Raw genomic sequence first — 57,671 nt, forward strand, 5'->3', positions numbered from 1 at the left:
GGCACAAATCGGCACAGGCGGTAAAATGGTACCTCCTAGCTTTACTGTCGCAGGTTTATCAAATAGCGCGTCTAGCTTAATAGGCACTGGTGGTAAAATGGTGCCACCAGAATCGGCAGCATAATCGGCGTGCATTTTTAATAAAAATACACTCAGCGAAAGAATAGAGCGCCTAGATCATTACGATCAGGCGTTTTGTTTATGACTACAGCTCAATGTTAGTAAATAGTAATTATTCTCATTTGGTGGTTGACTAACATTATAATACGTATATAGTTGACATTATCAACCATATGAGGAGCTGAGATGAAACCCCAAGCACGTTTAGTTAGCGTTACACGCGTCGAATCATTGTCGCCACATTTACGTCGAATCGTATTTAGTTCAGAACAACTGGCTGGCTTTCCACATGGAAAAGAAGGTGCTCATGTAAAGGTACTGGTACCTCATCCGGGGGAACAATTTCCTGAACTCGCTTTCGATGCGCCCAAACCAGCATTTAAGCGCTCTTATACCATTCGCAGCTTTGATGCAGGCTCATTAGAATTAACCATTGACTTTGTAGTCAATCGACACGAAGGTCCTGCGACGAATTGGGCTAGTACGGCCAAAGTAGGGGACTTTGCAGCAATTGCCGGCCCTGGAGCCCCTAAGTTAAGCAACTACAATGAAGACAACTACTTACTTATTGGTGATTTAACCTCTATCAACGCGGTTAATGGTTTTGCTAGATATATACCACGACAGGCAAACTTAAAATCGATTATCAGCGTACCCACACGCGCTGATATGATTGCCATGGATGCAGGGGATCACCTGAAGATAGAGTGGCATATCGAAGATGAATCAAGCCAGACATTTGAACAACAGGTCGAAAGAGTTGCTAAAGTAATGCCCAGTGACAACACTCAGGTCTTTTTTGGTTTAGAAGCGCGTAGCGTGCGAACAATAAAAGGCATATTGTTAAATGATTTAGGTTATCAGCGGATGAACCTGTTCGCTACGGGCTATTGGAAGAAAGGTGTGGATGCAGACAAATTTAATCGCCAGAAGCAGCAGAACCCGCTTTAATTTTTACTAAAGCAAAACAATACTGCTCATTGGCGTTGGTTCATCTGAAGTCTTCAACGGCTAAAAAGCGTAATTTGCGCCTAAATATACCGCCCGAGGCTGTCCGCCGAAATACCGGTAGGAGCCAAAAGCGTAATCCGCTCGGCTGGCATATTCTTCATCGAAGACATTTTCCAGCTTGGCATTTAGGCGTATCTGCTCATTGATTTGCCAGTGGGCCCGTATATTGAACAAGTCGTGTCCGGCATATTCATGTTCATTTGCGGGATCAAGAAAGTAACTGCCTATGTGTTGCCACTCTAACGCTAGGTTTGTGGCGCTGGTGGGCTGCCATTCTAAGCGGGCGTTGCCTTGTTGACGAGGAGCAGTATCTATTTCGTTGCCATTCACAACTCCACTGCTTAAACGATCAAAGTCATACTCGTGTTTTGCGTAAGCATAGTTGGCCAAGAAACGTAAGTTATTTAAAACGCTTAAGCTTGCTGTTAGTTCAATACCACTATGGTTTGTTTCACCATCAGTTACATTTAACCCATCGTCATCACGAAAGAAAAAATTATCTTTTTGCATACGATATATAACCCCTTGGAACGTTAACGTTTGGTAGGCACCTCTTATGCCAGCTTCAATACTGTTAACTTCTTCGGAATCAATGGTGCCTATGCTTTGTTGGTTTTGTAGCCGATATAAATCCGTCGTTTGGGGAGCTCGAAACCCGTTGGACCAATTCGCAAACAAAGAGATATTATCACTGACATGATAGTTAGCGCCTATCTTGGCACTGGTGTTATTGAAACGATCAGTGCGATCAGCTGGGCGTTGATACAAGCAACTCACAGCTTGACCATCATTGTTGACGCACGATGCGCCATCTGACTTAGTTGTACCATCCGCGATTAAATTATCATAATTATATTCTGTGCTATCAAATCTAACGTTGGTGGTAAAGACAAGCGCCTCGTTGTATTGCCAATTGACTTGTATAAATGGCGCAAGGGTCGATGAATCGACCTCATAGTCAAAATGCACACCTTGTTGTCTTGCTTTACCGAAACTAAAGCGGTCAGCTTGTTGTTGGGTTTCCGTCAGTTCACCTTGCGTCCAGTCGATATCGATGCCAACCACAAGGGCGACAGCTTGGTTTACTTGCCATTGGTAATCAGAATTTACACCCAGGCTGAAGTGACTGTTTTCTTCGATAGCGCGTGAGGGGAGGTAATGCTGGCGAAATTCCATACTGTTACTTCGAAAATACGGCGTAACGTTAATCAACTCATCGTTGTTAATTTGATAAGCAATATGGGTTGCACCTCGAATGGCAGACCATTGCCGATACGCATCAGGATCACAGTTTTTTTCCATTGCGGAGCGATCTTTATATAATTCATCGGGTGCGAAATTAGAGCTAAAGCAACCCTCACCATTATCACCAGAGGCGATAAAACCTGCAGTGTCTTGGTCAAGATCAAAACCAGATAGTGAGCTTTGGATAGTCAATTTGTCTCGCTGATAATCATGACGTAAGCCTAATTTACTGGACGTAAAACCGCTGTCGTCTTGATAACCGCCATCATCAATAACTTGCAAATTCAGACCTATGCCTTGAGTTGCAGGTCCATGGTCGTCAATATGACCCAATGCACCGGTAAACTGCACTCTATCATTAGGGCCAAATGTTATGCCTGCTTCTCCGCCACTGGTTGGCGTGAGACTCAATACATTTATAACGCCGTGCACAGCGTTAGAACCATATACTGCGCTATTGGGGCCTTGGATAACTTCGATGCCATCAGCTTGGGCCAAGTTTAACTCGGCCAAACCATTGTTATTGGCAAATCCAGCCGCACGCGTCGCCACGCCATCTTGCATAAATAAGAAGGCACCACCAGCGCCCGGACCTGTCAGAATAGGTGAGCGTAGCGAAGGCAAGTTTTCAACACCATTGTTTGCCTGCACGTATACGCCGCTGGCCCGATTGAGTATATCGCTGGCAAGGGCAGCATTGACTCGCTCAATCTCTTGCTCGTCAATAAGATTAACGTTGCTGTTAAGCGCCATTATGTCAGTGCTTTGATGGGAGCCGCTGACAACGATGACTTCAACAGGTGATCGTTGTGCAACGACGAAGGTACTTTGTAGTACAAGAGAAAGCGTCGCTAAAGGAAAGACTGATTTTTGCAAGAGCATGAATACCTTAAATTAAACTGCAACTTAGGGCGGCATTCTACCTTTATTCGTGTGCTGGTTAAAAGCAGCAATGTTACTCACCATGAGTTATGAAGCTATTAACCACTCTTAAGCAAATAGGTTAAGGGCCTGTTTGACAGCTTGGGTTTCAAAGCTCGGGTTTGACACATCGATTCTCACGTTAAGGCTTTAATTCAATAGCACGCTAGGGCGAAGAGGGTTTCGAAGAATGTACATTCACATCAATAGCCTCTGACACATTTAAGTGTACATCTTGCTGTGGATAAGCGATCTCAATGCCAGCCTGTTTAAACGCTTTTTCAATGTGCATGTGTAACTCATGGGTCACCATGGCTCTGTCGACAACCGCACGGGCAAAAACGCGCAACTCAAAATCTAAACTGCTAGCCCCGAATGCTAAAAACAAAGCAGCCGGTGCGGGATCGTCAAATACGTTGTGACTATCAGTTGCAACATTAAGCAGTAACGACACGACTTTATCGGTGTCACTGCCATAGGCTACACCCACCGGTATGACGATGCGGGTCACTGGGTCAGATAACGTCCAGTTAATAAAATCTTGGGTAATAAAGGTTTTATTAGGAATGATGAGCTCTTTTCTGTCCCAATCACTGACGGTGGTAGCGCGAATTCGAATCCGCGTCACGGTGCCGCTATGACCCGCAATAGTGATGGTATCTCCTAGGCGGATAGGACGCTCAAATAAGATGACAATACCCGATACGAAATTAGCCACGATTTCTTGTAAACCAAAGCCCAAGCCCACACCGAGCGCAGCAATAAGCCATTGTAATTTAGACCACTGGGCACCAAGTATATTCACCGATACAATAATCCCGATGATCACTATGCTGTATTTGAGCATGGTGGTAATCGCGTAGCTCGTTCCAGGGGACAAATTTAACCTTCCCAAGATAGTCATTTCCAATAAACCTGGTAAGTTTCGAACACCGACAAAACTGATAACAAGAATGGCCAAGCTTAGCAAGCAGCTCCAAAGGGTGATGCGTTGTGCTGGGGTATTTGGGTCGTTGCTGCTGATCTCCCACATGACGATGTCGTCTAAAGAATAAGCGATTGGTGATATGTCTTGCCAGACCATAGATAACGCAGCAATAAGCATCAGCCAAATAATTAGGCGGATGACGGCTTTAGTTTGAGCCGTTATTGTGTGCCTGTCGAGCTCTTGGGTATCGATAATTTCGGGTACACCTTCACCGGATTGTTCAGCAGCTTCTTGTTGCGCATTAGCCACAATCGAAGCTGCTCGTTTGGCGCGTATTTTCTCAAGTGCGATACGTCGTGCGTTCACTGAAACGGCGCGCTCTGCCGTGTAGTAACAAAGCAGGGCGAGGGTACACAACAATGCAGATTCAAGTAGCAAAGCGAGGATGCGCTGGGCACTGTATTGATAGCCAATGGCCGACAGTATGATTAAGAATACGGGTACCAGTATTAACAATGAGTACAAGAAGTAGGAAAAGCGCTTAGACGTGTGCTGTGAGGAACGATAACGCTGGTAGGCGTTACGCGTAACTCTTGTGCCGGCCACAGCCAAAGAAAAACACAATATAATCAGCGCAAATTGTCCTAAATCTTCACGGATCTCAACACTGGCTTGATTGTTCAACAAGGTCATAATGATGACGACGGGAATAAAGACAATAATCAGTAAACGATTATTTTTACGCAGCAAAGCCAGATTTGATTCACTCCATTTAAAGTGAATTTCACCCAGTCCATTTTTACGCACAATTTGCAGCATGAACTCCAAGTAGATCATCATTAATCCACCGACAAAAAAGGCATTACTCAGGCTGTTGGCGAATCCTGATTGCGCATCGCAAAGTAATGCCGCTGCGAAGAGTAAAAGTGCAGGCGGCAAAGATAACCCAAAGGTAATGACTAAACCCAGTAAGGTATATTGAAAGGCATCAGTTTGTACTTTACCGACTAAGGGGGCGATTTGGGTAAGACGTTGTTTAATTCGTTTTCTGAACAATATGGTAAGAATGAAGGCCACGAATATACTCACTACGCCGATTTGATTTTGTTGTAAGTTTGCATTGATTGCCAGTGAAACATTTTGCCAATGCTCAGCACGAAAAAGCCAACTGGCAGACGTGCCCGCTGCAGCAATCGTCCCTAAATCAAACGGTGTGGCGCTTGGGATCCAAAACAAGTTGCTTTCAAGCAAGTCGCTATAGGTTTTGGTGCGATCATTTAAATATCGTAATTTATCGAGCAAGACGGATAACACATCAACGTGTTGAGTATAAATTGAACTCAGTTGAGAAATTAACTCTCTGCGCTGGTCAACTAAGCTTTTTGCCTCGTCTTTCCAGCGTGCATTGTCTTGTCCTATTTGATTCATTAACGCGTCAATATCTAGCGTATCAAAGGGCGCCCGGCGCTGATTAATACTAAACATGGCTACGCGATTATCTACCAATGAGCTCTCAGTTTTTTTGATCCACTCGCCACCATCAACAAAGCGTGAAGCTAGTTCCCACTCTTGTCGCAGCGCATTACCAAATACTGCTGAAGATTCGTACACCTCAAGTTCTAGGAGCCTATTTAAGGACGAAAATTTGTTATTGAGATCATTTATTTGCGTTTGGATCTCGTTGAGCTTTTGACTTGTGGCGTCTTGTTGTTCCGTTAATGATGTGGCTTTTTTCGCTAACGCTTCGTTTTGCTTGGCTATTTCTTGTAGTGTATTTGGCGCACTGATTAAAGAGGCAGTAGTTGATTCAAGCTGAGCCAACATGGAGGCATTTTCTTTTTCATCCAATTGATTTTGTAACGTGTTCAATGCGTCGAGTAACTCAACGTATGCGCTCAGTTTTTTTTGTTCAAGCGCAATTTGCGCATCAAGAATGGCAAGGTGCTCTGGACGATAAGCAAGACGCTGCTTCAGTGAGTCTATTTTGGCTTGCAGCATTTTACGCTGGGTGGCTTGTGCTACGCTCGTCGCCAATTGACTAGAGTTAGCACTTTCATCGGACCCTAAATTAGTATTGGTAGCGTCGATCGCGGTTTGTGTATCACTGATGATTTGGCGCAACAGTAAACGACGCTCATCGTCTAGTGCCGCTTTTAATTCAGACACCTTTGCACGACCGCTGGTGACCTCACCCTCGGTATCTGTAGACAAATTAATCACGGTTTGAAGTGAAAGAGGCTTATTGGGTAATGTGGGAGGGGTAAAGTTAACGTGGTCTTGCTTAATTTTTGTTAGTGTCTTTGGTCCATCTTTAATGGCTTGTTTGTATTTTTCGCTTTGCTGTTCGAATTGTTGTGTAGCACGGATGTTTCCAATCGCTTGCTGGTAAGAAGTTTCAATCTCGACTTTTTGTTGTTCGGAAATCTGTGCTGCGTCTGAAGTAGTTTTCAGGCGTTGTTGAATTTCTTCAATGCTGGGTATTAACTCATCGTCTGCATAACTAAACGCGCTAATGATAAAGCACAACAGGAAAATAGAGCGAAACAAGAGGGAAAACGTTGATGTACGCATAGGGATCCTAACAAGAGTGACATTCCATCATACCTTAGAAGCGGTGCGTGCGTCTTGTGCCGGAGGAACTGAAAAAAGGCGGCGGTATTCACGACTAAATTGAGACGCGCTGGTATAGCCAACTTCATACGCAGCGGATGTGGCATTGTGGTGCTCAAACACCATTTTTCGTTTAGCGGCATGTAAACGCACCGTTTTGATATATTGAATCGGGGAAGTGTTTGTCGCTGCTTTAAAGTGGTGATAAAACGACGATTCACTCATATTGGCTTTACTGGCCAGTGTTGCAATATCCATGCTCGTGGCATAGTGACGATTAATAAATTGCAGTACATTCGCGATGTGATATTGCTGTCTATCTTGGCATGCAAACGCCCTTAGCAGTGAGCCATGTTCTGCGTTTAGTATGTGGTATATCAACTCCTTAAGTGCGAGTTGACCTAGTACATGCGCTTTTGTCGTTGAGTGGGCACAATCCAGTAACCTCGATAAAGTATGTTGAATGTCAGAGTTCATTTTACTGACATAAATCCCCCTAGATGATGTCCCATCTTTGCTAGGCGCATCAATTGCTGTGACGGAAGCTTCTTGCTCGTCTGGCATCTGCATCAATAACTCGTTGATCATGTGTGTTTCAAGGCTAATGCGTGCGGCCATATAGGGACGTTGCTCGCTGGCCTGTAATATTTGCCCTTCCAATGGCAAAGGCACGCAACTGACTAAATAATGCATGGGATCGTATTGATACCGTTCTTTGCCTAGGTAGGCCGCTTTAGAGCCAAGTAACACCATGTATATACTAGGTTGGTATATGACAGGCATGGGAGTAGCCGTGGGCGAGTTTCTGCGAAATAGGCTCAAATGTGGAACGCTAGTATTAAAGTCCCCCTCATGTGGCGCCAGTTCAAATACTTTCTCAATTAATTCTGTCATATCTGACACCTAGTTTTCAGCTTATTGATTGTGATTCAGTATGCCACCTAAGCGCAACTGGAAAAGGTGGTTTGTAATAGATTGTAGGATTAGGCAATGTTTTTCGAGGATCACCCAATCATAAAAGTATATTGCGCCGCTATTATTGCATTTGGCCATTACATATTTACTTTGGAGGAGTCAGTGCTATGCACAAGCGACAATTAGGTAAACAAGGGTTAACTGTGTCCAGTATCGGTTTAGGGTGTATGGGCATGTCGGATTTTTACGGCTCTCATGATCACGAGAGTTCATTCGCAACCTTAGATCAAGCCGTCAACAGTGGGGTAACTTTCTGGGATACATCCGATATATACGGCCCAAAAACTAATGAACAACTTATTGGAAAGTTCTTTAAACAACACGAGGGTGCGCGAAGCAAGATCACCTTAGCCACTAAGTTTGGCATCATGCGCGATGATGCAGGCGATTTTCTAGGTTTTAATGGCCATCCTGACTATGTAAAACAGGCCTGTGAAGCGTCCTTAAGAAGACTAGGAACAGATTGTATCGATTTGTACTATCAGCATCGTATGGATCCTAACATCCCCATCGAAGATACAGTAGGTGCGATGTCCGATCTAGTCATTCAGGGAAAAGTGCGGTATCTAGGGTTATCAGAGGCGGGTAGTGACACGCTAAAACGCGCTCACGCTGTGCATCCTATTAGCGCCTTGCAGAGCGAATATTCACTATGGAGTCGAGATATTGAGACAACTATTTTACCCACTTGTGATGAGCTTGGAATAGGACTCGTCGCATACAGCCCATTAGGCCGCGGTTTTCTAACTGGAGCCATCAAGTCACGTGATGATTTAGAATCGGGTGACTGGCGCCTAACGAATCCTCGTTTTTCAGAACAAAACTTTGCCAGTAATTTGGCTCTTGTAGAAGAGATACATCATATTGCACTGTCGTTAAACTGCACTCCTGCGCAATTAGCGCTAGCGTGGATAGCTCAGCGAAGCCCCCATTATGTGTCCATTCCTGGTACTCGAAGCCCTTCAAGAATGATTGAAAACGCTGCAGCTACAGAATTAATCATTAGCCAGCAACAATGGGCAGACATCAATCACAAAATTGAACGCTGCCAAGTATTTGGCCTACGATATAAAGAAGAAGCGATGGCAGCACTAGGGCAATAAGTGGTCCGACGTTAAAGCGTATTGTTACACACTAAATTGTCAGCTATTTTGTGGGCAATCGTGTTAAAAAGGTCAAGCTCGTGGGTACTTAAGCCTTGGGTCATCTGCAACTGTATTGTCGCTTTCGCTGCTTTAAGTTGTTTCATCAACGTGTTGCCTGAGCTACTCAGAGTTAAAATTTGACTGCGCTTATCTTCAGGATGTGCGTCTTTTTCTATCAAGCCGGCTGCAAGTAACTCTTTTACCAGTCTAGCGACTTGTGCTTTGTCGCGGCTCAGTTTAGTTACGATATTATTTGCAGTACAGTCTAGCGTTTCTGCTACGACTGTCAGGCTTCTTACGTGCATCGCGCCAATACCTAACTCGTTGGCATCTATGGCGGCCCTGATTGTGACTCGGTATCGTTCTGAAATAGCAAAGATATGCTCTATAAAGTGCGGATGCATTAATTTGACGCCTATATACTGGTTTAGTTGATTCTATCAACAAAAAGCTAACACTATCCACTAGTGGTGCGATATAAACAGGGCTTAGTGGGCTTGAATGGGACGAAGCATGTTTAGGTTGCTTTTTGTTGCTCCAGCAAAGCATTAAAAGCTTGGTGTTCAAGAGGTTTAGCAAATAAATACCCTTGGCCATAATCACATCCCATGTTCTGCAAGATATTATATTGCTCTTGCGTTTCTATTCCTTCAGCAACGACTTTTATGCCCAGTTTCTTGGCCATGACGATAATGGCTTCACACAGTACTTTGTCGTTACTGACCTCTGTCATGGAATGAACAAACGATTTATCTATTTTTAAATAGTCGGTGGGGTATCGTTTTAAATAAGAGATTGACGAATAACCTGTGCCAAAATCATCTAATGCGATATCAACACCGGCTTGTCTGAATTGAAACAGTTTAGTGGAAATACTTTTATTCGCGTCCATCAACAGGCTTTCGGTGATTTCTAATAGCACTGCTTGTGGTGGTGTGCGATTTATTAACATTTTTTCTAGCCACAGGGTAATACAACGCTCGGGATCGGTGTAATGCGTGGGGGAAGTATTGATGCTGATTTGTAATGTTGGGCACAGTGTTTTGCGCCATTGGCATACATCACGACATACCCGTTCAAACACACAATCACTGATATCTATGATTAAGCCGGTTTCTTCCGCAACGGGAATAAAGTCATCAGGCCCTACAAGTCCGCGAGTAGGGTGTCGCCATCTTATTAGCGCTTCTGCTTTAGTAATGCTTTGATCGTGTAAATTGATGATGGGTTGATAAACAATGTAAAATTCATCGTTATCAATTGCATGACGCAAATCTGCTATTAAAGTCATTCGTTTTAAAGCTGCGTCTCGCATGCTTTTGGTGTAGTAGTGATAGTTGTTCTTACCAATTGCCTTTGCACCATACATAGCCTGATCAGCATTTTTTAGTAGGCTCGTCACATCCTCTGCGTCGTCGGGATAAATAGTGATGCCTATGCTAGCACTAGTATGCACAATTTCATTTTGTAAGTAATAGGGGCGCGATATGGCTTTGAGTATTTTTTGTGCGGTTTTTTCAAGCCCACTGAAGTCCAAGATATCGTTAATGATCACCACGAATTCATCACCGCCCAATCTGGCCACTATATCCTTATGACGAATACAGTCTTTAATGCGTTGCGCGCAATCGATAAGTAAGTCGTCCCCAACGCTATGCCCAAGTGTATCGTTGATGTCTTTAAAATTGTCGAGATCCAAGAACATTACAGCAACTTGGGTTTGGTTACGCTTCGCCACATTTAGGGCTTGTTTTAAATGCTCCCCCATAATATTGCGATTGGGCAACTGCGTAAGCTCATCAAAATTGGCTTGGCGCCATATCAAATCACTGGTGTTCTGGCGTTCAATAGCGATGCTAGTAATATAAGCAAATTGTTCGATGCGCTCTAATTCTTCCGTGCTGGGCGTTGCCGGGTGGGCGTGATAAATGGCGAAGGTGCCTAATACGGTACCATCAGATGCTTTGACTGGCTCAGACCAACAGGCGCCCAGTTCAGCTTTTTCTGCGAGTTCTGTCCACGCAGCCCAGTATGGGTGGCGGCTAATATCCTCGACTACGGTGCGCTCCCCTGTGAAGGCGGTCGTTCCACACGAACCTTGCCCGATGCCAATATCTAGACCGTGGATAGCGTCATTATAAAAGCTGGGCAAAGAAGGTGCTGCTCCACACAATAACCTTTTGTCTTTGAGCAACAAAATACTGCATTTTTGATCAAGGTATTCAAGCTCAACCGCCTTGACGATTTCACTTAGTACAGAGGTTAGGGATACAGAGTGAACGATTTTTTCTAGAATGGTGTTTCTAACGCGAGTGAGCTTCTGGGTTTCGTCTAACTTGTTTTGGTATTGCTGTAAGGCTTGCGCTGCATGAGTCAGTTGTTCTTTTTGCAGTTCGCTTTCAACCATATTGGCTAAATCTTGTAGTATCATTTTATCAGAATGTTCGAAGGACTTGGGCTGCGTATCAAAAACACACAAAGAGCCCACGTGGTAACCATTCATGGTGATTTTTATTCCAGCATAGAAACGCAAGAATGGACTGCTGACGACATACGGATGGTCTTTATAACATTCACTAAGGTGAGAGTCTTCGATGACCAGTGCTTTGTCCTGAGTAATGGTATGCGCGCAGAAAGAGATATTCCGGTCTAAGTCAGTGGCCGGAAAATTCACCACGGATTTATACCATTGCCGTTCTTCATCAATAAATGAAATTGACGCGAAATGACAATCAAAAGAATGAGCAGCTAAGCGGGTAATGCGGTCAAAACGCTCCTCGGCAACTGTGTCTAATATGTTTAGCTGATGTAAAGCGATAACGCGTTGTTTATCGTTTGAAGGTCTTGGCGCGGCTTTCAATTTGTACTCCTATACAACACACCTTTAAGTTACTTAAACGGTAACCCTATGTAAACAGGATCTTTAGCATGACCTAGAAATACAAATTTCTCCTACTTGGCAGCTTGAAAATCTACTTTGACCTGATAACAACCAGGTTGATCAATGACCTCGTATTGCCAACCGTGCCTATGGATGATTTTTTCGCTCAATTGCAAACCTAGCCCATATCCAAGCGAATGAGTAGATTTACCTAAGTTGGGTATGTTTTCAGTGTTCTCGTCTTGTGCGGCGGTATTGATAATGGTGACGCAACTACCTTTTTGAATAACATCAACCAAACCTTGTTGCGTGTGCTGGTAAGCGTTGCGAATTAGATTGCTCAACACTATGTGACAGGCGGTACGAGCGGTATTAAACGCAAAATTATCCACTTGAACGTTGACTTCTACTTCCTTGCTATTTAACAGATACACCAGCTCAGATGACAACTGCTGCACTTTTTCGTCTAGTTGCACCCGTTCCATTGGGACGGGTTGTTCATCATTGTGACTTAACCATAATAGGGTATCGGTTAAGTCGCTCATGGTAAGGCCTGCACGTTCAATACGTGCCAAGGTTATCTGTTGTTTTTCTGTCATCTTCGTTTGACCACAAAGTCTGCGTAGTAAATCAACGTTACTGCGAATCACAGAAATAGGGGTGCGCAATTCATGACTGGCGTAACTTAAAAAGTTCTTCTCCCTCGCTAAACTTCCGTTCACGGAATTAAGACTACTTTGGATAATAGTGGCGAGGGTGTTGAGTTCGTTATACGTAAAATCGGGTGGGGGAAGCTGCACGTTTTCATGGTTCAGCGCTTTTGCCCAATCTCGAAGTGACTCCACTGGTTTCGCCACTTTACGCATCAAAATGATAAGCAAGCACGCAAACATAGTAATGACTAAGACGGCAGTAATAATGATCCAGTAGAACCTAGAGAGATGGGGCTTAGCTTTATGCTGAGGGGTAAATTTGTCCAACATAATTTTAGAAATGTAACGTGGTTCGCCAGCTTGATTGCGGATCATAGCGATGAAGTACAAATTAGTGGGTAAAGAAAAGAACGACTTCTGATCTTTCGATTTTAATAGATCGTTTTCCTCTGTGGGTGGTGAATCAAAACGCTGCTGAATTATAACGGGAGTATCTTGCCAACGACTCGCAATTTGAAAGTCTGCAAAGTTAGCAGGGTGGCCATCCTGTACATCTGTGGTCATGACTAACTCGCGCATAACGCCATTTAATCCGCGGTCCAACCCATCAATAAAATAATTGACGGTGAGCATCGACAGACCGATTGTCATGACTGACCCTAGTAGCACCATAGTGATAAAAAAGTACAGTTTTAAGCTGGGCCGGATTTTCATCGCGCTTTTCATTTTGCTTTCTCTTTGATCGCGAAGCCGAGACTCGCGACAGTATCTAACGTAATCGATGCGTCATAAGCATCGAGCTGTTTACGCAAGTGGAAGATATGAACTTTTAGGCTATTGCTGTCGGGTTGATCGTCACCCCAAACGCCCTGAATGATATGTTGCCGTGTTACTGTTTGCGGACTGGCGCGCATCAGCACCTCAAGAATTTTAAGCGCTGTGGGGGAGAGCTTTAGGGGGTGGTGCTTAAACGACGCGATACGTTGGGTTAAATCAAAATTAAGGTCGCCTACCGATAAGCGCTTTACTTCGCCACTTCGCCTACGGCCAAGCACTTGGATACGAGCTACCAGCTCTTGCATCGCAAATGGTTTAACTAAATAATCATCGCTACCAGCTTGAAAGCCTTGTAGCTTATTGTCCAGCGTGTCCCTAGCTGTCAACATGAGAACGGGAGTATCGATACCTAACTCGCGCATGCTTTTACACAAGGTAATGCCATCCATCTTGGGCATATTAATATCCAATATAATAACCTGATATGATTGGCGTTCAATCAAATGCAAACCCATGAGCCCATTGCTAGCGTGGTCACATTGCATAGACTCAAGTTCAAGGTAGTCGACAACTGTGCTGGCTAAATCGATATCATCTTCAACCAGTAATACATTAATCATGATGGTGACTCTTCTGTGACACATTAATGAGAGTTTTACGGATGTTAGCACAGCCGATCCTCAGGATTATTCGAGGGTGTCGTTCAACAAACGACAACAATTGGCTGACTTACTCATAAAAACAGATTGATGTGATAGGTAAAATACACCAATAGCTTAATGCGTCTTAGGTTAAGGCGGGGTTAACAGCTTACAGTTTGCAATCAAGTAGGTCGTTAAGCAGCGGTTTAATGGAGTCGATAGGGAAGTTACTGTGAATCAATATGCTTTGCCCACTGTGCAATATTATTTGGATCGCTTCACGCGTACTGCCCGCCTTTACTAAACGAATACTGTGCATCTTATCGAAATACACTATCTCGTGAACGTCACCGTCCTTTAAACACAAGTGTGTATCCTCAATGGTCAATGAAGGAAAGTCGGTTTGGCGCCACAGGTTTATCCAATAATGAAAGGTGAACAGCGCAATTATAAGCAATCCAATTGGTCCTAGCACCACTAACGCACTGCGTGCGATGAGCCAAAGCTCTTGTGAGGAAAACTGTGTTAACGTCCAGGCGATGTAAAACCCTGCTAATGACAGCAATGCCAAAGGAATATAAAGTCGTTTGAGTATTTGAAGTTTGTGTTTATTTTGTTGGTATTCGAATTTTTGCATAGTGTTCCGGCAATCTGGGGAATAAAACAAATCTGCCTTATTTACGGATCATGGTAAATTTATAAGCAACAGATTTTAAATACTTTTCATCTCTAAAGTGGGAAATTTTATCATCTTTTTCACTGCCATTGTGTAAAGATATGGTATTTCATACCATTATCAAAAATAAAGCTGGTGTTACTGGGTTAAAAGTCGATACCTTAGACATCTATTCTATCCTTTTTTTCTATTCCGATATTATGTATGAAGCTGTAAGAACAATATTTGCGCCCGTTGACGACAATTTGCTGATAGTTGGTGAATTCGACCTGATGTTAATTGTTGTATCTGTTGGTGTGGCGATTTTTGCTTCTTTCATGGCAATGCTCGTCGCTTCTCAAAGTGCTCACATCGAAAATGTTGTCAAAAGAAGGATCCTAACCCTCGCAGCCAGTGTGGCTTTAGGTGGGGGTGTTTGGGCAATGCACTTCATCGGAATGTTGGCGTTTTCTTTATGCACGCCTATTGCCTACAGTGCTGGTCTCACGGCTACCTCAACCCTACCTAGTATTTTAGCATCTTGGATTGCGCTGACGACTATCACCCGTAAATCCGTTTCTGTGCACCGTTTGCTGGTTAGCGGCATTTTGATGGGCACTGGTATCGGTACTATGCACTATGTAGGAATGAGTGCGATGGAAATGGCACCATTACTGCGTTACGACCTAGGTACTTTTTCACTCTCTATTATTTTTGCCGTGGCATTTTCAGTGCTCTCGCTGTGGATCCGCTTCGGTTTGACCTTCATGAATACGATGCGTTACGGTAAAGTCTACCGTAACGTCATTTCCGCTATCGTTATGGGATTAGCTATATCAGGTATGCATTATATAGGCATGGCCGCCGCACGATTTGTTCGCCCCCCAGGGTTTGAGTTTTCAACTCAAAGTGAGTACATCTCCCAATATTTAGGTTTCACTGTCGCGCCTATTACCATCGGGATCATAGTGCTAGTGCTGGCCTCAAACATGGTGCTCAAATATAAAGAATTGACGGAGAAAGCACGATTAAACGAAGCGCGTTTGCGTGCAACCATCAACACGTCAGTAGATGGTGTGCTGGGGTTTGACAGTAGCGGCATTATAGACAGCGCCAATGACGCATTCTGCCAGTTAGTCGGTTGTAGGCCTGATGACATAACAGGTCAAGATGTTCGCGTGTTGATGAAAGAAGAAGATATCAGCGAATTTAATCAGTATCTTATCGACCGTACCAAAGACAATGACCCCCATGCTTTGAGTAGAGGAAGAGACGCTATTATTAGGCACTTCAATGGCAGTCTCATCCCCATACGTTTAGCAATCGGCCAAGTTCGGTTAACTAAAGAAAGTCATTTTGTGGCATTCATGTCTGACTTGCGGTATCGCATCGAGATGGAACGAGCGTTGCGTGAACGTGAAGCGCAATTTCGCTCTTTGATCGGCAATATTCCGGGTATTGCCTATCGGTGTAAGAATACCGAAAACTGGCCCATGGTGTTTATCAGTGACGCGGTTAAATCAATAACCGGTTACCCAGCAGAAGATTATGTCTCGCCAGCTCCCAAGCGTCATTTTTACGAACATGTTCACCCAGATGATATTGCGGATATTACGCAAAAGGTACTTCCCCATGGTGAATTTCAGCTTGAATACCGTATATACAATGCAGAAGGCGATATTCGTTGGCTGCTAGGTTATGGTACTCACGTTGATGACGATGAGTCAGGCCAACGATGGCTAGATGGTTTTATTATGGATATCACCGAACGTAAGGAAATGGAACAATCATTACTGTTAGCCAAAGATAAAGCCGAACAAGCAGCCTCTGCTAGGGCTGCTTTTTTAGCCAATATGAGTCACGAGATTCGGACCCCGATGAATGCGATAATAGGTTTCAGTGATATCTTGTTAGATGATGCTATTGAGCCTGAACAAAAAAAGCATCTTACGACGATAAACAAGTCTGCCAAATCCCTTTTGCATCTTCTAAACGACATTTTAGATAGCGCAAAACTAGATAAGGGAAAATTTGCACTTGAGATGCGCGATTTCTCATTAATAGAGGAGGTTGACTCAGTAGTTTCAACCCTTTGGCTTGGTGCAAGCAGCAAAGATCTGTATCTAAATGTCAATATTGACCCAACTGTGGCTAGGCAATTTCACGGAGCTCCAGACAGGATCCGTCAGGTTCTAACCAACATTGTTGGCAATGCAATTAAGTTCACCTTAGAGGGTGGAATTGATATCAACATTGGCGTAAAACCAAGCGGCTGCATTGACTTTTCAATCAGCGATACTGGCATCGGGATGACGCCGGAACAGTTAGCCTTAGTATTTGATGCCTTTGGACAAGCCGATGCTAGTATGAGTAGGCGTTTTGGAGGTACAGGGCTTGGAACGACGATCAGCAAACAACTTGTTGAGCTAATGGGCGGAAAAATTTCAGCAACGAGCGAGTTTGGTCAAGGCAGCTGTTTTTCATTTTCTTTACCCCTCGCGCCGCCTAAATCTGATGAACCAATGGAAGCCATTTATCAGCGCTGTACCTTACCCCCTTTAACCATGTTGATTGTTGATGACATTCAACAAAATATTGACCTGCTGTCACTGTTAATGAAGCGCCAAGGGCATACTATTGTTACCGCTCGCGATGGTAAACAGGCGCTACTTAGGATGCGTAGCGAAAAAGTTGACCTTGTTTTGATGGATATTCAGATGCCTATTATGGATGGTCTCACATCTGCAAAAGAGCGGCGCAAACAAGAGAGCGCCGAAAGTTTACCTTATTTGCCGATCATTGCCTTGACCGCCAGCGTATTAGCCGAAGACAAACAAGCTGCGTTAGACGCCGGAATGGACGGTTTTGCCAATAAGCCCGTCGATATAGAGCTTTTAAATGTAGAAATTGCTCAAGCTTTGGGAGTCGATTTAAGCTGTGAAATCGAAGAGCCAGTTACCATCAATAGTAACGATTCACAGGTAATCAACGAGCGTAAAGGGATCAGTTTATGGGGTGATAGAAGGACTCTGTTTAAAGAGATTAATGCCTTCGTCGAGAAACATAAAAGTGATTTACTGAGCATGTGCCAAACCCAAAAAGTGTCTGACTGGAAGGTTTTGCAGACAAAACTACATACGTTAAAAGGGGTAAGTGGAAATTTAGCCCTTGTCCAATTGAGCGAGCTACTAAGTGAGGCCGAACACTTTGCAACAACGAACACTGAACAGGAATTGCGTCTGTTGTTGCAAAAGATAGAACAGGCATTTGTTGCCATAACTGACTGTCTACACAATCAGGTGCAAGACACAAATACGTATTCTACGCCAGATTTACAGAATGATTATCAAAGCCCCCATAGCAATGAAGCGCTTGCTCCTATCATTGAATCGCTCATTCGGTCCGCGCAAAATAATGAATATGATGAAGAGAGAGCCCAAGCACTGGTCGACGGTGCGAACAATACTATATTGGATAGATGTAAACGCATACAAAACGCGTTAGATGATTTTGAATTTGAACAAGCAGTTGACGAGTTACAACAACTTAAAATGTTGGGTTTTTCGTAACAATCGTCTGGAATTTTAAGAGAATGAATTTATTACAATGTTAAGTGATCATAACACCAAGCAAAAAGTGCTCATCGTCGATGATGAGCCTGCTAACCTGAGAGTACTAAAGAAAATCCTTGGCGATCTTTACCGCCTATCGTTTGCTAAAACTGGTGAAGAAGCCCTGCGCTTGGTAGAGCGAGATTTACCCGATTTAATTCTGTTGGACGTTATGATGCCTGGTATGACTGGGTTTGAAGTGTGTGAAGTGCTTAAAAAGAACAGCGTCAGCAGTATTATTCCCGTTATATTTGTGACCGCTTTGAGTGATGAACTTGACGAAGCTAAAGGGTTTGAAGTTGGTGCTGTTGACTATATCACTAAGCCGATTTCACCTGCGGTCGTTAAGGCGCGAGTGCGTACGCATTTGTCTTTAGTGCAAGCTGATGAATTAAGGCGCACCCGATTACAAGTGATACAGCGTTTAGGAAGAGCATCAGAGTACAAAGACAACGAAACCGGCACGCATATTTTACGCATGAGTCACTATTCAAAAGTCATGGCATTGGCCTATGGTTTGACCGAAAACGCCGCTGATAATCTTTTGCACGCTGCACCTATGCACGACATTGGTAAAATCGGTATTCCCGATAGCATAATGCTTAAGCCAGGCAAACTAACTGATGAAGAATTTACTATTATGAAGACGCACCCTGAAATAGGTGCTGAAATACTCGGTGATTCAGACTCAGATCTCATTGCGCTGGCAAAAACGGTGTCATTAACACACCATGAAAAGTGGGACGGTTCAGGCTATCCAAATGGGTTAAAGGGAGAAAATATCCCCTTAGAAGGTCGGATTGTCGCTATAGCGGATGTGTTCGATGCACTCACCAGTAAACGGCCGTACAAAGAAGCATGGCTCGTTCAAGAAGCGGTTGATTTTATCCATGAGCAAAGTGGCAGGCACTTTGACCCCAGCCTTGTTGCTTTATTTAATGGCTGTTTACCCGCTATTTTGGAGATAAAACACCGGTGGCAAGATGAATAAGCTTGCTTAGCGTTGAGATCCTCTTAGACCGCTGACATTTCAGTCTTTCAGTCTGTTCTTAGTATGCTTACTGATATGCATCTTACATGGACCACCATCGTTGCGCGTAAATGTTGCGCGAAAATAAACCGCTTTAATTTCATTAAATGGTTATTCCTCAAAAAGAACTTAGACTTTAGTGTAGTTTATGACTCGTCTGTCGATATCTATAAACACATCTACATTAACGTTAGTGTGCGTACTAGTACTTAATCATCTGGTAATGTCGACATCACTTAATTAGCAAGGAGCTTACATGGGGCAATCGCAGAACACTAGTATGGAGCGTGAGGTTTCCGTAGAAGTTGGAGAGGAGTTAGTCTCCACTACAGATACGCAAGGTATTATTCAATATGTGAATGATCACTTTTGTCGTGTCTCAGGTTTTTCTCGCGCAGAGTTGATTGGTCAACATCACAACATAGTGCGACATCAAGATATGCCTAAAGCTGCATTTGCTGATATGTGGGCGAAACTCAAAGCGAAACAGGCGTGGCGTGGGGCTGTAAAAAACCGCTGTAATGGAGGTGGATATTATTGGGTCGATGCATTTGTTACGCCTGTTTTTGAGGAAGGTGAGCTTAAGGGATTCCAGTCAGTTAGAACGCGACTTAACGGGCCTTATAAAGCCAAAGCGCAGCAACTGTATGCCAAATTAAATAAGGGCGGGAACGCATTTAGCTGGTTCGACGATAAATTAAAGGCCAAAGATATACTTTTCGCGTTACTTGCAATGGTATGCATAGCGTTGACTTTTGTATCACCGTTTTTCGCACTCTTACTTGTACCATTACCCTACGTCATTTTTAAAGGTGAGTTATTACACGTACGACGACATGCAAAGGCAATTAGGGCGCAATATGACAGTGTTTCCCGGGCAATTTTTGCATCTAACGGAGTGGCAGGATTTAACGAATTTGCTTTAAGAATGCAAGAAGGAAAGGTGAATACAATTTTAGGGCGGGTGGTGGATAGTGCGGCCTCATTAGACACTGGTGTTACATCACTGCAGCAAGCGGTGACCAAAACTAAAAAAAGCGTAGAACAAGAGACATCAGAATTAACCCAGGTTGCTACAGCGGTAGAACAGATGGTGGCATCAATCAATGAAGTCACCCGTAACATTAGCAACACCTCAGAAAAAGTGACCAGTGTGCATCAAGATTGCCGTCAAGCAACAGATGCTATGTCAAACACCATGACCAAAGTAGGGGCATTGGCCTCTGATGTGGCCAAATCTGCCGAATCAGCGGCTTCCTTGGCTGAAGAAGCCAACAGAATTAATGATGTTATGCAGGAGATCCAAGGGATTGCCGATCAGACCAATTTACTTGCATTAAATGCTGCCATAGAAGCAGCTAGAGCAGGGGAGCACGGTAGGGGCTTTTCAGTTGTAGCAGATGAAGTGCGTGCCCTGTCAAGTCGCACTCACGCTGCAACTACGCAAATTCAAACCTCTGTATCAGAAATACAAAGCACCTTGCTAAAGTGGTCCCAGACACTAGACGAGGGTAAAACCGCGGCGGAGTCATGCGTCGAAGAAACGAGTCAAACCCAGGGGTTAGTGAACAAGGTATATGATGATGTAAGTGATATTGCACAATCGGCAAGTCAAATGAGTGTTGCTGCAGCTCAACAAAGTTCAACTGCTGCCAGTATAAGTCTTAACATTTCTAACATCAGTGATGCCTCTAAACTTAATCTTGAACAAGTGGAAAGGGTTGAAGAAGAAGCGCAGGGGATATCGGTTAGATCAAAGGCACTTGCGGCGATGGGCTTAGCATTTGGCTAATACAACGCAAATCAGAAATTTGCTTACTGCTGATCGTTTGCAAAAGCAAGGGGTCAGCAAATAGCAAAAAGTCGCTGATGAAGAAATAATAAGCGGTATTATAGATACATTGAGGTAACCAACCTTTTGCACCCGCGATGGCGTGTTGTTCGAGCATTAGACACTACTGGTTGATTTTATTCTGCCGCTTTAATGGCAGCTTTACGTTTGGCATCTGTGTCTTATCTATTAATTTTGCGATGCTTTGTCTGCTCATTGGTCTTGCGAAAGCGAAACCTTGAAAACTTTTACACCCCATTTCTAATAGGCAGTCTACTTCTCGTAGGTCTTCAACTCCTTCAGCTAATACATCGATCTTAAACACCTTACACATGGCAACGATAGCTTCGACAACTTGTGCATTTTTAGCATCACTTTGGATATTAGTAATAAATTGGCGGTCTATTTTCACTCTCTGTACTGGGAAGTTAGTTAGTTTAGATAAGCCAGAGTAGCCCACACCAAAGTCATCTAAAGTGATACAGAATCCAAAGCTTGCTAAATACTGCACGGTGGCTATGGCATCGGGAATATTTTGAGTTTTGGCCGACTCAGTCAATTCAAGCTCGATGAAGTGAGGTTTAATATTCTGTTCAACAACACAATTAATGAGGTACTTTTTAAAATCGGCTTGATCTAGGTCGGGGCCCGAAATGTTAATCGCAACAGGCACGATATCTAGCCCCTCATCTTCCCATTGCCTAATCTGTATGCATACATGGTTGACTAACCACCGGGTGAGTCGCAGCACTAAACCAGACTGCTCAGCGATAGGAATAAATACGCCTGGAGATACGCCACCAATGACGGGGGAATTCCACCTTAGCAGTGCTTCCATGCCAATGATGCTGCCATCGCCACGCACTTTAGGCTGGTAATCCACGTATAATTCGTCGTTCGATAGCGCTTCGTTAAGTAAAATACTGATTTCTTGATGTTCAATAAAACGCTGTTGGCTACCCATTTCATAATAATTGATAACGGCATCGTTATCTGTCACTGCATGCAGTGCGTTATTGATCAATCGGCTTACATCTTCGTTCACTGTATGGGTAGCGACACCTACTTTGCAATCAACATGAATGGTTAATCCTTCAATCACCATGCTTCTAGGAAGCCCAGCAATTACTTGATTCATCGCACTTTTGATGACTGCATCATCCACAATAGAAATGGCGAAGCCCAAACTGTGTCTATCTAATACCGCGATAACACTGCGCTCTCCCATTTGTTCACTTAGTAGCGTTGAAAGCCTTTTGAGGACTTTGGGAAGATATAAAAAACCATATTTTTGTTCGATAAAATGGGCATTGTTTATACGTATCGCACACAACGAAATAGCCGTGTTAAATTGCTCGGCGTTTGTCGATAATTTATTTTCTAACCATTGCCGGTTCGGCAAACCAATGTTCTCGTCATATAACCCCTGGCGTTGTCTTGCTTGGGTTTGTACCGCCAATGTTTTATGGAGTAACGCTTTAGCACTTACGTCTTGGATCGTAATTAATGTATGCAGTTCATCATTTATCGATTGGGCACTTAATTCGAGCACTTTCATTTTCGCGCCCATCGTACGATTTACGACCATACTATCGTCCCGTTCAGATAATTCAGGGAAAATATAGTTTAAATGCTCTCCAATAAAATGCTTGGGTAGACTGCTCCGCAACAAAGACTTAGCAGAATCGTTGGCCTCAATAATCTTTCGGTTACTATCTATAATAATTTTAGCCGTTTGCGCATCCACGAAAAGAGCGTGGTATAGCTGATTTTGGCTGGTAAGCATCTGATTGCGCTCAATGTTATATTGGTTACCGCGTTTAGCGGCAATACTGGCTCTAGCGATCGCCAAGGGAATGCAAATATTGGTAAAAACAAATAAGATGACATGTAGATAGTAATTGGCATGTTCTTGAACCGGAAAGGGAGTGAAATAATCAGCTAAAGAAATTTGGTTAATTAAGATATATAGGGGAGCAATGTTAAGAAAAATGCAAAATAAGCCAGCCCGCCATCCCAACAGGATAAATGCGACAAAAGGCGTTGAATACATGACGATAGGGCCGAGCATGGACAAGGTTTGATTGTTCTGAGTGGCGTTAAAACTGATTGCTGCCAATACAATTAGGCCGAGCAAACCATAAGAACTGATGTAAAAATGACGACGTGAGATAAGTAACATGGCCGTCAATGCGACATAAAATGTCAAAGCCATTGGAATAACGTAGGCTATTTTTTCTATCACACTTTGCCAAGCGCTTTGAATAACAAAAACAGAACACAAAAGCAAAATCGACACTAGCATGATGCGTAACGAGCTTATACGCCAAGCTTCAACTTGAGCCGAAGGGTGGTAGTCATCCTGTAGATAGAAATAATCTCTAAGTTGTAACTTAAGGTGAGCAATGAAAGACATATAAATCCTGACCAACTATTCGTAGTACTTGGTTACAACACTGAATTTTGACGCTATCTTACTGATAAAATGTTGTTTCTTATAGGTCGAAGGGTAAATAAAAAGCTCATTGGCAATACTCAATTGTAACAAAATGAAAATTCTGTAATGAGTTGTAATTATGCAGGTACTTAAGCTATTTACGTCTGGGGATCATGTTAATGTAAAAACATAATGTGCTCGAGTATTGCGTTTCTTTTAATTGCATCCATAGACTTTCCCCTAGCTATTTGCTAACCCACCATTATTGATATAAGCATAGTCTGCTACATATATGTCAGTAGCCAATATTCGTGCGCTAACTAAAATATTAACGTATGTTGATACGGCGAAAATATAGTCGCTTTGTGCGACTATCAATCACTTGAACGTTGTTCGCATTATTGTTCTTGCATTGGTCACTCAAGATATATAAAGTGCGCCACATCGGACGCGGGATGGAGCAGTCTGGTAGCTCGTCGGGCTCATAACCCGAAGGTCGTAGGTTCAAATCCTGCTCCCGCAACCAACCGATACTTCAATGTTATTTCGTACAATCTCATATAAAATCAAAATCAAAAAACAAATTCCCCCTCGGGCTCGCTTTTCATAGTCACGAAAGGTCGTAGGTTCAAATCCTGCTCCCGCAACCAACCGATACGTCTAGTAAAATTTAAAAATTTAAAAAGCAAAAAAGTCGCCTTCGGGCTCGCTCTTCATAGTCACGAAAGGTCGTAGGTTCAAATCCTGCTTCCGCAACCAACCGATACTTCAGTGTTATTTCGTACAATCTCATATAAAATCAAAATCAAAATCAAAATCAAAATCAAAATCAAAATCAAAATCAAAATCAAAATCAAATTCGCCCTCGTGCTCGCTCTTCGTATCTGAGAAAGGTCGTAGGTTTAATCTTTGAGTTCGCAGCCAAATGGTATCTATTCATATTGCGTCAAACTTGCCATTAAATAGATTTCAACCCTTCATAGCTTGATTCATGTAGGTTTTAAAAATAAGGGAAATAGTGGAGGAGATACAAGCTCGTTGCGTTTCACTAACTGACGAGCGTTACATTATATTTCTCTATTAAATTGCTCGATACAAACACAAAATGTGCAAAAGAAGGGCAAAGTGCAGGATAAAGCAGCAGTCGCGCGTAATGTGTGAAACTTTCCTTGTAACGAGACCAAGGTCTCTATATATTGCATCACATCGGACGCGGGATGGAGCAGTCTGGTAGCTCGTCGGGCTCATAACCCGAAGGTCGTAGGTTCAAATCCTGCTCCCGCAACCAACCGATACTTCTAGTAAAATTCAAAAAGCAAAAAAAATCGCCCTCGGGCTCGCTCTTCATAGTCACGAAAGGTCGTAGGTTCAAATCCTGCTCCCGCAACCAACCGATACTTCAGTGTTATTTCGTACAATCTCATATTAAATCAAAAGCAAAAGCAAAAGCAAAAAACAAATTCCACCTCGGACTCGCTCTTCATAGCTACGAAAGGTCGTAGGTTCACATCCCACTGCCGCAACCAAGCAATAACTCTTCACACTTAGTCGAAATTCAAATTCCAAAACCACTCGCCCTCGGATTGGCTCTTGGTACCAACGAAAAGTAGAGGTTAAAATTTCGTGTCCCCAAAACGGTATCTACTCATATAGCGTCAAGCTTAACAACAAATAGATGGTGGCCTTTCATAGCCATCTCCCCGTATGGGTCTAAGGCGGAGGATGAAGTGAGTAGGGCTGCAAGCTCGATACTGACCACTAACTGACCTACGCTACACTATAGTTTGCTACTATACTAAAGTGAACGCCACAGTTGAAAAATGTTCGAAATAAACACTAAGTGCGGGATAAAACAGCAGTCGCGCGTAATATGTGAAACTTTCCTTGTAACGCGCTAAAGGTCTCTATATATTGCACCACATCGGACGCGGGATGGAGCAGTCTGGTAGCTCGTCGGGCTCATAACCCGAAGGTCGTAGGTTCAAATCCTGCTCCCGCAACCAACCGATTCTTCAAGATTTACCTTCAAAAACTAATTCACCCTCAGGCTCGCTCTTCATAGTCACGAAAGGTCGTAGGTTCAAATCCTGCTCCCGCAACCAACCGATACTTCAGTGTTTTTTTGTGCAACCTCATATAAAATAAAAATCCAAATAAAAATCCAAAGCAAAAAACAAATTCCCCCTCGTGCTCGCTTTTAGTTGCCGCGAAAAGTCGTAGGTCCACATGCTGACCTCGCAACCAAGTAATACCTTGAGTACAAATCTAAAATGAATACTTAAAAGCTAAAATCTCGCTTAGCTGAGCTACGCACGTTAACGCCTTTCATGTTTCTCGGTGATAGGGCCACATGCCAGTAGGTGAATTGTTATCCGCACAATTTATGGTGCATGCTGTTTATAACCAAGCTTTTTGCATCCAGTCATATTCAAGGTGTTCAAGTCGCATAAATCTAGGTAAAATTTAGGGTTACGAAGTTAGCCAATGTATTTGGCTTATGTTTTCTACCCCTGAGTAAAGGACGTCTATGCCTGGGTTACACCGCATCATTCTTATTAATTGTCACCTTCCTGGTTTTGTTGAACTTGACGTGTCTGGTCACAGTAACATCTGTGGCACCAATGCTTCGGGTAAAACCACATTACAACGTTTGATCCCCGTCTTTTACGGCGAGCTGCCCAGTAAGGTGGTGCCCAAGACCCGTAAAAAATTCGATGAATTCTATTTACCCCACGCCAATAGCTATTTAATTTACGAATATCAGCGCGAAGACGGTCAAGAATGTCAGGTGGTGTTAACGCGCAAAGGCAGTGATGGGGTGCAGTATCGTCTTATTGATGCACCTTATAAAAGCGAGCAAATTCTCGTTGAAATGGAAAACGGCGAAGCGCAAGCCATGCTACCAGAGCAATGGATTAAGCAGCTCAGGCAACTACAGATAGACTTCTCTCACAAAATCCAAGCCACCAGTGAATTTCGCGGCATTATTCAAAACGATGCCAGTGTGGGTGGAACAGGGCGTGAAAACACCAAGTTAAGACAACTGGCCAGTCGATACAGCTTGGTGTCCAGTGCGCATCGTATACGCCATATGGAAAAGCTAGTCAGTGCGGTGCATGCCAAAGAAGGCAAGATGGATACCCTGCGTACCATGCTGGCGGCCATTTTTGAAGAAGATGGTTTGGTACAACCCACCACCACAGTGAAAAACACCAAAGCCCGTGAATGGATAACCCAAATGCGCCAAACCATGCGTTTGCAAAGCATGCAGGGGGAGTACGAAAAAATTCAGGGGCAAACAGAGCAGCTCAATGTTATTGAACAGCAATTGTTGTTACTAAAGCCGTTACTGGAACAAGATTTACAGCGCCTGACCACAGAAAAAGCCGATGGGCAGGAACAGAAAAATAGCTATAAAACCCAGCAGCGCAGCGAAAAAGATATCTTCGAGCAAGCAGAAGGCGAACTGAACAGCCGGCTCAGTGAAACCAACGAGCAATTATCCGCCAAATCGGCTCGTTTAGATCACCTGCAGCAACAGTACGAAAAGTATCAAGACTCAGATATAGAGCAGCTGCAAAAAGACATGGATGCATTGCCCCTGACGCGGGAAGAGTACGAGCAAACGTTAGAGCAATACAACTTACTGATAGAGCAACACAAAGATCTGCAAAGCCAACTTGAGCAGCAGAAATTTAAGTTATCTGAGTCATTAGAGCGCCTATCTCGTAAGAATCAAGGGAGCGTGAAGGTCATCAGGCAACAAAAAGAAAATGTTCGCCAAACCCATCATGAAAAAGAAAGCGCCTTACGCAGCCAATTCGAGCAGCGTAAAGAGCAGCAAGGGGCAGAGTTTGAACAACAGCTGATGGACGTTGAGCGCAGTATTGTGCGCCAAGAGCACCAAGCGAAGCACGCTTCTGCCACAGATGAAGAAATGGAAAATGGTGCCCTGGCCGATAAACGCTTAGAGCTAGCCCAGCGAGCGTGGCAACAAAGCTCTGGTGCTAAAAAGCAAGCTGAAGCTTTGCACCAGCAGTGCCAGCACAAACGTGATGAAGCTGACAAAACGTTACACAGAGCTCGTCTTGCGACCCGCCAAAGTAAAGATCATTTACAGCAATTGCATAAGCAGCTTTCTCCTGAGCAAGACAGCCTGCGTCAATTTTTGCGTGACAATAAACCTGGGTGGGAGCAATCCATAGGGAAATTGATTGTTGAGCCTTTGCTTGACCGAAAAGATCTTTCCCCGAAGTTAGTAGATACCCCGCACGAGCAACATTTATTGGGTGTGCAATTAGACTCATCAGTGATTGACGCCCCTGCATATGCACAAGATGAAACCGCGTTGCGCGTGGCGCTTGAGCAAGCAACCAAGCACCTATTGGCGGCTGAAAAAGAACAGAAAAGCGCTGAAGCAGAGCTCGATCAGTTGCATCAAGAAGCTGAAATGCAGCGTGAAATGGTCGCAGAGCGCAATCGTGCCTTTGAGCAAGCTGAGCAAGAAGTCAGTTACGCCCAAAGTGCTAAGCAGCGCTATTCAGACGATCTTAAAATCGCGCTACAAAAACGCCGGCAACAAGCTCAAACGGCCCTTAACACGTTACTGCAAGAGAAAAAGCAAATCCTTGGGCAAAAAGCGGACGCCATTGCCTTACTTAAATCCGATTACGACGAGCAGTTACTTGAATTTAAATCGGGTTGGCAAGATGAAGTCGCTGTGCTTGAAGAGCAAATAGAAGTATTAGAACAGCAAGTTGAGCAGAAACGTCAGCAAAATAAAGACCAAATTAAACAGCTTGAAGAGGCGTTTAACCAAGAGCTTGCCAATAAAGATATCGACCCAAATACCCTTAAGGCACTTAAACAAAAAACCGAAAGCTTAAAAAGCTTAATTCAAACGGTCACCAGCCGCCGCGAAGAGCTGAACGAATATAAAGCATTTATGCAGTCAGATTGGCTCAAACAGCGCCCAATGCTACTTGAGCAAGAAGCCGAGCTGAAAGCGTCTGCACAGCAACTGACTCAGCAACAAAGTACGCTGCAACGCCAATACCAAAATAAACGTACTGAGTTAAGCCAAGCGTTGTCAGCCATTGAAAAACGCTTATCGGCCTGCAGTGCATTGATCACCGAGATTGAGCCCATGGTGCGCCAATTGGCCAATATTGCTTTCTCTTTTAAAGCGAACGGAGAAAGCGATATTAATTTAGGCGATCAAGCCGAGCGTATTAGTCGCTGTACCGAGGCGCTTGAGAGTCGCAGCCGCGGTGAGAAAAAACTTAAAGAGGCTTTGTCAGAGTTTGAAGCCAACCTAGGTAAAGATGCAGGCAAAGACTTCTTAGATACCATGCTACAAGCCTTTAGCGTGCTTGATGAAGATGCCAACGTGCGTGACCGCCTGCCTATCTTGCAGCGTTTGTTGAGTATTTTAGCCTCTCGTCAGCGCCAAATCGTTGAGCAAGGGGAAACCATAGGAGGGGATTTAAATAAATTCTTTACCGTGTTTAGCGATATTAATCGTAAGATCTCACTGCAGAGTAAACGCCTAACCGACGAAGTATCAGATGACTTGACCCTAGATGGGATTGCCCGTTCAGAGGTTAAGATTATTTCGACAGTGGATGAACTGAATTTCTGGACACCCCTTAAACGCTTTGCTGAGCAGTATGATAACTGGAATAAATCCGATGCCTTTTTGCCCAGTGAAACCTATCTAGACACCTTAGCCGATGTGGTTGAGGTGCTGCCAAATGATGCCAATTACAGCATTGAGTCATTGCTGCGCTTAGAGCTGCACCTAAATGAAGGCGGCTCAGATTTGGTGATCAAAAATGACAGGCAATTACTGGAGTCATCCAGTCATGGTATGGCGTATTTAATTTTGTGTAAGTTCTTACTAGCCTTTACGCGCTTACTGAGAAACCAAGCGAATATCGATATCCACTGGCCGATCGATGAAATTGGTACGCTTGCCTATCACAACGTTGAAAAGCTGTTTGCTGCGTGCGACACCAATCACATCAACATTTTAGGTGCGTTTCCTAACCCTGAGTCTGATGTATTGATGTTGTTTAAGCACAGATACTTAATTGATAAGCAGCGCCAGCGCCTTGAAAAAATTGAGCCTAAGCTCAGTCGTATCGCAGAGCGCTTACAACAAAATAGCCATACCAGTAACAATGCCAGCAATAATGAAAAACCACAGGTGACAGCATGATAGAAAATGGCCCATTACTCGAGCGTTTACTAGAAGGCGAGTTTATTTGTGCGGTGACTGACGAGCACAGCTTTCACAAACTGCAAAACGAACAGCTGGTTGAAGATCTGAATCACTTCTTGCGTCCCCTCAATCGCCGTGTGGCGAAAAGTGAAGACGGTGCCGTTTACTTTTTAGCCTACTGCGATCTAAATCAACAAGCGAGGCAGCAACTGAGTCAACAATTTAATGCGACGGTGCAATCATTGTTACCCATGCTTGAATGGATGCAACTGGTGCAAGAAGCCATGGGACGCGATGGCGCCCTAAGTGCAGGTGACACCATCAAATTGCAAGACTTTGAATCAAAAGTGGTAGATAACCAATCCCTTATTCAGCGTTTAGGGCAGTTGTCTAACGACAAGCTTTTTAAGTCCACCAGTGACAAAGCTGATATGCAGATCAAGCAAGTGTTTAAGCGCATTAAAGAATTAGGCTACATCTATCAGCCCCATAAAGACCGCTTATTTTATATTGTGACTGGAAAGGTCGAGCAACTCATCGAGTTAGTGCGCTTTATAAAAGATGAAGAAAACGTGCCCATTGACGAAGATGCCCCTGAGCAAGAGGCCATGTTTTGAGTAACATCCACGAAGGCAAAAGTAGCGCCCAGAGCAATCCACTATTTCAACTAGGTACAGAGCGCTTAGAGCTGATTGGCAAACATGCAGAAGCCCTTATGCAAGGCTATTTGCAAGGCCATGTGGATGAAAGCAGCTTTAGCCAACAGGCTCTTGAAAAGCTAATCAATGGGCGTATTTTATGGCGCCCAGATGAGCAACAACCCCTGAGTTTGCGCCCCAATGTTAACGAGCTAATCGCAGGATTAACCCAAGATGAGCGCAAACGCCAGATCAACTCAGATGTGGGCGAACATTTAGACTTAATTCACACCCGAGTGCAGTCGTTGCAAGCCGCTAGGCAAAAAGGCGACTACGCAGCAAGTGAGCATCATATGCAGCTACTAACAGAGCGGGTGCATGATATGACAGGGCAATTTGGCGATGCCATTGAAAGCCTCTGGCATAGGCTTAATACCGAGTTTGGTTTTGTCAGCAGTCTAGATGATAAAATTCTTGAAATTGAATTAGCCCAGCGTCAACTAAGACGTATTCTCGACGGATTCAAAATCATTAGCTTCGATGATTTAATTCAACTTGCTGGCAGTGACGGTGGCCTGCGAAAACTCTTAGTGAGCCAGCTACAAGCGCGTATTTCAGAGCATTCTGGTTCATTGCTAGAAGTACAAAAACGTTTGGTATTGTTAATGGCGCGTTTTCGTCATCAACAAGAGCGCGCTTTACTGGTCAATCGCATGAGTGCGTTTTTACGCCAACATCCGAATTTCAAAGTGGGTGATTATCCAAATCGCAGTCAAGTACCAGCTGTGATCAATCAAGCCCACGGTATTATCGCGCAAGCATTTGTTGCACTTGATAGGCCTCAAGACAGTTATGCACTGGCTGAAATTGCCCGAGCTATCCCGCGAGATCTTGTACCTGAGTCACATTCAGAAAAGCAAACTCAAGGCTTTGCCACGTCAGTACAAGATTTGGTGGCCACAGAGCAAAAGCAACTGGCCAAAGATGTTGAAGATTTCTTTTTGTACGTCATTGAAAGCAGCGCGGCGATCAGCGGGGTCGATTATCTCGCCGAGAATGAGATGCCGTGGGAGCCAGAAATGTGGCTGTTTCAAATTGTGGCTGAATACGAAGGCCTACCGCAACAAAACAAGCAAAGCTTCATGCTGGAAAAAGACAGTGCGCGAAAAAGCCCGTTTAATCATCTGCACATTATTCAAGATGTTAAATTGGGCATGCGTTTCTTCGGTGATTTTCAGGCCGCGAGCTAGCATTTATGACTGACTCATTGGTGCCCAAGGCCAAGGTGCTACTGAAAGAGCAGTACTTTGCTTTGTTGCATGATGAGCAGACCAGTACCAGAAAAACAGCCGCAGTGACCCACATAATGGCTTGGTGTGAGCAGGAATATATTCAGCCTGGCCAGTGGTTGAATAATAAAAAACATTTCCGTTTCACTCGTCAAGGCATTGAGGCCATTCGCGCCAGCTATTTGCTGAGTATGGGGGAGGATATTTTTGCTGATTTTAGCGACGATACACATCAAAGTGCAGCCTTAAAAAGCACGGATGAAAAGCAAGGGCGAATAAAACCGACACAATCGTTAGTACTGTGTGCGCTTTCTAATCAAGCGCCTTTGTTATCAAACGACTTGCAAACACTTAACGCGTTTAATCAGCAGTTTTACCCGTGTGAGCAAGTGAATGTAGAACTAAATCTAGCCATGTTAAATTTAGCGGAATTCGATAATCTGCTGATCATCGAAAACCGCGATAGTTTTAATGATTGGCATCGGTTTCAAGGGCAGTTGACGCAAGACCTAAACAAACTTTTGGTTATTTACCGTGGTGACAGTGAGCACAGCACCAGTACTAAAGCGTTACTCGAACAATGGCAAGACGAGCGGCCACGTTGCCCAAGGATATATTTTGGCGATTTTGATTTAGCAGGCCTACGCATTGCGGTATCGGGTCAGTACTCCCATCTTCTGCTGCCTAATGTTGATTGGCTAACATCACATTTAGTCAAACAACATTACCCAGATGCACACCTCAAATTTCTAGCAAACTTAACGCTGCAGTGCCCACCTCGATGGCAACATTTGCTGTCGGTTATGCAAGAGCAGCGTGCGGGCCTGCGACAACAAATGATGTATCAAACGGCATTGGCGCTCTATCCGCGTTGAGTAAAATTAAATTATTGGTTAATAACCTAAATACTTCTGGTCGCCATGGCGGGTGACACACTCATTGCGCGCACTGCGGGTTTAATCACCGCTAATTGACTGATCGCAAAGATGGTGAATATACCCAGCGGTAAGTAGACAATAGGCAAGGGGGTAAGTGCGTACTGTGAAACAAGAAAGATGTTTAACACCAAGGTAAGTAATACGCCAAGAGCAGCGCCAACAGCGCAAAGCAATGCATTCTCAAGCATAAAATGCTGCAAAATTTGTCGTTCACTTGCCCCTAAGGCTCTACGTATACCGATCTGTTGGCGTCGTTTATTAATATTAAAACTGGCTAAGCCTGCTACCCCCATGGCGGTTACAAAGGCTAAAACAACAATCACCACTAATAGAATGCTCACGGTCGCAATGTCTGCGGCGTAAATTTCGTTTTTAGCTTGCTGAATACTTTTTATTTTACGTATCACGCGCTGAGTGTTTTCTTTAGCGAGCGTTGCTGACAGGCTTTGCATCAAGTCATCTAGTCTATTAGCTTTGGTACGGATCACGTAGCGTGCTGAGTTGTGGGTCACGCGGGCAGGGGAGATAATGCTATTTTCAACGTGCTGCCATTCAACCCAAGGCGCATGAAGTTGTTCGACTATCCCTTTGACAACAATAGGCGTGTTTTGATTGACATATATTGTTTTGCCCACTGCACTTTGCCAATCTGACTCACCGTATAATGCCGTTGCCGTGGCTTTACTGAGCAATACATGACTTGGCCATTTGCTGTCAGCCTCGTTAAGCCATAGCGTATCTTGCTCACTGAAATTTTCGCCAGCCACTAACGTTAAGGCAAAGGTGTTAATACCATGCTCATCAAACTTATAACTGGCAGCGGGGATGAGCGCAGCGTCTTTATCAGTACTGGTCTGTAATTCATACCAGTTACCGCTGTCAGACAGTGGAAACGAGTTGGTCTGCACTGCGTCAATCACACCATCAGTGGCGCGAATAAGCCTCAAGTCACTTTCAATTGTAGCCCTAGGGTTAAAGTCTTGGGTAAAGCCAGAGCTGGTCAAAAAGAATGTGTACTGCTCATCAATGCCAGTGTGGCGTTCGATATGAGTGAAACGGTCCCAAGTAATTGCCAAGCCATTAGTGATAATAGCCATGGTAATCCCTATCTGAAAGACAACTAATACAGCACTAAAGCGATGACGAGTTAAGGCGCGAAAGATAGGACCTACATTAAGAAATACGTTCATCTACATGACCTGCTTATTGCTTGATTTGCATGGCGGGCACCGGTCTACACGCTGTGTAAACGGGTACAAGGCCAGCTACAATAGTGCCCAGCACCGCTAATGCGATTACACCGATAGCGATGGTGATATTCAGGTCTACTAAATGACCGTAGCCCGCATAAAGTGCAGCAACACCATGCAAGCCGACTACCGCTAAAAAGATCCCCAGTATGCCACCACAAAAACCTATCAATACTATTTCTAGGGAATACTGCATGATGATTTGGCCAAAATTAGCGCCAAGAGCCCGGCGCAGGCCTATTTCACTGTGCTTGGTATGTAGCTTCGCACTGAGTAAACTGGCGGCATTGATTAGACAAACCAGCAAAAACATCAATGACAGCCAAAACATGACTTGCACGTCTTGCTTAACCACTTGCTTGTATTCAAGCCACTGCTCTACGTTAAACAAGCGGTTGTTGATCGGGCGCGGAAAACGGCCCAGAGACTTTTGTTGTTCGACGTAGTTTGTTAGAAAAAGACTGAATTTAGACATCTGGTTGGGATCACCAAGCTCAACCCAAAGTTGAAAATTGATGCACTCCGAATTCAAAAATGCATCGTAGCGCTCACTTTCCACCGCCTTCCAACAACTGGTTATGCCGCCATGGGGCAATTCGAATTCTGCTTTCAAACCCAGCGGGAGATACATCTCTTCAGGCTCGCTAAATGCACCGTAGGACATGTCGTAAAACTTCGGTGAAAGATGCCAGTCATCTAAAACGCCAACTACGGTAAAGGTGGCACCAAGCATGGTCAAAGTTTGCCCCACTGAGTTAGCGCCATTGAACACCCGTTGGTTAGTTTCTTTACTCAGTACCACCACGTAATCATTATTGTGTTCGGCACTTTCATCCCAACCCGCCCCATAAATAAACGGCACATCGAACATAGGAAAAAAGTCTTTACTGGTCACGCGCATCACCGCCAAAAATGGCGTTAAACCTTGCTTTGCCGGGTTAACCATACCCCAAGTAATGGCACTGGCGCTTTGCCGTTTAGCCTGTTTGGCTTGTACGATATTATTGGCATCTGTCCAGGTCACAAATTCTGGTGGTAGGTTGGGGGCCACAGCGGCTTGATTCGGATCCCAGTTATCCAGTTGAACGCGAAATAACTGCGCGCTTTTATGGGCTATTGGATTTGCTGACATGCTAGTAACAAGCGTTAATGTAATGGTGCAAGCCGCGATCCCTAAAGCAATGGTTAGTATGGTTAACGCGCTATGTACCTTAGAGCGAAAAATACTGTTTATTGCTAAGCGACAATAATAGCTAAACACGTTGTACGCTGTCTGCTTGAGGTGAAGTACTTGATGCACCTGAGTCACACACACGGCCATCGCGCACCACTATCTGTCGCTGAGTCTGTTGGGCTAAGCTCTCATCGTGAGTGACCATGATGATAGTCGTGCCACTTTGGTTAATTTCCTGTAGCAACGCCATCACACTTTTTGCCATCTCAGTGTCTAGGTTACCTGTTGGCTCATCGGCCAGTAAAAATCGTGGTGAGCCTGCTAGCGCCCGTGCGATAGCCACTCGCTGTTGCTGACCACCTGATAACTGTGCAGGGAAGTGTTTTAAACGTTTGCCTAAGCCAACTCGCTCTAGGCTACTCAATATTCGCTCTTTTCGCTGGGCTGCATTAAAGCCACGGTAGCGCAGAGGCACGTCTACATTATCAAATAAATTTAAATCGGGAATTAGATTAAAGCTTTGAAAAATAAAGCCGATTTTTTCATTGCGCAATTGACTGCGCTGGCGGTCGGTCAAGCCCTGAATATCTTGCCCATCAAGGGTATATTCGCCGCTATCGAACGTTTCTAGCAAACCTGCCACGTTCAAAAATGTGGTTTTACCTGAGCCTGAGGTCCCGGTTACGGCCAAAAAATCCCCTTCGTTGACCTTTAAGCTAAAATCTTTGAGTGCATGGGTTTGCACTACATCTGTAGTAAAGACCTTACCAATATTATTCATTGCTAACATACTTCACCTTGTTGTTATTGTTGTGTACTGCATTGAGACAGTGGTCCTAACTAACTGGCGGCTCTAACGTGCTAACAGCACAGATTCAGCTCCATCAAGGGCGTCGGTTGAAGATATAATCACTTGGTCACCCTGGGCCAAACCGGCCAGTATTTCTACTTCACTTAAGCTGCGCGCTCCTATCGTAATAGGTTGGCGCAATGCCATATCGTCTTTAATGACATAGGCGTAGCGACCATTATCACTTTGTAAAAATTGACCACGGGGCAGTGTTAATACAGACGACTTGTTTTCCATAAGTATTCTTGTGCTCAGTCGCTGGTTCTGCCTTAGGCCTTCTGGTTGTTGTAGGGCTTCACCTTGTTGATTTTGTTTCGCGAATCGCACACGCCCGGCCACTTGGTTATTCTCAATTTCAGGTGAAATAGTCACTAAAACAGCGGCGTATTGTTGACCGTTTAAACTGACTTGTGCATCCATACCGATTGCTAAGTCGTCTGCGTAACTCTCAGGAATATCAACGTCTAATTCAAATTCGGATAAATCCACCACACTTAAAATCGGTTGATTTTTGCTAACCTGATTTTTTTGTTGCACAGCAAGGTTGCCAACGATGCCATCAACAGGTGAGCGCACAAGAAGCTGATCAACTTGGCGCTTGGTTTCAGAGACTTGTAACGCTTGGCGCTCTACCAATAACTGCTGGGTTTTTAGCTCAAAATCGAGGCTTTCTTGATCTAAGCTGGCGTCTTGTAATGCATGCTTGAGCACCAACTGGGCATTTTTTAAATCGTCTTGGGCTTTTTCAAAATCAATTTGACTGATGGCGTGAGTAGCATAGGCATTATCAGCACGGCGCTTTTCACGCTCGGCAGCTACGGTGGCAACCTTAGCCAAATCAGCGGCCTTTTGTTTTTCTAAGGCGAGTTTTTTACCTTGGATCCGTTGTCTGTCTAATTCCAACTTATTACGCTGTAAACTAGATTCTTCTTGCTTGAGTTGGTTAGTTAATTCAGGACTATCGATAGATGCCAGCAATTGGCCTTTCTCTACTTTGTCACCGGCATCAACTTCAAAGGTGATCGTGCCTTGCGCTGGGCTATAAAGGCGAGGGCTAACGGCGGCGACAACGCGACCTTGCACGGATAAGTCTCGTACAAAGTCTTTTACGGTCACCGTGGCTACCCGAACATTTTGCATCGACAGACTGGTATCCGCAGACGACCAGTTACGTAGTGCGCTCCAAAATACGTAGATAAGCGTTGCGCAAAGAAATAGAACAGCAACGACAACCCATAGGTTTTTTTTAGAAGAAGGTTTTTCGAGCACGGTATCCTGTGCACTTGTATCGGTAATATTCAATTATGTTCCTTGAGACATTCGTCATAGACGAGTACATTTATACCTTGACCCAAGCCTTTTAACGTCTTGTTTCACAAGGGTAAATTAATTGCGCCTGAGTGTCTACACAACTTGATAACAATTACTTACATTTACAAAAAAGGATGAGAATAAACATTATGTTAGCCCTACGTCCTACTTGCGAGCACTGCAACAAAGCATTACCACCTGATGCCAAAGATGCCATGATTTGTTCATTTGAATGCACCTTTTGTGCAGTGTGTGTTGACCAGATATTGTCAAATGTATGCCCTAATTGTGCAGGCGGTTTGACCCATCGGCCTATCCGGCCGAGCCGTAACTTCGTCAACCATAATTGTTTAGAGCAATACCCGGCGAGTAGCGAGATAATTCATAAACCTGTCGATCTCAAGAAACACAAATTGCTATTAAGTATGCTTAAAGGACTCGCCCCCGAGTTTAGATAAGCATCTCATAGAGCAAGGGATTAAGGACGGTCTAATAAATTTCGATGATGCTTGTGTATAAGATGTTAAATCTATAACGTCCTGTTTACGTAAATTAAAGGAAGACGTTGTGATGCAAGCACAGCCGCAAAAACACTTTTCAACCTGTACCTTATGCGAAGCAATGTGTGGCATTGAAGTGACCACGGTGGAGCGGGAAATCATTTCTATTGCTGGCGACAAAAAGAACCCATTTAGCGAAGGTCATGTATGCCCCAAAGCAGCTGCTCTTAAAGATTTATACGATGACCCACAGCGTTTACGTCAACCTATGCGTAAAACAGCTGCAGGCTTCGAGCCTATTAGCTGGGAAGAAGCACTAGATACGGTCGCCGAAAAATTACATGGCATTCAACATGAGCACGGCAACGATGCAGTAGGGGTCTACTTAGGTAACCCAAATGCGCACAATATGGGCAGCATCTTATTTGGCCCATACTTCTATCGCGCTTTGAACACCCATAATCGCTATTCCGCGACCTCTGTTGACCAATTACCTCACCATATTGTGAGTCGTCAAATGTTTGGCCATCAGCTGCAAATTCCCATAGGCGATATTGATAACACTGATTATTTTATGATCATAGGGGGCAACCCTTTAGCTTCAAACGGCAGTATTATGACCGTGCCGCACATCAAACGTCGCTTAAAAGCGATCCAAAAACGTGGCGGAAAGGTAGTGGTGATCGATCCTAAAAAGTCAGAAACAGCAGACATAAGTTGTGACCATCACTTTATTAAACCAGGTAGTGATGTATTGCTGATGTTAGCCATGGTGCATACGTTATTTGGCAAAGGATTAGTGGATGCCGCAGAGTTACTAGCGCACGCTCCGGATCTACTGCAGGTTGAAGCATATGTAAAACCCTATTCACCCGAACGAGTAGCAAAGCGAGTAGGGATAAGCAGCGAAGAAATAGAAACGATGGTGAGTGAGTTTTGCGCAGCAAACTCGGCTTTCTGTTACGGCAGGATGGGGGCGAGCGTTCAGGTATTTGGCACGCTGACTCAGTACCTTATTATGCTGTTTAACATGCTAACGGGTAATTTTAACCGCCGCGGCGGAATGATGTTCACTCAGCCTGCGGCAGATACGTTACCTCACTCTGGGCGCGGTACCATGGGAAAGTACAGCTCGCGTGTACGTAACTTGCCAGCCTTTGCGGGGGAATATCCTGTGGCTGCATTGTCAGAGGAAATAACCACCCCGGGGGAAGGTCAAATAAAAGCCATGGTCATAGGCGGGGGCAACCCGGTACTCACCACTACAAATGGCAAACAGCTAGATAAAGCCTTTGAGCAATTAGAGTTTGTAGCGGCGGTAGATTTCTACATTACCGAAACGAGTCGCCACGCAGATATCATTTTGCCACCCGTAACCGCGTTAGAGCGGGATCATTATGATGTGGTATTTCATAATTTCGCCGTGCGTAACAGTGCGAAATTTTCACCTGCATTATTTAGCCAACCAGAGGATACCAAAACAGATTGGCAGATTTACTTAGGGTTGGCTGAACGTATAGATAAGCTCAACGGCAAAGCCACTGAGCACTACGCTAAACTTTGGGAAAAAGAGCCAACAGGCGTGGTTGACGACATGCTCAAATCCGGTCGCTACGCCAATGGCGAGCACAATGTTAGTATTCAAACCTTGCGCGACCAGCCTCATGGCATCGATTTAGGCCCGTTACAACCTGAGTTACCCGGGGCTATTTACCACGATGATAAGAAAATCAGCATGGCGTTTGATTACTTTATGGCTGACTTACCAAGAGTTGAGCAGCACTTTTTCAGTGATTCATCTCCCCTAAATGCTCGTACAGCAGATACACTAGATTTGATTGGTCGCCGCCACTTGAAATCAAATAACTCTTGGCTACATAACAGCCCAAGAATGATGAAAGGCGTGAAGAGCAATCAAAAAGGACAAAACCCCCGTTGTAGCGCACAAATACATCCAGATGATGCAGCGCGCTTTAATATTCAAGATGGGCAGTTTATCACTGTCACGTCCAGGGTAGGCCAAGTGGAAATTACCGCTGAGTTAACTGAAAAGATCATGCCTGGCGTTATCTCTATTCCCCATGGCTGGGGTCACAATAAAGCGGGTAGTAGCTGGTCGTTAGCAGAGCAACACAGTGGCGTAAGCGTTAACGATTTAACCGACGAAATGTGCCTGGATGAATTGTCTGGCAATGCAGTGCTTAACGGTGTGCCAGTTACTATCGCGGCGCTTGAAAGCCCGCTAGAATAATTGCTAGATAAAAAAACGGCTCACTTTACCCTTTAGTGTGAGCCGGGCTTTTTCATTTTAATCAAGCATAACGGTTACTTTTTATATTGATGACAGGTCCTATTTACTCGGCGCTGGCTAATTCTTCTCGGGAAACTCTGAAAAACGCAGCGTAGAGCACAGGCACCGCGCCTAACGTTAGTACTGTACCCACAGCGAGACCAAAAGCAATCACACACGCCATGCCATAAAAAAGTGGGTCGTGGCTGAGTATTAATGGCAGTAGCCCCGCTACGGTAGTAATGGTGGTCATAGCAATGGGCCGTACCCGAGTAATACAGGCATTCACTATGGCATCGTAATCAGACGCGCCGTCACGTCGCTCAATATCAATTCTATCAATCAACACAATTGCGTTATTGATGATAATCCCCGCTAAGCTGTACAAGCCTAAAGTCACCATAAAACCGAACGGTGCAAACATAACGCTTAAGCCCAGTACCGCACCAATAAAGGACAAAGGCATGGTCAATACAATAATGCCTGCACGCCTAAATGAGTTAAATTGCGCCACTAACAAGATCAGAATCAACCCTAATACCATTGGCATGCTTGCGCTAAGCGCCTGTTGCGCTTCTTGTGATTGCACGATAACACCGTCATATTCGATGTAATGATTTAACGGTAGCCCAGCGGCTAATTTTTGAATATCTGCATCGATTATCGCTTTTAAATCTTCTGCGGCCATACGGCTATTTCTTGCTTCAACGCTGACTGTAGTAAACATGTCCTCCCGCTGAATGATCGAGTATTGGTTCACCGGTGAGAACTCAGCTACCTGAAATAACGGAATGGCTTTGCCTGTCGCTTGTGAAAACACATTCAATGAGCGTAAACGGTCTAAATTGTGTCTCTCAGCATCACTGGCCCTAAACATGATAGGGATGATGTCGTCTTCTTCACGAAACTCTGTGACTGCAGCTCCTGAGAAATACGCTTGCAAAGAATTGGCGATGTCTTGTGAGGTGACTGATGCGCGGCGAGCACGTTGCTGGTCGACCCGCACTTCAATCTTAGCGATCATGCTTTCCCAGTCATTGCGGATGTCCCGAGTATCTGGTACATCATAGAGCAGATCCATAACCTCTTGTGCTTTTTGATAGATCACGTCTTTGTCTGGGCCCTTAACTTGAATTTTAATAGTTTTTGAGTCAGACGGACCTAAGAACATCTTTTTAGCCCGTACAGAAATATTCACAAAATGGTTTTCCAGATCTTCATCAAGCTTAATCGCTAACGCGGCGATGTCGTTCTCTGGTTTAATATTGAGCACCATAAAGGCCTTATTCTCGGCGGGGTCCTCAGGGCTCAAAGACAATACAAAGCGAGGCCCACTAAAACCGACATAAGCAGAATGACTTTCAATAAAATCATAACCTGATTCGTTATCAAGCCAGTCCATAATATTGCGCATTTGAGTGTTAGTTTGTCGCTCAGATGTGCCGCTGGGTAAATCGATGTTAATGATCAATTGATTACGATCAGATTCAGGAAAAAACTGCTTAGGTATGATTTTCATGGCGAATACGGATGCGATTAATAGTGCGAATAGCGTGCCCATAAAGAGCAATTTATAGCGCAGTATCAGGTGCAGAAACGACTCATAACGCCCTGTGACTTTCTTTGAAGCCAAGGCATCAGCACCGCCTTGGGGCTCATCGACTTTGATAAAGTGATAACACAGCAAGGGTGTGACGCACAGAGCCAGCACCCAGCTGGTCAATAAGGTGATCAAGATAACCAAGGATACCGAACGTGTGTACTCCCCAGCAACGTGCTCAGCGAGCATCAGGGGTAAGAAAAACAAAATTGTCGTCGCGGATGAACTGAGTAACGGCACGGCCAGTTCTTTACCACCTTGAGTCATGGCCTTGAAACGCTCTTCGCCATCCTCTAGACGTCGTTTGAAGTCTTCAGCGATAACAATGCCATTATCCACTAGCAAACCTAAGGCGATGATGAGTGTGGCCAGACTCATTCGCTCTAAACGAATGTCAAAAATTTGCATAATGGTTAAGGTAGAAAGCATAACAAAAGGAACTATCGTGCCAACGATTAGACCAGTACGCATGCCTAGGAAAAGCACCACTACAATCAACACGATAATGAGCGTTTGCAGTACGTTCATAGATACACCTTGAACGGTTTTTTCCACTTGCTCTGCTTGGTACGTGGCGATATGCAGTTGATACCCGACAGGCAGGGAGCTTTCAAGTTGTTCAATGGCGGCTTTAAGGCGAGGGGCGTATTCCAAAATGTTGTATTCAGGCAACATAGAAATGGCAAAAACAATCGCTTGCTCACCATTGAAGTAAGCTAAATCATCTGGTGGGTCAATGTAACCTCGATTAAGCGTGGCAATATCACTAAGGGCTATGGATTCCTGTGTACCTGGTATCGTTATGTAGGTCTCCGCTAAATCCTCAAGGCTACTAAAATTACCTGTAGGCTCGATTATAAACGACAGCAAGCCCGTATCAATTTGCCCCCCTGAGCTAATAATATTCTGGGTTTGTAACGCGCTCATTAAGGCGTTAGGGGAAATGCCTAATTGAGAGAGCCTTGCATTAGAGGTTTCTAAATAAATTCGCTCGTCTTGTACCCCTAGTAACTCAATTTTCTTAGTACCTTTTACCGCATACAAGGTATCTCGCGTGTGCTTTGAAATATCGAACATCTGGCTTAAGTCAAAACCGTCTGCGGTGAGGGCCAATGTTAAGACCGACACATCACCAAACTCATCGTTCACATAGGGAGTACTGGTTCCTTCTGGAAGTGAGGCTTGTGCTTGTGCCACCTTGTTGCGCACGTCTTGCCATATTGCATCTAAGTTAAAGTAACGGTCGTATATTTCTACGTGAATCACCGATAAGCCGGTAGACGAAGAGGAGCGTAGTTTTTCTACTTCGGGTATTTTGCGAATCTCTTCCTCTAGCGTTTTGGTGATCAATAGTTCGACGCGATCAGGCGACATACCTGGGTACGCAGTACTCACAATCGCTTCACGAATAGTGATGCTTGGGTCTTCACGCGCAGGTAAAGTGAAGTAGGAGATGACGCCATTGATAAGTAAAATAGCGACGATCATCAGTACCAATTTCTGATGTTTAAAGGAAAATTCCGTAAGATTCATAGTGCCCAGCCGTTAGTTGAAGCGCTTTACATTGGCATCGAGCAAGGTCACTTTCTGACCATCTCGCAGAAAGGACACACCCGCGATAGCGATAATTTCCTGTGCTTTTAGGCCCTTAGCGATAAAGACCTCATTGCCTAAAATGTTGCTAGCCACTACGTCTCGTTTAGAAACAGTTTGCGTTGCATCGTCATAAACAAATACAAACTTGGTTTGATTCAAGCCAGCACCTAACGCTGACACAGGAATGATCATGGTTTCTTTCGTCGCTAAATCTGCGCCATTCATCTGACCGCCAATATTTTTGTCTTTAGCTGTTTGGTCCTCAACAGTTTGGCCCTCAGTGCTTTGAGCATTTCCCACTTGGGTCAAGGCGTTTTCATATGTTTCATTGATATAGGTGATGTCTACCTCGGCCGTCATTCCCGCACGCAGTTGAGGTGAACTGCCATTTAATACCATAGTGATAGGGAATGCATTTGCGGTTTCAGCCCGGGTACCAACTTCGGTGATAACCCCCGTAAGTTCGACATTTGGCGCTGCGGGAAAACGCACAGGAACAATCATGCCATCAGATAATTGTTGAATTAAACTCTCAGGTACTGACACATGAACTTCAAGACCGCCGTGACCTTCAACTTCAAATACACTTTGCCCCGGAGAAATTTGCTGCGATGGCTCAATCATACGTTTAGTGATAACGCCATCGTAGGGGGCTTGAAGTGTGCTGTCCTGTCTGTCTTTGGTGGCAAGCTCAAGCTGACTTTTAGCGACTTCAACGTTGCTTAAGGCAGATTTATACGCTGCTTCTGCGTTGTCAAAACCAGACTTAGATACCAATCCTTGTTCAACTAGTTCTTTATAGCGCTGGTACTCGTTTTCAGCTTCGTTCAGTGCAGAGCTAGCTTGGGCATACTTCGCTTGAGCGGATTGAAAATTAAGATTAAAACTGCGCTGGTCAAGGGTGGCTAGCACTTGGCCTTTAGTTATTTTCTGGCCTAAATTGACCGATACACCGTCGACTTTACCGCCAACTAAAAAGCTTAGTGACGCTTTTTCAATCGCGGCAGTGGCTCCGGCTAATCTGCGCACTTGGGTCAAATCATGTGTTTTCACCTTTGCCCAGGCGATAGGCCGAATGACTTCATGCTTAACCTCTGATTGCTCAGAACAAGCGGTGAGCATAAAGAGTATGGCCAGTACTAGGCTGCTAAATAAATGTGTCGATTTGTTCACGTGTTCATCCTAGAAAATGAGATTTTTACGGTTAACTTAATCATAAATATTTTGCATTTAGTTACGCGTAACCAATGTGCGTCATTAAAATCAGCATGTGTCTAATATGCCTTCACTATATGTAACGCTCCATAAATCGCCAACTTAATGCGTGAGAAATATGTTTTGGCTAAACCACAGGCTTTGATATAAAGCAGAGTTCTACGGGCGCTGTGCCTAACCAGGCTCAACGGCCTTTGCGGCGCTTACTGCTCCTGTGATTGCGATTTATTTAGCACACTCGTTCTATTATTGGTGTCGCGACTCGCGACAATCACTTGGTCACCATATTGAGTGTTGTTTGATTTCGCGAGTCTGTCATAAAGTAATACGTTTACCGTCGCTGCTAAGTTCATACAGCCTTTAGTCGGCACATACACCACATGCTGGCACCTATCCAAAACGCTTTGCTCAATAGAGCCATCTTCTGGTCCGAACACATAATAGGCATGTTTAGGGTGATTGAAGTGAGGCAATGGGGTTGCTCCCTCGACTAACTCCACGGCCACCATGTCCATGCCGGGCGAAGGCTCAGGTGTGTCTACCTGTTCAACTGGAATATTTAAACCGACATTTTTAGTATCGGTATTGAACGCCCGAGCGCGCGCGTAGCGCTCACCTGTGTAGTAGATGGTATCAGCGCCATAACAACCGGCTGCACGCAGAATACTGCCCATATTTTGTGGGCTTTTTGGATTAATGATGCACAGGGCGACACTGGGCTTTTTAACTTCCTTGCAGACCGCTGTGTGACTTTTGATGGTGCCTTGGTTTTTGCTATCAGTATTATTTTGCATTTCTGTGGATATTTCCGTTAACCCGCTAATATCTGGTCAATGTTAGCAAGTTGCTCTGGGCTAAAATGTAAGTTGTTCAAAGCGGTTACGCAGTCTTCAATTTGCTCCACTCGGCTAGCGCCAATAATTGCAGAGGTCACAGCCTGGGGTTGCAGTACCCAAGCCAGTGCAAGCTGCGCTAAACTCTGGTTGCGCTCAATGGCTATTTCGTTGAGTTGTTGCACCCTTGCTATTTTGTCTTGGGAGATATGGTCAGCGCTCAGATGGATTTGCTCTGCGCGCGAAGCGCGTGAGCCCTCAGGGATACCCCTAAGATACTTATTGGTTAGGAAGCCCTGAGCTAATGGGGAAAACACTACTGAACCAACGCCGTTGTCGGTAAGCACATCTGTCAAACCATCTTCAATCCAACGGTTAAACATATTGTAGCGTGGCTGATGTACCAAAAGTGGGGTGCCTAAATCATTGAGAATAGCGATAGCCTGTTGAGTTTGCTCGGCGCTGTAATTTGAAATACCCACATACAGAGCACGCCCTGAGCGGACTATGGTGTCTAATGCTTGCATGGTTTCTTCCAAGGGTGTGTCTGGGTCAAAGCGATGAGAATAAAACACGTCAAAGTATTCAAGCCCCGTGCGCTTTAAGCTTTGGTCACAGCTGGCAAGCAAATATTTACGTGAGCCGCCAATGCCAAACGGGCCAGGCCACATGTCGTAACCTGCTTTACTCGATATGAGTAACTCGTCGCGATAGGGTGCTAAGCCCTGTTTCAATATCTTGCCAAAGGTCGATTCCGCAGAGCCGTAGGGAGGGCCATAATTGTTGGCTAAATCAAAATGATTGATCCCCAAGTCAAACGCTTTGTGCACCATTGCTTGAGCATTGCTGAATGTATCGACTTCGCCAAAATTTTGCCATAAACCTAAGGATAAACGAGGTAGTTGAATACCGCTTTTACCACAACGTTTGTAGGGCATATCTTGGTAGCGCGCTTCGCTGGGTAGATAGGTAGGGTTTGGCTGATGGGTGATCATAACAACTCGATTGGCAAAATTTTCGATAGCCTAAACCAAAGCCTTTAAATTCTCAATTTATGTATGAAAATTCAAAGGCTTCACCGCCAGGCTAAATCTTAATGACTTTATTCGCCCAGTTTTTCGAGGTCTGTATTAAGCCTGCTGTTTTCGCTCGCATGCGCAGCAGTAAAACATACGCCAGCGGTACCAGCACCAAGCTGGTCGCAGTAGAAAAGGTCAAACCACCAATAATCGCTATTGCCATGGGGGAATAGGCCGGGCCATCGCCGCCAATAGAGGTATTGCCCAGCGCCAATGGCACTAAGCCAACAATAGTCGTTGCCACGGTCATCAAAATAGGTCTAACTCGGGTTAAACATGCCTCAATGACGGCTGCATTGATTGGTATACCTTGATCAATCAACTGATTGATCCGGTCGACCAACACAATGCCGTTATTCACCACAATTCCCATTAATATCAGCATGCCTATCATGCTCATTACTGACATGGCGGTACCCGTAACAAACAATGCCCAAAATACACCTGTCAGTGAGAATAATAGTGAGGTGATGACCGCTGTGGGTAACAGTAGTGATTCAAACAGCGCAGCCATCACGATGTAAATCATGCAAAGGGCCAATAACATGTTGGTTTGCATGACAGTTTCATTCTGGTTTTGTCTGTCAATACTGCCATCAAACGTCCAACTATAGCCATCGGGTAGAGTGAGGTACTGCATCACGTTTTCGATACGCTCTTTGGCTTGCTGCAGTGTAACGTCATCTTTCATATTGGCACCTATGGTCAAGGATGTTTGACGATAGCTACGACGAATTTCTGCTAAGCGCGGTACGATTTTGGTTTCGCTGACCATATCCAGCGTAACCGTTTGCTGACCAATACGAGTAATGGTGAGGTTTTTGAGTTCTGTAATAGACTCCTGCAATGCTTCATCGAACAGCATCCGTATACCAATCTCGCCACTTTCAGCATCTCTGAAAGTACGAAGATTAGTACCACGTAAACCGCTGGCAATCGTATTGGCAACATCGTTGGCAGATAGCCCGTAGCGATAAGCTTTGTTTCGATCAACAATCACTTGCAGTTCGAATTTCTGATTATTGCCCTCAATGCCCACGTCAGTCAGGCCGTCTATTCGCTTAATTGCGGGTAACACACGTTCAGCGACGTCACTTAAGGATGCAGATGAATCACCTAATAAGGTTAGCTGCAGACCACCGCCGTTGCCTTGTTCCCATTTAAAGGATGGCCGAGCGCGGGCAAACTTAGGCATATCCTTGAGGATCCGTTCCTTTAGTTCGCCTTTAGAGACTGACATACCCTCTTTTAAGGTTAGCGCTGAAGTCGCTTCACCCGCGGTAAAATAGGTGTACACCTGCTCAATTTGAAACGCATCTTGGTTGGCATACAAGTAAGCTTCCATTTTGTCGACTGATTTTTCGACCTCAACCAAACTGTAATTGCCTTGTATGTCATAGTTAAGCCATAACCGACTGTTGTTGTCGTCATCATCATCCCCAGTCACAAACTGCATAGGAATAGCCGTGCTAACGAGTATTAATAAAGCAATGACACAGGTTAGGCCGCGGTGCGCTAGGGACCAACTCAGGACACGTTGGTATTGCTTGGCGAGTTTGCCCATGGCAGGTGCTTGAGGATGAGTACTTGCGGCTTTGCTCGATAAGCCGCTGGATAATCGACTGGTAAGCAGGGGGATCAAGGTTTGGGCGATAAGCAAAGACGCAAACAGTGAAATACAAATAGCAATGGCCACATGCTCAAGAAATATGGTGAGATTGACTTTCACGCCGATTATGTTGGGTAAAAATACAATTGCTGTGGTGGTCGTCCCTGCAATTACCGCCAAGCTGACTTTACCGACTCCTGCTTTGGTGGCTTCAATTGGGTTAGGGTAGTGATTGCGCTCTTGCTGAATACTCTCGGTGACCACCACGGCATTATCCACCAACATACCCACCGCAAGCATTAAACCCATCATGGACAGTATATTGATGGTGTACCCCATGAAGTACATACACCCTAACGTGATGCAAATGGAAAAGGGCACAGATAAAACAACGATTAAGGTTGTGGTTAAGTTTCGTAGAAACGTATACAGCACCATAACGGATAGTAGTGCACCGAGTAAGCCTGCATTGAGTAAATCCCCCAAGGACTCGGTTACACTGGCGGCTTCATCATCCATCACGAACAGTGTTATGCCTGCAAAGGCTGGGCTATCATCGGCTTGGTTGATGACGTTCATGACCGCTTCGGACACCGCGACCAAGTTACTGTTTGACTCCCTAAAGATATTAAAGCCAACGGCGTAGGTTCTATCTAAATGTCTGCCCTCGGTACGTTTAGGGCTTTCATAGCCGATTCGGGCAATGTCACTTAACAGTACGCCCTTTTTGATGATCAGGGCGTTAATGTCTTCTATTTTGGTGAATGCGCCCTGTGGATTGATCGTGATCTTTTGTTCTAGGTCGTAAAAAGAGCCTGCTGTCATGGCAAAGTTAGCTTGGCGCAGCGCACTGAGTAGTTGCGTATTCGTGATCCCCAAACTGGCTTGTTTTTGGGTATCTATACGAATAGCGATCTGTTTTTTAAGCACGCCGTACAACTCAACTTTTGACACCCCAGCAACCCGTTCAATCGGTATTTTAAGGTTTCGCTCAAGTAGGTCATAGGCATCAGATAAGTCACGCTCACTAGATACCCTGAGCTGGAAAATCGGTAAGTCACTGGTATTAAATTGATAAACTAAAACTCGCTCTACATCAGCAGGTAAGTCATTGCGTATGGCGTCTATCTTTTCTCTGGCTTCAATGCCTTTGGCTTTGAGGTTTTCATCCCAGGCAAATTGCAGCTGTATTTCAGCCGCGTCTTCGGTTGACTTCGAACGTAAGCGCTTGATGCCTGACATGGTGGCCAGTACTTCTTCCACTGGGCGAGTGATCATTTTCTCTATTTCGGCCGGTGTGGCATTTTCATAGGGAATTCGAATGGCTATTTCTGGGATATCAATACTGGGAAATTTCTCCAACGGTAATAGTTGTGAGGCTAAGATGCCAAATAACAACATGGAAAAGAACAACATGCCTATTGTCACGGGGCGTCGCATAGCAAAGGCCGCTAAGCTGGAGCCTGCAGCGGCGATTTTTGCTTGTTCTTGATGACCTTGTTGCATGTCGGGCTTATTCATAACCTAGCTCCTTGTCGGTCATGCTTGTCGGTTGTGCATTTTGCGCCATTAATGCATCTGATTTGCGATCAAACAGGGCATATAAACAAGGAATAAAGAACAAGGTGAGGAGCGTTGCGAACAGCAAGCCAAATATTACGGTTACTGCCATAGGGATGCGCATCTCAGCGCCTTCGCCAAGTCCAAGTGCCATAGGCAGTAACCCTAAGGAAGTCGTTAAGGTCGTCATCAATATAGGACGAAGTCGATTGTGGGCGGCCTCGATAATGGCCCGTGACTTCATTACGCCCTCTGACCGCAGCTGATTAATGCGGTCAATGAGCACAATCGCGTTGTTAACCACGATACCTGCCAACATGATAAGACCGATAAATACCACCACGCTGATGTTCGTTTGGGTGATAAACAAACCGAATATGGAGCCTGCGCATGCCAGCGGCACAGTGAACAATATCAATAGTGGATGCAACAGCGACTCGAATTGAGATGCCATGACCAAATACACTAGGAATACAGCCAGTGCCAGAGCAAATTTCAAAGATGCGAAACTGGTTTTCATTTCTTCGCTTTGCCCGGCCACTCTTGCTTGCAGCGAATACGGCAAGTTCATGTCTTTAATATGTTGATTTGCCGCCTCGACTGCTTGGGCTAAATCACCATAGGCCAGATTGGCGGATATCACGGCGACGCGCTCTTGCCCGATGCGGGTAATTTCACTTGGTCCAATAGACATGCTTAAGTCCGCGACGGCATTTAAGGCAATGGCTCGCTGTGCCCCAGGATTGACTATGATGCGCCCTATGTCTTCAATTGAATCACGCTGGGTGGTGAGGCTGCGCACCAAGATATCAATTTTACGATCATCTAGATTGAATTGGCTTGCCACTTCACCACCGACTTTGGCGTTTATCAGTGTAGATACCTGAGGTGCACTTAAGCCTAATTGAGCAAGTTTTGCGTGATCAAAGGTGATCTTAAGCTCAGGCGTGCCTCGCTGCAGGGAGCTGGTAACATCACTAAAACGCGAGTCTTGTTGCAGGGCGTCTACTAAGATTGTGCTGTATTTAGCCAAATTTGTTAGGTTATAACCAATTAAATCGATAGATAACGGGGCTGCAAAGCTAAACAATTCTGGTTGCCCAAACTCTGCCTGCACCCCGGCTTGTTTACGCAAGTAGTCTCGCATTTTGTCTTGTACGTTTTTCAGTTGCTCGCCTGTTGCATTGCTTTGCATCACAACATTTAATTTTCCCCAGTTTTCGCCGCCCTGACTGGCTGACGCGTTCATTAAACTACCAGTGCCAGCCAATGAATAAGTACGTTTCACGCCGTCTTGCTCCAGGGTAAAGGCGGATAACGCTGATAAAGTGTTATCGGTATGGCTAAGCAATGTGCCGCTTGGCAAGGTGACTTCAACGTAGAACTCCCCCTGAGACATACTCGGAATGAGCTCCATCCCGAGCCGCGGAATGAAAAATAAAGAGCTGGCGGCCATTGCCATTATGCCAATCAATAGCAACCCGGGCGTCCGCAGTGCGTATTTTAGTAAGCGTGCGTAGTAAAAAGACACGAAATTGAGACCTTTTTCAAATCCCCAAAGCAGTGGTTTGAAAATAAAGCCCATGAGCTTAGCTAACGCTCTAAATACGATGAGCGCTAATGTAGATAAAAAAAGTGGTAGGTAGTGAAACGACCCACGGGATAACCACACAAAGGGCAGCGCTAAAATAGCGAAGATGCGTTTGGTGACACTCGGTTTGCTGCCACTTTTAACGCTGGTCTGACTATCAGAGCTGATATTAAGGCTAGAGCTAGGGTCAAAATTAGAGTCAAAGCCTACCCCAGACGAATCAACGGTGTGATTTAAGGGGGGTGTTAACGGGCGTGGGCTTTGCTGATGCTTGTTAGCGTTGTCCGTTACGCTTTTGTATGTGTCGCCATGTGCTGGTTTCGAGCGCGCTCGTGCTGCCAACATAGGAATAACCGTTAACGCAACAAGCAAAGAGGCTCCCAAAGCAAAGGTAACGGTCAGGGCTTGATCGGCAAATAACTGACCAGCGATACCCTCAACAAATACCAATGGGAAGAATACCGCCATGGTGGTAAGGGTAGAGGCGATGATGGCCATGGATACCTGTTTCGTTCCTTGTGCTGCCGCTTGTTTAACATCGCTTTGTGTTTTTTTGTGCCGCTCTATGTTTTCAAGCACCACAATGGCGTTATCGACCAATAGGCCGATGGCCAACGCAATCCCGCCCAAACTCATGATGTTCAAGCTAATGTTGTTACCGTACATTAGGTTGAACGTGGCGATGATAGACACAGGAATAGAAATGGAGATGATCAGGGTGGGCCAAACATTACGTAGGAATAAATACAACACCACCATCGCCAGCAACCCACCTATTATGCCTGCAGATTTTACATCGTCGATGGCATTAGCAATGAACACTGACTGGTCGTAAATGAGCTGTATTTTGTAGTTATCTGGTAAAGCGCTTTCTAGTTGACGCAGTTCTTGATTTACATTTTGCGCTACTTGTACTGTATTAGCGTCTCCCTCTTTGTAAATAGCAATTTCGACCCCTTCTAATCCGTTGAACCTTGTAATGGAATCCCGCTCTTTGTAGGCATCTTGAATAATAGCAATATCACCTAAGCGGATATTCTTGTTGTCACGTCGGGCGATAAACACATTTTGCATATCTCGTATGCTAGTGAACTGATTAAGCGTGCGTACGGTGTAGGCTTGAGAGCCATCATCGACACGTCCTCCTGCAGCGTTAACGTTCTCTTCTTTTAAACGTTTGATGATGTCGCTCATGGGGATGGCTAATTGACTGGCTTTTTGTTGATCAACCAATACTTGAATTTCGCTTTCTAAGCCGCCACCTATTTTGATCGACGCTACACCAGAAATGGATTCTAACTTACGCTTGATCTGTTGATCTGCGTATTCTCGCAGGCGTTTCATGCTACTTACATCAAGGGCGGCGCTTTGAATGACGTCAACGTTTTTAGCTGTATTACTGGTGCTCGCAATACCGAATCCGAGGCGCATAACGGGATCTAAACTTGGGTTAAAGCGCAGCAGCACGGGTTTTTCAACGTCTAAAGGTAAAATTAAGGTATCGAGCTTTTCGCGTACCTCTAAACTCGCCATGTCCATGTCCGTGCCCCATTCGAATTCGAGTAGCACATCGGACTGCCCAGAAGTGGATGAAGAGGTGACTTTACGTACGCCTTTAACAACACCAATGGTTTCTTCAATAGGCTTAGAGACGAGCTGTTCGATTTCACCAGGTGCAGCACCCACATAATCGGTACGAATAGTCAGGGTAGGGTAGGACAATTCAGGTAATAGGTTAATGGCTAACCGTGACAGCGACACCATACCAAATAACACAATGGCAAATGTGAACATCCACACAGCGACCGGGCGTTTTACTGCTATATCAACAATATTCATGCTAGGTGTCCTTACTTAGCGAGTGTGATCAGCGTTTGAGGCTGTTGTGTCTGTATCTGTGGCTTCGCTTGTGTCATCACCGTTAAATTCAACGGGTTTTTGAGCGCTAGACGCTGGCTCTGCAACAGGTGATTGTGCCTGCAGCGTAAGTGACTCGGCATTGACTACTTCAACAGGCGCCTGGTCTTTCAAATTTTGATGTCCGGTAATCACTACGTGTTCGTTGCCCTTCAGGCCACTGAGTATCTCTACATAGTCGCCTTCTTGAAAACCCACACGTATTTCTTGTTTGTGGGCAACACCGTCGACCACAACAAACACATTAACTTTATTATCAATGCTGAGCATGGCTTTACGGGGCATAAGCGTGGCGTGCTGGTGGGTGTCGTAATTTAAACTGACGTGGGCGAACATACCGGCTTTAAGTAATTTCTCATCATTTGGTACGCGAAGCGTCACTTTAAACGTGCCTGTTGCGGCATCGATTACTGGGCTGATGCGTTCAACATAGGCTGTGACCGTACTATCTTGCAATGCACTTAGGGTTAATTTCGCCGCTTGATTTTTATGCACCCGAGACAGTTCTTTTTCAGGTAAGTAGACAACACCATGTAACTCATTTTGTTCGACGATATGGAACATTTGAGCGCGTTGAAATGATTCGGTTAAATTACCCACTTTGGCGTTACGTGCGGCAATATAACCAGAAATAGGCGCCACGATAGTGGCTTCTTTTAAATCTAGCTGCGCCAGCGATAACGTCGCTTTAGTGGATGCGTATTGGGCGCTAATTTTATCGTAGGTGTCATCGCTCACGAGCTTTTGATTATACACCTTGTCTATTTTTGCCAATTCTTTTTCGATGCCAATTAAGTCGGCTTTGGCCCGTGCGAGGTTTAACCGATAACGCTCTGGCTCTAACTGCGCCAGCACTTGACCTTTTGTAACGTAATCACCTTCTTCCACATAAATATGTTCAATAATGCCCGAAGCGCGGGCGACTACGTAGGCTTCTTCCTTGGCTTCAAGTACCGCTGTGGTGGTGTAATTAGAGGAAATTTCACCGTTATGCAGGACGCCTGCCTCTACGGGGACTGAAATGACTAATGCTTGTTCGGGCTCAGTGCTTATGGCATCTGCGCCGCCGCAAGCCGAAAGCAGTGCCGTGCTCATAAGTAATGTAAGTATCGTAAGTGCGTTAAAACTGATAAACGGTATCGTTTTAATCGTCATTTTATTCCCCTGTATCGTTATTTTTATAATGCTAAATATGTGTGTAAAGACCGTGGTGGTGGCGCTTCAAGTAAACTTTGTAGCGCTTCGGTCTGTGTGTTCCTCAATAGAGCAGAAGTTGTGCCATGTGAAAAAATTGACTTTTATTTCAATTGAATCAGTGTTTTATCTAATTCCTCATGACTTTGAATTATTTCAGTTAGGTCAAACAAACCATAGTTTGGCGTAAACCCCCACTTATTCGTCACAAGCCAAAATATGTAGAAATCGCTGCACTCGGTGGTTTGAAAAGCGCAGCGGCAGCGCGAGAAAACGGGTTGTTTTTTAGCCAGTAAAAGTTGCAAGCATTCAAGCAGTTTGTTCACAGACAGACACTATGAAAGACCGGTCTGAAATAAGATGGAACTACATTAAGTTATTGTATTTTATCGAATTTACGTTCTTACAATTTGTTTGGCATAACACTTGTTTAAGGCTAATTCAGCAACGTGAATAGCTTTGCTTTGTAACAACACTCTTGATTAAGCAATACGGAGATAAACTATGAAAAAATTTACCCTTACTACACTAGCAGCGACCTCTTTACTTATGACTTCAGGTGCATCCTTTGCTGCGACGAATGATGGTGTAGATCACCACGGTATTTATGTAGGTGCCGGTTATGGTTTAGTAGATGTGGATGGAGATGAAGACTTTGATCGTGACGATAATGCAGCCAATGTGTATATCGGCACACAGTTCAACCAATACGTATCGATTGAAGGTGGTTACATCGATTTCGGCGAATACGGTAATGATACGTTCAACACAGAAGTTGACGGGTATACGCTAGGATTAAAAGCAGGCTTGCCAATTAACGAATATATCACCGTGTATGCTAAAGGCGGACAGTTATGGTGGGACGCCGATATTAATGCAGCCGGTGTGAACGACAGCACAGACGGAGATGATTTGTTCTATGGCGTGGGTGCATCTTTTGCTGTATCTGAAGATTGGGATGTGCGCTTAGAATACACACGTTTCGACTTAGAGTTTGAGCGTGACGAAATTGGCATTTTGTCAGAAATCGACAGCTTTGACAGTGATGTAGATTACGCAAGTGTTGCCGTGCAGTACACTTTCTAAGTCTTAATATTCAGTAAGAATAATTTGCACAAAGGGCCTGCTAAACGCAGGTCCTTCTTTATATCTACAGTATTTATCTAAATAGCAAGGGCCTCAATTAGCATCTCCTTGTGCCGTCGCAATAATAATCTTCATGGCTTCTTCTTTACTAAAACCAGCCTCTATTAGCGCTTCATAGTACTTTCTTTGTAACTGTGCTCGCGCCTTTACTAAATCAGGATCGCTCATGGCGCGTACCTGATTTTTCATTTGTTCAGCTAATTGCGAATTAACAAAATCAAGAGGGCTGCCCATTTGCTGAGCATAAGTGCTGGCTGTAACTAATAGGCCCATAACGGTGCCCGCGATAAGCATAGTGACGGCTCTAGGCGTAACAAGTGATAGATAAAACTGGGGCATGAGATGTTCCTTTTGCAGTTAATGGCATAAAACAAGCTATGGTTTGTTAACTTAGCACTGGCGGGCACTAGGCTCGGCTTAATCTAAGAATTCTTTATTTTTAGAGTTCGGGGGTCAATGGTAATAAACAGTTTTTATCACAGTAACATTAGAGACAAGACTTCACAGGATAAGTTGCAATATAAATCGTTCGTGTGAATAAACATGAATGGGGGTGATTGAACATAATAAGGCCCGGTAAAAACCAGGCCAAATCGTTTGTATGATAGCGCGACTAACGCGGTTAGCGAGTTAAGGTTCTAATCAAATCGCTGTGTTGCGGGTAGGTGCTGACAAGTTCTGCTTGTTCAGCTAATTGCATGTCTTGGTATTCAAAGCCCGGTGCGACGGCTTCGCCAATTAAGCCGTAACCATAATCGCCGGTCGTAGATATTTTTGATGCTTTCCAAGTGCCGCCTTTTACCACCATTTGCATCTCATGACCTTGGGTTGGATCAGGGCCGAGTATGTGTGTTTCAAGGCTGCCGTCTTGATTGAGCAAATAATAGGTAATGGGGTCACCCACATGGAAGTAATGCATAATGTCTGAGCGGTTCATGTGAAAGTGTCCGATGGGCGATTTTGCACTGAGCAAATAGTAGATAGATGTCATATTGACGCGATCCCCGTGCTCTGTGCTTAACATGGGGCGATGATCCGCTTTAAATGTTTGACGGTAGAAACCGCCTTCTACATGACCCGTTAGATTAAGCGATTTTATTAGCTCTTCTGCGCTGAGTTTGGCATCTACGGGGTCAGTGGTTGGGGTTAATATCTCGTTTAACGTAGCTTCATCTGGGGCCACTTTTGACGCCTCATAGGGCAGGGCATCTCTGTAGGTTTCCCAATTAGCGACGATATCGTTTACCACCACACTGCCAACACTGTAGGCAGACTCAAGGGCTGATTGCATGCCTGCATAGCCATTTTCACCGCTTTCCATGGCGAGGTTGTTTGCGGCGGTTAAACTGTCGGGCTGCATTGAATAGTTGCTAGCAGCGCGCAATACCATAAAGCGTGACTTGTCTGCTTTTTGGGCGTTATCCAAGTAGATCATCGATTGATAGCTGCCGGTGTCTTCCATGCCTGACGTCACGAAATTAGCTTGGCCATTGCTCCAATAGGCTGACCAGTCATTGGCCCATTGGTTTAATAATTTGCCGTGCCAGAACGTAGCAGCTGCCATGTGGTCGCCAATTAATACAAACGGACGCTTACGGGCATTCGGGTAATTGATGTACTTTTCACGTAACTCGTACATCGCAGGGTAGTCGCTTAGTGCTGTGTCTTTACTTAGCTCATAGGCCCACTTGGTTAGCTGAGTATTAAGCTGATATGCCTCGCCATTCACAGCTTGCACCTTTTCATCGCTCGGCGTTGTTGGTTCTGCACTGATAGGCTCAACGCTAAATAAGGGAAAATAACCGCTCTTCCAATCTTTAGGAATTTCTCTGGCGTCAATTTCATGCGCTAGGTCGCCATCAACCAACCAGTTGGCCCACACAGCCGAGCCGATTGAGGCATCTTGCGGGTCCACCCCGGCAATACCAGCGACTAACCAATAGGCGTGCGTTAAGTCAAAGCGTGGGTCTAACCCTAAAGCCATGATAGCGGCAGCTGCCTTTGCTGTGCCCATGCCAGTGACTATGCCCATAACGCCGGTGTCTTCATTCACGTAGATGTCGTGATGCGACATAGGAAATGCATAGCGGGTATTGAGGTTTTGGCCTTCTTTCCACATTTGGAATTCGCCGGGTTTGTCATCGTCGTCTTCGCCTATTTCAAACATGGTAACAACGACGACTTTTATCTCAAGTGGCTTGGCTTCTTCAGATTCTTGTTGCGAAGTGCGTGAGGAAGTTAAGGGGGATGTGTTGTTTTGACACGCACTGACAATAAAGCTCAGCAAAATGATCGTACTGATCGATTGTAATGATTTCGAAAACGTTTTTAGCATAATGTAACCGTATATAAAAAAACAGGCATGCTAAATAGCATACCTGTCTGTTGGAATAAATC

At 44.7% G+C, this 57,671-nt stretch carries 34 protein-coding genes and 3 tRNA genes; 15 read left to right on the forward strand and 22 right to left on the reverse strand.

The window, feature by feature from the left end; translation table 11 throughout:
* The first annotated feature begins 306 nt into the window (after positions 1-306).
* Positions 307-1,071, forward strand: coding sequence for a siderophore-interacting protein (locus tag GMES_RS06785; RefSeq protein ID WP_006991879.1), 765 nt, complete (start codon positions 307-309; stop codon positions 1,069-1,071).
* A gap of 60 nt (positions 1,072-1,131) precedes the next feature.
* Here the strand turns inward: GMES_RS06785 and GMES_RS06790 are convergent, their stop codons facing one another.
* The 3 genes from GMES_RS06790 to GMES_RS06800 form a co-directional block, all read right to left on the reverse strand.
* A complete protein-coding gene (locus GMES_RS06790) occupies positions 1,132-3,258 on the reverse strand; it encodes a TonB-dependent receptor (protein ID WP_006991880.1) in 2,127 nt (708 codons plus the stop codon).
* 205 nt (positions 3,259-3,463) lie between these two features.
* Positions 3,464-6,796: a mechanosensitive ion channel domain-containing protein gene (locus GMES_RS06795; protein ID WP_006991881.1), complete on the reverse strand. Its 3,333-nt coding sequence runs from the start codon at positions 6,794-6,796 to the stop codon at positions 3,464-3,466.
* Between the two features lie 27 nt (positions 6,797-6,823).
* Positions 6,824-7,729, reverse strand: coding sequence for an AraC family transcriptional regulator (locus tag GMES_RS06800; protein ID WP_006991882.1), 906 nt, complete (start codon positions 7,727-7,729; stop codon positions 6,824-6,826).
* Positions 7,730-7,917: 188 nt separating this feature from the next.
* Between GMES_RS06800 and GMES_RS06805 the strand changes: the two genes are divergently transcribed.
* Positions 7,918-8,913: an aldo/keto reductase gene (locus GMES_RS06805; RefSeq protein ID WP_006991883.1), complete on the forward strand. Its 996-nt coding sequence runs from the start codon at positions 7,918-7,920 to the stop codon at positions 8,911-8,913.
* Positions 8,914-8,924: 11 nt separating this feature from the next.
* Here GMES_RS06805 and GMES_RS06810 read toward each other — a convergent pair whose 3' ends face one another.
* The 5 genes from GMES_RS06810 to GMES_RS06830 form a co-directional block, all read right to left on the reverse strand.
* Positions 8,925-9,359, reverse strand: a complete 435-nt coding sequence (locus GMES_RS06810) for a MarR family winged helix-turn-helix transcriptional regulator (protein ID WP_006991884.1) — start codon at positions 9,357-9,359, stop codon at positions 8,925-8,927.
* 113 nt (positions 9,360-9,472) lie between these two features.
* Positions 9,473-11,815 (reverse strand): sensor domain-containing phosphodiesterase, encoded by a 2,343-nt coding sequence (locus GMES_RS06815; protein WP_006991885.1) that lies wholly within the window; start codon positions 11,813-11,815, stop codon positions 9,473-9,475.
* A 92-nt stretch (positions 11,816-11,907) separates the two neighbouring features.
* Positions 11,908-13,215 (reverse strand): sensor histidine kinase, encoded by a 1,308-nt coding sequence (locus GMES_RS06820; protein ID WP_006991886.1) that lies wholly within the window; start codon positions 13,213-13,215, stop codon positions 11,908-11,910.
* Positions 13,212-13,886 (reverse strand): response regulator transcription factor, encoded by a 675-nt coding sequence (locus GMES_RS06825; protein ID WP_006991887.1) that lies wholly within the window; start codon positions 13,884-13,886, stop codon positions 13,212-13,214. Before GMES_RS06825 ends, GMES_RS06820 begins: the two co-directional genes overlap by 4 nt.
* A 190-nt stretch (positions 13,887-14,076) precedes the next feature.
* Positions 14,077-14,544 carry a hypothetical protein gene (locus GMES_RS06830; RefSeq protein WP_006991888.1) on the reverse strand — a complete coding sequence of 156 codons (468 nt, stop codon included), beginning with the start codon at positions 14,542-14,544 and terminating at the stop codon, positions 14,077-14,079.
* Positions 14,545-14,684: 140 nt separating this feature from the next.
* Here GMES_RS06830 and GMES_RS06835 point away from each other — a divergent pair, with 140 nt between their 5' ends.
* The 3 genes from GMES_RS06835 to GMES_RS06845 all read left to right on the forward strand — a co-directional run bounded on the left by GMES_RS06835 (position 14,685) and on the right by GMES_RS06845 (position 20,995).
* Positions 14,685-18,131 (forward strand): MHYT domain-containing protein, encoded by a 3,447-nt coding sequence (locus GMES_RS06835; protein ID WP_006991889.1) that lies wholly within the window; start codon positions 14,685-14,687, stop codon positions 18,129-18,131.
* A 37-nt stretch (positions 18,132-18,168) separates the two neighbouring features.
* Positions 18,169-19,164 (forward strand): response regulator, encoded by a 996-nt coding sequence (locus GMES_RS06840; protein ID WP_006991890.1) that lies wholly within the window; start codon positions 18,169-18,171, stop codon positions 19,162-19,164.
* 295 nt (positions 19,165-19,459) lie between these two features.
* Positions 19,460-20,995, forward strand: a complete 1,536-nt coding sequence (locus GMES_RS06845) for a methyl-accepting chemotaxis protein (RefSeq protein ID WP_006991891.1) — start codon at positions 19,460-19,462, stop codon at positions 20,993-20,995.
* 163 nt (positions 20,996-21,158) lie between these two features.
* Here the strand turns inward: GMES_RS06845 and GMES_RS06850 are convergent, their stop codons facing one another.
* On the reverse strand, positions 21,159-23,450 hold the full coding sequence (locus GMES_RS06850) for a putative bifunctional diguanylate cyclase/phosphodiesterase (protein ID WP_006991893.1): 2,292 nt from the start codon (positions 23,448-23,450) through the stop codon (positions 21,159-21,161).
* A 470-nt stretch (positions 23,451-23,920) separates the two neighbouring features.
* On the opposite strand from GMES_RS06850, the gene GMES_RS06855 reads away from it, so the two are divergent.
* From GMES_RS06855 to GMES_RS06885, 7 genes are all read left to right on the forward strand, one after another.
* Positions 23,921-23,997 (forward strand) — tRNA-Met (locus tag GMES_RS06855).
* Positions 23,998-24,682: 685 nt separating this feature from the next.
* Positions 24,683-24,759 (forward strand) — tRNA-Met (locus GMES_RS06860).
* 638 nt (positions 24,760-25,397) lie between these two features.
* Positions 25,398-25,474, forward strand: a tRNA-Met gene (locus tag GMES_RS06865).
* Between the two features lie 524 nt (positions 25,475-25,998).
* Positions 25,999-29,691: an ATP-binding protein gene (locus GMES_RS06870; protein WP_006991897.1), complete on the forward strand. Its 3,693-nt coding sequence runs from the start codon at positions 25,999-26,001 to the stop codon at positions 29,689-29,691.
* Positions 29,688-30,311 (forward strand): condensin complex protein MksE, encoded by a 624-nt coding sequence (locus GMES_RS06875; protein WP_006991898.1) that lies wholly within the window; start codon positions 29,688-29,690, stop codon positions 30,309-30,311. The genes GMES_RS06870 and GMES_RS06875 overlap by 4 nt, the downstream gene beginning before the upstream one ends.
* Entirely contained in the window at positions 30,308-31,582 is a 1,275-nt protein-coding gene (locus tag GMES_RS06880) for a hypothetical protein (RefSeq protein ID WP_006991899.1), read from the forward strand. The genes GMES_RS06875 and GMES_RS06880 overlap by 4 nt, the downstream gene beginning before the upstream one ends.
* A gap of 5 nt (positions 31,583-31,587) precedes the next feature.
* Positions 31,588-32,496 (forward strand): DUF7281 domain-containing protein, encoded by a 909-nt coding sequence (locus GMES_RS06885; RefSeq protein ID WP_006991900.1) that lies wholly within the window; start codon positions 31,588-31,590, stop codon positions 32,494-32,496.
* A gap of 26 nt (positions 32,497-32,522) precedes the next feature.
* On the opposite strand, the gene GMES_RS06890 is transcribed toward GMES_RS06885, so the two are convergent.
* From GMES_RS06890 to GMES_RS06905, 4 genes are all read right to left on the reverse strand, one after another.
* Positions 32,523-33,749 (reverse strand): ABC transporter permease, encoded by a 1,227-nt coding sequence (locus tag GMES_RS06890; protein ID WP_006991901.1) that lies wholly within the window; start codon positions 33,747-33,749, stop codon positions 32,523-32,525.
* Between the two features lie 13 nt (positions 33,750-33,762).
* Complete coding sequence (locus GMES_RS06895; protein WP_039986835.1) at positions 33,763-35,070, reverse strand: ABC transporter permease; 1,308 nt, start codon at positions 35,068-35,070, stop codon at positions 33,763-33,765.
* Positions 35,063-35,773: an ABC transporter ATP-binding protein gene (locus GMES_RS06900; RefSeq protein ID WP_006991904.1), complete on the reverse strand. Its 711-nt coding sequence runs from the start codon at positions 35,771-35,773 to the stop codon at positions 35,063-35,065. The genes GMES_RS06895 and GMES_RS06900 overlap by 8 nt, the downstream gene beginning before the upstream one ends.
* Positions 35,774-35,836: 63 nt before the next feature.
* Complete coding sequence (locus GMES_RS06905) at positions 35,837-37,135, reverse strand: efflux RND transporter periplasmic adaptor subunit (protein WP_006991905.1); 1,299 nt, start codon at positions 37,133-37,135, stop codon at positions 35,837-35,839.
* A gap of 158 nt (positions 37,136-37,293) precedes the next feature.
* On the opposite strand from GMES_RS06905, the gene GMES_RS22185 reads away from it, so the two are divergent.
* Entirely contained in the window at positions 37,294-37,602 is a 309-nt protein-coding gene (locus GMES_RS22185) for a DUF1272 domain-containing protein (RefSeq protein WP_081974750.1), read from the forward strand.
* 112 nt (positions 37,603-37,714) lie between these two features.
* Positions 37,715-39,895 carry a molybdopterin-dependent oxidoreductase gene (locus GMES_RS06910; protein ID WP_006991906.1) on the forward strand — a complete coding sequence of 727 codons (2,181 nt, stop codon included), beginning with the start codon at positions 37,715-37,717 and terminating at the stop codon, positions 39,893-39,895.
* A gap of 103 nt (positions 39,896-39,998) precedes the next feature.
* On the opposite strand, the gene GMES_RS06915 is transcribed toward GMES_RS06910, so the two are convergent.
* The 7 genes from GMES_RS06915 to GMES_RS06945 all read right to left on the reverse strand — a co-directional run bounded on the left by GMES_RS06915 (position 39,999) and on the right by GMES_RS06945 (position 54,089).
* Positions 39,999-43,067 (reverse strand): efflux RND transporter permease subunit, encoded by a 3,069-nt coding sequence (locus tag GMES_RS06915; RefSeq protein ID WP_039986839.1) that lies wholly within the window; start codon positions 43,065-43,067, stop codon positions 39,999-40,001.
* 12 nt (positions 43,068-43,079) lie between these two features.
* Entirely contained in the window at positions 43,080-44,303 is a 1,224-nt protein-coding gene (locus tag GMES_RS06920; RefSeq protein ID WP_006991908.1) for an efflux RND transporter periplasmic adaptor subunit, read from the reverse strand.
* Positions 44,304-44,548: 245 nt separating this feature from the next.
* A complete protein-coding gene (locus tag GMES_RS06925) occupies positions 44,549-45,139 on the reverse strand; it encodes an RNA methyltransferase (RefSeq protein ID WP_006991909.1) in 591 nt (196 codons plus the stop codon).
* Between the two features lie 17 nt (positions 45,140-45,156).
* On the reverse strand, positions 45,157-46,173 hold the full coding sequence (mgrA, locus tag GMES_RS06930) for an L-glyceraldehyde 3-phosphate reductase (RefSeq protein ID WP_006991910.1): 1,017 nt from the start codon (positions 46,171-46,173) through the stop codon (positions 45,157-45,159).
* 91 nt (positions 46,174-46,264) lie between these two features.
* The gene (locus GMES_RS06935) at positions 46,265-49,387 is read right to left on the reverse strand and encodes an efflux RND transporter permease subunit (protein ID WP_006991911.1); all 3,123 of its coding nucleotides are present in this window, start codon (positions 49,385-49,387) and stop codon (positions 46,265-46,267) included.
* Positions 49,380-52,856 (reverse strand): efflux RND transporter permease subunit, encoded by a 3,477-nt coding sequence (locus tag GMES_RS06940; protein ID WP_006991912.1) that lies wholly within the window; start codon positions 52,854-52,856, stop codon positions 49,380-49,382. Before GMES_RS06940 ends, GMES_RS06935 begins: the two co-directional genes overlap by 8 nt.
* A gap of 15 nt (positions 52,857-52,871) precedes the next feature.
* Complete coding sequence (locus GMES_RS06945; protein WP_006991913.1) at positions 52,872-54,089, reverse strand: efflux RND transporter periplasmic adaptor subunit; 1,218 nt, start codon at positions 54,087-54,089, stop codon at positions 52,872-52,874.
* A gap of 543 nt (positions 54,090-54,632) precedes the next feature.
* Between GMES_RS06945 and GMES_RS06955 the strand changes: the two genes are divergently transcribed.
* The gene (locus GMES_RS06955) at positions 54,633-55,214 is read left to right on the forward strand and encodes a porin family protein (protein WP_006991915.1); all 582 of its coding nucleotides are present in this window, start codon (positions 54,633-54,635) and stop codon (positions 55,212-55,214) included.
* Positions 55,215-55,307: 93 nt separating this feature from the next.
* Here the strand turns inward: GMES_RS06955 and GMES_RS06960 are convergent, their stop codons facing one another.
* Entirely contained in the window at positions 55,308-55,613 is a 306-nt protein-coding gene (locus GMES_RS06960; RefSeq protein ID WP_006991916.1) for a hypothetical protein, read from the reverse strand.
* A 283-nt stretch (positions 55,614-55,896) separates the two neighbouring features.
* A complete protein-coding gene (locus tag GMES_RS06965) occupies positions 55,897-57,609 on the reverse strand; it encodes a cupin domain-containing protein (protein WP_006991917.1) in 1,713 nt (570 codons plus the stop codon).
* Positions 57,610-57,671: the final 62 nt, after the last annotated feature.

The organism is Paraglaciecola mesophila KMM 241, assembly GCF_000315015.1.
Classification (GTDB): Bacteria; Pseudomonadota; Gammaproteobacteria; order Enterobacterales; family Alteromonadaceae; genus Paraglaciecola; species Paraglaciecola mesophila.

Bases quoted from the DNA above. Each gene is read 5' to 3' on its own strand.
- GMES_RS06900 (WP_006991904.1), bottom strand. From the start codon at position 35,773: ATGTTAGCAATGAATAATATTGGTAAGGTCTTTACTACAGATGTAGTG.
- GMES_RS06955 (WP_006991915.1), top strand. From the start codon at position 54,633: ATGAAAAAATTTACCCTTACTACACTAGCAGCGACCTCTTTACTTATG.
- GMES_RS06790 (WP_006991880.1), bottom strand. From the start codon at position 3,258: ATGCTCTTGCAAAAATCAGTCTTTCCTTTAGCGACGCTTTCTCTTGTA.
- GMES_RS06935 (WP_006991911.1), bottom strand. From the start codon at position 49,387: ATGAATAAGCCCGACATGCAACAAGGTCATCAAGAACAAGCAAAAATC.
- GMES_RS06965 (WP_006991917.1), bottom strand. From the start codon at position 57,609: ATGCTAAAAACGTTTTCGAAATCATTACAATCGATCAGTACGATCATT.
- GMES_RS06800 (WP_006991882.1), bottom strand. From the start codon at position 7,729: ATGACAGAATTAATTGAGAAAGTATTTGAACTGGCGCCACATGAGGGG.
- GMES_RS06890 (WP_006991901.1), bottom strand. From the start codon at position 33,749: ATGAACGTATTTCTTAATGTAGGTCCTATCTTTCGCGCCTTAACTCGT.
- GMES_RS06845 (WP_006991891.1), top strand. From the start codon at position 19,460: ATGGGGCAATCGCAGAACACTAGTATGGAGCGTGAGGTTTCCGTAGAA.
- GMES_RS06830 (WP_006991888.1), bottom strand. From the start codon at position 14,544: ATGCAAAAATTCGAATACCAACAAAATAAACACAAACTTCAAATACTC.
- GMES_RS06835 (WP_006991889.1), top strand. From the start codon at position 14,685: ATGGTATTTCATACCATTATCAAAAATAAAGCTGGTGTTACTGGGTTA.
- GMES_RS06915 (WP_039986839.1), bottom strand. From the start codon at position 43,067: ATGAATCTTACGGAATTTTCCTTTAAACATCAGAAATTGGTACTGATG.
- GMES_RS06820 (WP_006991886.1), bottom strand. From the start codon at position 13,215: ATGAAAAGCGCGATGAAAATCCGGCCCAGCTTAAAACTGTACTTTTTT.
- GMES_RS06925 (WP_006991909.1), bottom strand. From the start codon at position 45,139: ATGCAAAATAATACTGATAGCAAAAACCAAGGCACCATCAAAAGTCAC.
- mgrA (WP_006991910.1), bottom strand. From the start codon at position 46,173: ATGATCACCCATCAGCCAAACCCTACCTATCTACCCAGCGAAGCGCGC.
- GMES_RS06840 (WP_006991890.1), top strand. From the start codon at position 18,169: ATGTTAAGTGATCATAACACCAAGCAAAAAGTGCTCATCGTCGATGAT.
- GMES_RS06940 (WP_006991912.1), bottom strand. From the start codon at position 52,856: ATGAATATTGTTGATATAGCAGTAAAACGCCCGGTCGCTGTGTGGATG.
- GMES_RS06810 (WP_006991884.1), bottom strand. From the start codon at position 9,359: ATGCATCCGCACTTTATAGAGCATATCTTTGCTATTTCAGAACGATAC.
- GMES_RS06795 (WP_006991881.1), bottom strand. From the start codon at position 6,796: ATGCGTACATCAACGTTTTCCCTCTTGTTTCGCTCTATTTTCCTGTTG.
- GMES_RS06785 (WP_006991879.1), top strand. From the start codon at position 307: ATGAAACCCCAAGCACGTTTAGTTAGCGTTACACGCGTCGAATCATTG.
- GMES_RS06885 (WP_006991900.1), top strand. From the start codon at position 31,588: ATGACTGACTCATTGGTGCCCAAGGCCAAGGTGCTACTGAAAGAGCAG.
- GMES_RS06910 (WP_006991906.1), top strand. From the start codon at position 37,715: ATGCAAGCACAGCCGCAAAAACACTTTTCAACCTGTACCTTATGCGAA.
- GMES_RS06870 (WP_006991897.1), top strand. From the start codon at position 25,999: ATGCCTGGGTTACACCGCATCATTCTTATTAATTGTCACCTTCCTGGT.
- GMES_RS06850 (WP_006991893.1), bottom strand. From the start codon at position 23,450: ATGTCTTTCATTGCTCACCTTAAGTTACAACTTAGAGATTATTTCTAT.
- GMES_RS06805 (WP_006991883.1), top strand. From the start codon at position 7,918: ATGCACAAGCGACAATTAGGTAAACAAGGGTTAACTGTGTCCAGTATC.
- GMES_RS06960 (WP_006991916.1), bottom strand. From the start codon at position 55,613: ATGCCCCAGTTTTATCTATCACTTGTTACGCCTAGAGCCGTCACTATG.
- GMES_RS06875 (WP_006991898.1), top strand. From the start codon at position 29,688: ATGATAGAAAATGGCCCATTACTCGAGCGTTTACTAGAAGGCGAGTTT.
- GMES_RS06825 (WP_006991887.1), bottom strand. From the start codon at position 13,886: ATGATTAATGTATTACTGGTTGAAGATGATATCGATTTAGCCAGCACA.
- GMES_RS06945 (WP_006991913.1), bottom strand. From the start codon at position 54,089: ATGACGATTAAAACGATACCGTTTATCAGTTTTAACGCACTTACGATA.
- GMES_RS22185 (WP_081974750.1), top strand. From the start codon at position 37,294: ATGTTAGCCCTACGTCCTACTTGCGAGCACTGCAACAAAGCATTACCA.